This window comes from Allobosea sp. P1_B10 (assembly GCF_056406735.1).
The window spans coordinates 638,530-696,200 of sequence record NZ_JBFTZP010000003.1; the positions used below are offsets into that span (position 1 = coordinate 638,530).

The following is a 57,671-nucleotide window of genomic DNA, read 5'->3' on the forward strand; positions in this document are numbered from 1 at the left end:
GGGTTCCGGAGGTGAAGTAGAAGCCGCGCAAGGTCGCGTTAGCCTGGTAGCGCGTCGGCTCGAAGACGCTGGCGAGAAAGTCGACCACCGTGCGCTTCAGCGTCGCCATCTGGCTCGGCAGACCGAAGAGCTGGGCGCGTGCCGTCGGGTTGTGCTCCTCCTGCAGGCGGTCGGGCAGTCGCGCGTTGAGACGCTCGATCAGCGCGTCGTATTCCGGCGCGACATCGCCGATCATGTTGCGGGTCTTGTCGTCGGTCTGGAAGGTGTGGCCCCAGACCATTCGCCGCTGCGGCTCGGTGAGCCCTCCGAAGAACTCGTTGAAACCGGCGATCAGGTCGGCCTTGGTGAAGATGGCATAGACCGGGAAATCGACCTTCAACCGCTCATGCAGTTCGAGCAGGCGGCTGCGGATCGCGTCGGCATGGGCCGCGATCTGCTCGGGCGTCGAGGTCAGCAGATCCTCGACACTGATCGCGACCATGACGCCGTTGATGGGCTGGCGCGGCCGGTTGTTCTTCAGCAGGTCGAGGAAGGCGAGCCAGCTCGCGCGCTCGGCCTTCACATCGGCGTCCTGCGTGGTGTAGCGCCCGGCCGTGTCGATCAGCACGGCATCCTCGGAGAACCACCAGTCGCAATAGCGAGTCCCGCCGACGCCCGCGACAGCCGCCGGCGACGTGCCGCGAGCCAGAGGAAATTTCAGCCCGGAATTGACCAGCGCGGTGGTCTTGCCGGCGCCGGGTGGGCCAATGATCACATACCAGGGGAGGTCATAGAGATAATCGCCGCCATCCTTGGCGCGGGCGCGCTTCAGCGTCGCCAGCGCGTCGCGCATCGCGCCGCCGAGCATGGCGGCGTCGCCGGTCGCAGTCTCCTGCCTGACCAGGGCGTCGTTCAACGTAGCCGCCGCACGCCGCCGCTTCAGGATCATCAGCGTGATCCAGAGACCGGCGCCCAGGACGAGCAGCAGCACGATAGGCAGGCGCACGAAGAGCGGTTCGAACGGGCGGATCTCGCCGATGGCGATGAACGGGCCTCCGAACCAGATCAGCGCGCAAAGGGCCAGCGTACCGATCGCGATCGCGGCCACCCTGAGCCAGACCGCGACGCTCATCGGTGCCAGCCCTTCTGCGGATGCTTTCGGATCGGATCCATGGCGTCGCTCAACTGTTCCGCTGGATCAGGATTTCGACGCGCCGGTTCTTGGCGCGGCCTTCGCGGGTATCGTTCTGGGCGATGGGTGCGTCTGAGCCCTTGCCCTCGAAGCTGATGCGGTCCTGCCTGCTCAGCTTTGTCTTGAGGAGGTCGCCGACCGCCTTGGCGCGCTCCTGAGAGAGCTGGACGTTGGAAGGGAAGCGCGCGGTCCGGATCGGCACGCTGTCGGTGTGACCCACGACCTTGATCGCGCCACCCTCCTGCTCCAGCACGCTGGCGATGCGCTCTATCAAGGGGCGGAACTCGTCGCGCACAGCCGCCTGGCCGGGCTCGAACAGGGTGATGTCGACGAGGCGGATCAGGATCAGGTTCGGCGTGACCGTGCAGGTGATCGGCGGGCTCACAGTGGCGCAGACCTTTGCCTGCGGCTGCGGCACTGGCGGGGGCGGCGCCGAAAAGACCTTTCGCACGATGCCGAGTTCACCCTTGGGATGCACCGAGAGCAGGGCCGAAGCGGACGCCTCTGCATTGCCGCCGAGCAGCGCGCGCAGCACGAAGTACAGCCCCAGCAGCGCGACGCCCGCGATCGCTGCGACCGACCAGACCGGCACCTTGAAGCGGGCGACCTGCGAGGCCAGCGCCTTGCCCTGCCAGCGCGGCGACAGCTCTGGGTCCGGCTGCTTTACGCGCCGGAGGGTCTCGAACAGGTTGCGCTGGATCATCTGCAGGTTGGCGGCCCCGCCAGACGAGGTGCGATGGATGCCCTCGAAGCCCAGCGCGAGACAGGCATGCATCAGCTCAAGCAGGTCGTAATTGACCGAAGGATCGGCCTTGGCCCGGTCGAGCTCCTCGAAGAACCTGATACCGCCGACGCGCTCGCCGAAGAAGCGCGAGAGCATGCTGTACTGCGTCCAGAGGTGCCGATCCTCGCCGGGAATGTTCTGGACGATATCGTCGGCCACCGCCGCGAGGGTGTATTTTGCGGTGCGGGTCTGCTCGGCCGAAGCACCCGTCGCCCGGACCTCGTGCTCGAAGGCTTCGATGGAGTCACCGACCTGGCCTAGCAGCTGCTGCAGCGGCGCGCTGCTCAGCGAGGAGCGCATCCGGCCAAGCAGCAGCAGCAGCGGGCCGGCGGCTTTCAGAAGCGGGTTGGCATTGGGCGTCAGCAACTGGTCGCGCTTGGGAAGCGAGGCGCCCGGCGCGCCCATCAGCGGCGATGGAACCGCGCGCTGCGGCGTGACCGGCGGCGCCGAAAGCCATTCGTCGCCGCTGCCGGGCACGCCGGGCGAGGGGGCGCCGGCAGCCGGTGTGGATGGGGTCGGCGCCGCGGGGCGCGAGGGCAGGGGCGCGCGGCGCCCGCCGGGGTTGGGCCTGATGATCGTGCGGTCGGAGCGGCCGAACGGATCTGAGGGCGAACCCGGGTCACTCATCGCCTGCCCTCCAGCACGGCCCAAAGCTCCATTTCGAGATCGGGCCAATCACCGGAAAAATGCATGCCGATCGAGCTTGCGGTCGAAAATTCGGGCCAGAGCGACGAGGTGCGGTCGAGGTAGAAATAGACGTGGTCGGTCAGCGCCCGGATCTGCGGCGGCGGCGTCGGCAGGTGCACGAGGTTGATGCCCGGCAGATGGGCATGGACGATCTCGTTCATCTTGGTGTTGGGGCCGACCTTGAAGAGTTGAGGGAACTGCGCCTGGATCTCGGTCAGCGGCCGGCGCGCTGCCACCTCCAGGACCAGCGTCGCGTTGCGCATCAGCGAGCGGTCGCGGATCGTCGACATGAAGGCGTTGGGCGCCCGCTCGGTGATCTCGAGCCGGATCGCCCGGCGCCCGAGCTGGGCCGACAGGAAATCCTGGATGTCGCGGATCACGGGGGTAAAGCAGCCCTCGAGATCGTCATGGTCATAGGCCGGATAGTCGCGGGCGCGACGCTCGGCGGTTGTGAAGGTCGCAAGCTCGCCGGCGATGGCGAGGAAGGTCGTGAACAGCCGCTCGGGATGGACGAAGCGCGAGCCGCGCATGTGCTTCAGGACCGGAATGTGCCGGTTCAACATCTGCAGCACGAAGTAATCTGCGCTCTGCAGGCCGCCGCCCGCCGTCGGGTCGGCGGCGTAGCGGGCGAGTTCCTCGAGCTTGTTGTCGACCCAGCCTATGACACGGTCGAGCCAGCCATCGATCACCGGATAGGCGTGGCAGACCAGCACGGGCGGCGCGAACTTCTCGTCGAACAGGATGGCGCGGTCGCGCACTTCGAGGATGCGTCCGAGCGCCAGGCCGACGAAGCCCGCCTTCGCGGTCCGGCGCAGTTCGAGCGTCAGGCGCGGATGGGCGACGTCGATCTCCTCCTCGAGGCGCAGCGAGGCGGTCGAGTCGATCAGCATCTCGGTCGCGGGTGAGAAGCGGCTGGCGCTGCCGTTCAGGCTGTCCTCGACCTCGCGCGTATTGGCCGAGGCCAACGGAAGCGAGAGCCAGGCGATCTGTCCGGCGGCGTTTTCGGGAACGTCGATCGCGGCCGGCAGCGGGCTGTTGTCGGGCAGGGCGAACGGGGTGCCGTCGGGCATCACGCCGACGGCGCGGCGCAGGCCGATCTTGCTTTGCTGGGCCAGGTCCCGGTCGATCTCGAGCACGGCAAATCCCCAGGGATAAGGCGTGACATGGCGAACGCGGCTTTCCAGCAGATTTTCGAGATACCGGTCGCTCTGCTGAAAATGGTGAGGCCGCAGGAACAAGCCTTCAGACCACACGACCTTGCTGTACCAAGACATCCGGTTCTCTTTATCTGCAGCCTGGTCTGACCTTAGACGCAACGGTGATCGACGTCACTATCGCGCTCAGTTTTCGGCCTGTTCCTTTGGGTTATCGGATGGATTTCACGTCATGGTTCCAGCGTATCCGAGCCCGCCTCGAACCGTCGTCATTGACTTGAATGACCCGCGTCGCGGATGTTTGCTTTAATCTCGGCGCCGTCTTGGAGATGGAGAGTGTCGTGCCGAAGGGCTTTGCCGCGCGCATTCTGGATCCGGTCCTGCATCCTCTGCCCGGAATCCTTCAGCCCGGGCCGGGCAGCCCCAACGTCCTGATCGGCGGCCTGCCAGCCTGGCGTGGCGTCTCGGCGGCGGCTGCCGCCGCGATCCAGGCCGCCAAGGCGTCATCCGATGCGACGCTTCAGATGGCGCAGGCTGCCACCGTGGCTGCGGCCGGGACGCCGGGCGCGCCTGCCGCCATCGCCGCCGAGGAGGCCGCCAAGAACGCAGCCGCCGCCAGCATGGGCTCGATGATCTCAGGCGCTGCCGGCGGCGCCGATATCCATATCTGCCTGACGCCGCTGGGCCCGCTGCCCGTGCCGACGCATGGTCCCGGCGTGGTCATCGACGGGTCCCAGACCGTGCAGATCAACAGCCTGGCCGCCTGCCGCGTCGGCGACACCGTGCTCGAGGCGCTGGGGCCGCCCAACAAGATCGTCATGGGATTGCCGACGGTCATCATCGGCGGGTGAGTGCGCCGCTCTCGGAGCCGACGTGATAAACCGAACTCCCATCCTTCGAGACGCTATTCCCAACGAAATGGCTCCTCGGGATCAGGGCTGGATGAGATCTCGAAGGGACGCTCAGCGTCCGCCGCGATCGTAGCACTCGGCGAAATAGAGCATGAAGGCATCGACCAGTCCGTCCTCGAAAGGCGCGGTCTTGGCCTCCCAGCGCGCCACATAGGCGTCCCATAGTTTCGCCTTGCGCGAGCCGATCAGGGCCTCGAGCCCTCGGTCCGGCGGAAGGCTCTCGGCCACGGCCTGCGGGTCGAGATCCTCGACCAGCATGCGCAGCGCGTTCTGCATGGCCGAATAGGTCTTGATCTGGTGGGCCTTGAGGTCCTTGAAGCTCTCGTCGAAAGCGCGCTGCGCATTGAGGTAGCCGCTGGTCGGAGGGCCGAAGATCAGCTTCAGCGCATCGTCGATGGTCGGCGAGAATTTCAGCGGGTTGTTGTCCTCGACCTGGATCATTGTCTGGCTGCTGCTGCGCGCTATGCGCTTGCTCTCGGCGCGCGCCGACAGCAGCGATTTCAACTCGATCGCGACGAGCCGCATCAACGCGCCGAGTTCTTCGGCGAAGGCGCCGGGGTCACGCGCCGCCAGGACGTCGGGCGCCAGACCTGCGCCCTTTGCGAAGCGCTGCAGGAACTCTCCCCTCGGGAGCGGCGGGGGCGTCGGCTGCGGCGGGGCCGGAGCTGTGAGCGGCGCAGGGGAGGCGACCGGGGAAGCCTCAAAAAGCTCGGGTGGCTCCTCGTCCCATGGATTGCTGGCCGGCGGGCTCGGTGCGACGGGGCGCCTCGGCGTCGGGATCGGGGCCGGCTGCTCGATGGCATGGGGCGGCGGAGGCTGGTAGGGTGCCCAGGCGAAATCGTCCCGGCCGCTCGGCGCAAGCGGTGGCGCCGGCGCCGGCTGCTCGACCGGCCCCGGCAGATCCGCAGCCCAGTCGATGAAGCCGGGATTGACCGGTCGGGCGCTGTTGGGCGGCAGCAGGTCGCGGCGCGGAATCGGGGGCGCGACCTCCCCGCTCGGAGCCCATAATTCTTCCGAGGCAGGCGGGCTCGGAACCGCGGCGCGCGGCGAGGCGTCACTGTGCTCGTCCCGGTCGAGTGTGACCGCGATGATGTAGTGGCCGATCTCGACGCGGTCGCCATGCCGAAGCTGGTAGGGCGACTGGACGCGCTGGCTCGCGCCGTTGACGAAGGTGCCGTTGGTCGAGACATCGCGCAGCCAGTAGGCATCGCCCTGGAAGCGGATCTCGCAATGCCGGCCCGAGATCGCCCGCGTCGGATCGGGCAGGGTCCAGTCGAGATGCTGGTCGCGGCCTATATCGAGGCCGCGCCCGCCACTCAGGGTCACGCTTAGCGGCCCGCCATCGGGCAGCGAGGTCTCGTTCTCGATGGTCAGCGTCAGCGCCATGAACCGCGCTCCACGCTAGGATTGTGCCTTGGCGCCGTCATCATCCGCCAAACGAATGCATGCTTCGATGCAGGCACGCAACCGCGCGTCGCGTACGGACGCCGGCAACGTGCCGAAAGCCAGCATCACGCCGATGCGCGCGCATTTGGCGGTCAGGTCGGGCGGGCAGGGCACGGCATGGCTGGCGACCATGCTCCCGCCCGAATAGCCCGCAGCCCAGGCGAGCCAGGTGCCGGGCACCTCGGTGTCGCCAGCCTCCGCCGCGGCAAGTGCGGCGCGCCTGCGGGCGTCGTCGGGGTCGCGGACCCAGGCTTCGGCCGCCGCCATGCATGCGTCGGGCGGCGTTCCCGGCTGCTGCATGGTCCGGAGCGCCTGGAGCGCCCACCATACCGTCTCGCGCCGCGGCAGCAGGAAGGCGCAAAACCCGAGCGCATCCCGGGCCGCCCCGCTTTGCGCGAGCTTCCGAAGGAAGGCGAGCGGATGCTCGCCCGTCGGCGCCGCCTTGACGAGCCTGCGCGCGGCCGGAAAGGCCGAAAATACTTCCTGAGCCGTGTTGAAGCGAAGCCGCGACATGCCGTTGCTCAATTGATCAGAACCATCCCGCCCTTGACGATGACCGTGCCATCGCTGAGCACCTCGGTCTTCAGCGTGCTCTGGATCTTGATCGTCGGCGAGCTGATCTCGATGCTGGCCGGCAGCATCCTGATCGTGCTTTCGCCGACCGTCATGACGATCTCGTTGGAGGCCGTGATGTCGAGCTTGCCGTTCAGGATTTCGAGCTTGTCGCTGCCATCCTCCAGCGTCGTCTTGCGCGAGTATTCGCCATTGCCGGTGAAGTTCGTCGCGATCCTGCGGGTCTCGATATTCTGGACCTCGATGTCATGGTCCTTCTCGGCCCGCAGGCTCAGGCTCTCGGAGCCCTCCATGTCCTCGAACTTGATCTCGTTATAGGTGCCCGGCGCGCCGCCGCTCTTGGTCGATTCCGATTTCAGGCCCGACTGGGTCTTGTTGGCCGGCAGCTCATAGGGCGGCATGTGGACGTCGTTGACGACCGTGCCCGTGACCAGCGGCTTTTCGGGGTCGCCCTCCAGAAATTCGACGATGACCTCCTGGCCGATGCGGGGGATGATCTGTCCGCCCCAGCCCTTGCCCGACCAGAGCTGCGCGACGCGGACCCGGCAGGAGGTCGACTTCTCCTCGCGGTCCCAATGGAAGCGCAGCAGGACGCGGCCATATTCGTCGACGTCGATATCGCCCTCGGTCGTGTCATTGTCCTTGCCGACGACCTTGGCGGTATGAGGGCCCATGACGCGCGGGCCGGCTGTGGTGATCGGCGGGCGGAAGCGGCGGTCGCATTCCTGCAGTTCGTAGGAGCCGTGATAGCTCGGCGTGGCGACGCTCGTGCCGGCTCGATAGCTCTGGCCGGTCAGGCTGTGCTGCGCGCTGAGCACGAGATACTCGGCATCATCGGCCCCTGTCGGATCGGCGGTGAAGCGCATCAGCGCGCCGGGGTAGAGGCTCGGCGCCTGGCCGCTGGCGTAACGACGGTCATCGCGCGACTGCTCGGCCTCGACGCGAATGCGCGCGAGATGCTCGCCCTCCTCGCGTGTCACATAGGCGCCGGGATAGTCGTAGCTCTCATAGTCCTTGGCCTTCGGGAAACCGTGTTCGGCGCGGCTTGTCAGGTCGGACCCGGATTGCTTGAAATCATAGTCCCTGAGCTCGATCTTGCCGGTGCGCAGCCGCCTCAGCGTGGACCAGTCACTGATGTGCTCGATCGGGCGCGGTATCGTGTTGAGCGGCGACATGAAGGGATAGGCCGTGCCGGCGCCGCTATAGGAGGGCTCGGCGGCAGCCCGAACCTGCGCATGCCCAGCTTTTGAATCAGCCAGGATCAGCTTATGCCCGCCCTCGCTATGGGTGAAATAATAATAGATTCCGTATTTTTCCATGAGACGCAAAACGAAATCAAGATCGGTTTCGCGGTACTGGACGCAGTATTCAAGTGTTGGCGGCGTGTCCGTGACCTTGAATTCGAAAGATGCCTTGGCTTCCTTCTCGAAGATGGCCTTGATGATGTCGATCGGATTCTTGTCCTTGAAGATCCGGCAATCGGAGCGATGGGACAAAAGCCAGAGCCAGGGCTTGAGCGTGAACTGGTAGATGTCGAGATCGGCCTCGCGGCTCAGCCACTGCGCATTGACGAGAATACCGTTGAAAATCCTCGACTGGCCGTTCTTGAGCGTAAAGGCGACGTGGCAGTTCTCTCCGATCATCGTCTTGATGTCCGCGTTTCGCGTCGCGCTGGCCGCCTTGATGCGATAGGTAAACAGATCGCTGATACCTTCCTCGGCATCGAAGTCTATGAGCGGAAATTCATCTTTGTTTGATGGCGTCACAAAAGACGCAATTCTACCAGTCTGCTTAAGATCGGTAGACATTATCTAGACCTCATGACATCGAATATTGAATTCGGGTTGACGTGATCAGTATTTCATTCTATATGCGAGAAGGTCGTCTCTGGCGTCATCCAAATGAACGGGAAGGGCACCATGCGCAGCTACGCCGTTATCGTCCTCGGTCTTTGCGTCACCAGTTCAGTATGCGCCTTGACTCCGTTTTCGGCGAGAGCGCAGACCTACAAGGCCGACGACGTCATCAAGCATTTCGGCGGTCAGCCGCAATTGGGCATCACGCGCGGCCTGGGGCCGACGCGGGGCCTTTGCGTCGGCACCGAGGCCGAGTGCAACAAGGCCGGGCACGTCGTCGCGACGCCCTCGGCTGCAGCGTCTGCCTTCGATCTCGTGGTCAAGTTCAAGTACAATTCGGACGTCCTGGAGCCCGAAGCCAGGGTCAATCTCGACGAGTTCGCCAAGGCGCTGAACGATCCCCGGCTGGCATCGAGCAACTTCCTCGTCGAGGGCCACACCGACGCCCACGGTTCCGCGAGCTACAATCTCGACCTGTCGCAGAGGCGCGCGCAGTCGGTCGTCCGCTATCTCGGCGAGCGCGGCGTCAACGCCGCCAAGCTGCTCGCCAAGGGCTATGGCCAGAGCAAGCCGATCGTGCCGGACCCCTTCGCAGGCGATAATCGCCGTGTCGAGACGCGCCTGCGCGTCGAGTGATTGGCTGCCGGTTGCCCGCATCAGGGGGCTGGGCTGGATGAGGGGCCGGTGAGGGACCATGGCGGCTTTGAATTTCGTCGATCTCGCCGCCCTGGTCTCGCCCGAGGCGCCCTGCGGACCCGATCTCGAGGACACCCCCGATTTCATGAACGTGTCTGCGCGGCTCGAGGTCGCGCTGCCGACCTCGTTCTTCCACCGCGACGATGAGGGACGCCAGATCCCGTTCGATCGTGCGTCTCTCGATTTCGACAGCGCATTCGCCGATCTCGGCAAGCTGCTCGCGCAAACCCGTGATCTCCGGCTTTTCGTGCTGGTCGCGAAATTTGCGCTGCTGAACCGCGACGTCGCGGGCTTCGCCGACAGCCTGAAGCTGGTCGCCGACAATCTCGGGGATCACTGGGATGACTTCCATCCCAGGCCCCAGGGCGCCGATGTGATGGCGCGCGAGGTCGCGCTGCAGAGCCTCGACGACAACGCGACCGTGGTGCTGCCGCTCCAGCATGCGCCGCTGCTGACGAGCCGGCGCGTCGGCCCGCTCGCCTTTCGCAGCCAGCTCGTGGCGTCCGGCGAGACGCGGCTGGTCGAGGGCGAGCAGCATCCTGATACCGGCACGATCCAGGCCGCGCTGCTGGAGGCCGATATCGCCGATCTGACCCGCGCCCTGGAAACGATCACCACGATCAGTGATGCGCTGGCTCGCATCGCGGCGGTCTGGCTCGCAAGGACGGGCGACACGCTCAGCTTTCCGCGGCTGCAGGCCCTGACGAGTCAGATCCGCGCCTTCCTGGATGCGGCCGTCGCGCGCCGCGTCCCGGGCCATGCGGTTCAGGCCGCGCCCGAGCAAGCCGAAAGCGGCGCCGCGCCAGGAGGCGCCGTGGCAGCCGCCGGTGCCTGCACCAGCATCATCCAAGTGAAGGATGCACTGTCCAGCTGCCTGGATTACTTCCGAAGAACCGAGCCATCGAGCCCTGCGGTCTTGCTGATCGGCCAGGCACAGCATCTGATCGGGAAGTCGTTGATCGAGGTCATCCAGATCATGTTTCCGGACCACGTCGACAAGGCGATGATTGCGGTCGGGCAGGGGCTCCGCTTCCAGCTTCCGCTCGAACGCCTCGCTTCTTTCGAGGGCGAGAGCGGTGGCTTCAGCGCCGACGACGAGGGCGATGATGAGGTCGAGAGCGAGGCCTTGGAGGATGAAGGAGCGACGGCGCCAGCCAGCGCTTTTGCCACGCCGGTCGGATCGCGCAGCGAGGCCGTTTCGCGGATGGCGGCGGTTGCACGGTTCTACCGGCAGGCCGAGCCATCGCATCCGACGCCGCTGCTGATGGATAAGGCCTGCGCGCTCGCGCAGCATGATTTCATGTCCCTGCTCGGTGACATTCTGCCCGGGGTTGCAGTGGGTCCCGACGAGGAAAACTAGGTGATATCCGAGAATCCATAGAATTCGGACCACGGTCGACAAGCATTCGCGATGGAGTAGAATGGTTTTCGGCTGACGCAATGGGCTCTGGTAACGCGACAACGTTCACGAAAGAGGGAGTGCGGCGATGGCTGGTGATTCAGGTCAAAAATTCATCCGCCGCAACCGGCCCCCACGCGTCCACATCACCTACGAGGACCCCTACAACGCCGAGCAGAAGATCGAGCTGCCCTTCGTCATGGGCGTGATGGCCGATCTGTCCGGAAACGCCTCCGATGTCGAGAAAGCCGACATCACCGAGCGCAAGTTCCTCGACATCGACATGGACAATTTCGACCAGCGCATGGCGGCGATCGAGCCCGGCGTCGCCTTCACCGTGCCCAACAAGCTCGGCGACGGCGACGACAAGCTGTCCGTGGCGCTGAAGTTCAAGAAATTCGACGACTTCAACCCGGCCGCCATCGCGCGGCAGGTTCCGGCGATGGCCAAGCTGCTGGAGGCGCGCGAGCAGCTCTCCAACCTGCTGCGCTACATGGACGGCAAGATGGCGGCGAGCGACCAGATCAAGGCGCTTCTCGCAGACCCGCAACTGATGGCGGCACTCAAGGACAAGCTCGGCGACAAATCGGTCGAACCCACGCAATCCGGCAACGGCTAAATCAAGCGAGGCGGCAATGGCAGCGGAAACGCAGATCCAGGGAGCCGCCGGCGCGGCTGCCCAGGTCAAGGATGCAGATGAGTTCGCGTCGGTCCTGAAGCAGAGCTTCAAGCCGAAGACCGAAAGGGCGGCGTCCGAGGTCGAGAACGCGGTCGCCACCCTGGTCAACCAGGCTCTGGCGGATTCCACGCTCATCAAGACCGACGTGCTCGACACGATCGAGGAAATGATCGCGCGGCTCGACGCAAAACTCTCCGAGCAGATGAACGAGATCCTGCACGCACCGGTTTTCCAGCAGATCGAGGGTGCCTGGCGCGGACTGAACTATCTGGTCTTCAACTCTGAGACCGACGCGCAGCTCAAGATCAAGGTGATGAACGCCTCGAAGAACGAGCTCTACCGCAACCTCAAGAATTTTCCCGGCGCACGCTGGGACCAGAGCCCGTTGTTCAAGCAGGTCTACGAGCAGGAATTCGGCCAGCTCGGCGGCCAGCCCTTCGGTTGCCTGATCGGCGACTACCATTTCAGCCATCTGCCGACCGACGTGCAGCTGCTGCGCGACCTCTCAAAGGTTGCCTCATCCGCGCATGCGCCGTTCTTCGCCGGCGCGGACCCGACCCTGATGGGCATGGATGCCTGGACGGAACTGTCAAACCCGCGCGATCTCGGAAAAGTCTTCGACACGCCCGACTACGCGGCCTGGAAGTCGCTGCGCGATGCGGCGGATTCCCGCTATGTCGGGCTGTGCCTGCCGCGCGTGCTCTCGCGCGTGCCCTATGGCGCCAAGTCCGAGCCGGTCGAGGAGTTCGCCTTCGAGGAGGACACCGACGGCCACAAGGGCGAGAAATATGCCTGGATGAACGCGGCCTACGCGATGGCCGTCAACATCAACCGCGCCTACAAGGAATATGGCTGGTGCACGCGCATTCGCGGCGTCCAGTCCGGCGGCGAGGTCCTGAACCTGCCGACGCACACCTTCCCGACCGATGATGGCGGCATCGACCTGAAATGCCCGACCGAAATCGCGATCAGCGACCGTCGCGAGGCGGAGCTCGCGAAGTCCGGCCTGATCCCGCTGATCCACCGCAAGAACACCGACAAGGCCGCCTTCATCGGCGCGCAGTCGCTCTACAAGCCAAAGGCCTTCTTCGGGCCTGACGGCGTCGCCGCGACGGCATCCGACAACCTCTCCTCGCGGCTGCCCTACATGTTCGCGGTCTCGCGCTTCGCGCACTACCTGAAATGCATGGTTCGCGACAAGGTCGGCTCCTACAAGGAGCGCGAGCCGCTGCGGCGCTGGCTGCAGGAATGGATCACCGACTACATCGATGGCGACCCGCTCAATTCGAGCGAGGAAACCAAGGCGCGCAAGCCGCTCTCCGACGCCCGCATCGATGTCTTCGAGGACGAGGAGAACCCGGGCTACTACTCGGCCAAGTTCTATCTTCGCCCGCATTTCCAGCTCGAGGGCATGGATATCGGGCTCAGCCTCGTCTCGCGCCTGCCTGCCCCCAAGGCCTGAGACAGGCGGCTTTCAAGTCGACGCCGCCCACCTGAAAAAAACGCCAAAACCTCCTGCATTCCGATGATGTTCGGGGCCAGCTCAAGGTTCAATATCCGGACATCTACTCAACGGCAGTCCAGATCATTGATGAAATCCAACTGGGGAGAGCGTTATGGCTAGCGATTTTCTACTTGAACTCGATGGCATCAAGGGCGAAAGCCAGGACTCCAAGCACAAGGATTTCATCGAGATCGAATCCTTCTCCTGGGGCGTGACCAATTCAGGCAGCCATGCCTCGGGCGGTGGAGGCGGCGCTGGCAAGGCCAACTACCAGGACCTGCATTTCACCACCAAGGTCAATAAGTCTTCCCCGAACCTGATGGTTGCCTGCGCGACCGGCCAGCACATCAAGAAGGGCAAGCTCATCGTCCGCAAGCATGGCGGCAAGCAGGAAGAATACTACGTCATCTCGCTCGATGACCTGCTGGTCTCGAGCTACCAGTCGGGCGATGCGGTCGGCGGCGATACCATTCCCACGGATCAGTTCTCGCTCAACTTCGCCAAGATCAAGTTCGAGTACAGCCCGCAGAAGGCCGACGGTTCGCTCGATGCCGCGATCACGGGTGGCTACGACCTGAAGGCCAACAAGAAGCTCTGACCGTCAGGGCAAGTAAAGCGGGCGGGAGCCGATCTCCCGCTCGCAGATCCCACAGCCGCGGACGGTCAAAGCGCGGCATTTCGGGCGAGAGAGCCCGGCGGCGTTCCCATGAGGATTGTGTTGGATGGCGATCATGACGCAGCGTCGGCCACGTCCCTGCCTCGGTTGCCGCCGGTCGCTCGCCAGCCCGGCTGGAGGCGCGCGCTGATGGATGCCAGGCTCAAGAACCGGTTGCGCCCGCCCTTGATGTTCGCCTTTCGCGAGGCGCATCGCCAGAAGGACGCTCGCACGCCACTCGACCTGCGCAGCGAGGGCGGCGAGCGCATTCTGGCGGGCCGCCGCGCCGCGCCGCGCGCCGCGATCACCGAACAGAAGCTGCGCCAGGAGATCGCGCTCGATCTCGAGACGCTGGTGAACACCGTCAATCTGGGCTCGTCGATCGATCTGACGCGTCACGCGGATGTCGCCCGCTCAGTACTCAACCACGGCTTCCCGGACATCACCCATCGCTCGATCGACGAATATCGCGTCAACGCGATCAAGGACGAACTGGCGGATGTGCTCGTCGCCTATGAGCCGCGCCTGATCAAGCGCTCCGTGGCCGTCGAGCGCGACGACGGCCTCGACCCCGCCGAGCTGAAAATCCGCTTCGTCGTGCGGGCCGACCTCAATTGCGAGCCGCTGAACATACCGATCCAGTTCATCGCCGATGTCGAACTCGACACCGGCAAGATCGCGATCAGGAACCGATAGCCGCCGATGAACCAGGAGTTTCTCGACTTCTACAATCAGGAACTGCGGCTCTTCACCGAGCATACCAAGGAATTTGCCGAGGAGTTCCCCGGCATCGCCGAGCGCCTCGGTGGGCTAGTCGGAGAGCGCATGGACCCAATGGTCGGCGGGCTGCTGGAGGGCGCGGCCTTCCTCGCCGCCCGCGTCCAGCTCAAGCTGAAGCACGAGTTTCCCGAGTTCACCAACAACCTGCTCGAGCAGCTGCTGCCGAACTATCTCGCGCCGACGCCATCGGCACTGCTCGCCGGCATCAAGCCTGCCTTCTCCGATCCCGGCCTGCGCGAGGGCGTGCGCATCAAGCGCGGCGCCTATCTCGACGCGACCTATCTGGAGCGCGACCGTCGCGTCGCCTGCCGCTACCGGCTCGCCTCGGACGTGACGCTCTGGCCCTTCGATATCGTCGCAGCCGAGTACATGGCAGCGCCTGCGGCCTTGCAGGCGCTAGGCCTGCCCACCGATGCGGGCGGCCTGTCTGGCCTGCGGCTGTCGCTGACGCACCGCATGATGGTCGATGTCGAGGACGAGCCCCCGCCATCTGTCTCGGCCAAGCAGCCGCAGAGCTGGTTTGCCGGCTGCAATGCCCGGGAACTCAGGGTCCACCTGCTCGGCACCGAGGCCGACGCGATTGCGCTCTACGAGCAGCTCTTCGCCGATTGCATCGGTATCTACTTCCGCCACCTCGACGCCTTCGGGGATCCGGTGATCACCTCCGGCGCGGAGTGCGCGCTCGAGCAGATCGGCTTCGACGAGAGCGAAGCGCTGCTGCCGGCCGACAGTCGGGCCTTTCGCGGCTTCGAACTGCTGCGCGAGCTGTTCTGGTTCCCGCGCAAATTCCTCGGGTTCCGGCTCGACGGGCTGGCGCGCATCATGCCGCGCCTCAAGGCCAAGACTGTCGAGATCATTTTCGTCTTCGACGAGGTCAATGCCCGGCTGGCGGCGGCGGTCAGCCGCGAGATGTTCGCGCTCTATGCGGTGCCGGCCGTCAATCTGTTCGAGAAGACCACCGACCGTATCCAGGTCCGCTCCAACGAGCACGAGTACCATGTCGTTCCCGACCGGAGCCGGCCGCTCGACTATGAGCCGCACAGCATCCTCGAGGTCTTTGCCCATTATGTCGGTGGGCGCGAGAAGCAGCCGGTTCACCCGCTCTATTCCTCGCCCGAGGGTGCATCCCCGACGCAAGGGCTGCTCTACACCCAGCGCCGCCTGCCGCGCCGGCGTTCGAGTGCCGAGCGTCGCTATGGCCGGGCGTCCGATTACACCGGCACCGAGATGTTCATCTCGCTGGCGGAGCCTGCGGTCGTCGGCGACGCGGTCTCGGTCGCCGAGCTCAGCGTCAAGGCCTTGTGCTCGAACCGGCATCTCACCGAGCATCTGCCGACGGGAGCAGGCGGCGCCGATTTCCGCCTGCTCGACAGCGTCTCACTCGACATCGCCTGCCTCTCGGGGCCGACGCCGCCGCGCGAGCCGATCGTTTCCCAGCTCAAATTGCGCGCCGAGACTGCAAGCACAGGCGTTATCGCCTGGCGCCTGATCAACCTCCTCAGCCTGAACCAGCTCGGCCTGGTGCAGCGCGGTGCCGGGCGCAATGGCGAGGCCCTGCGCGAACTGCTCTCGCTCTTCGCCGATCTCTCCGACAGCGCGGTCGAGCGCCGCATCCGCGGCATCAAGAGCGTCGACAGCCAGGCGGTGGTCCGACGCTTTCCGCAGCGCGCCGGGACCGGTGCGGCGCGCGGCCTCGAAATCGTCGTCACGCTCGAGGAAAAGGCTTTCGAGGGCAGCGGCGTGTTCCTGCTGGGGGCGGTGCTCGATCGCTTCCTCTCCGAATACGCGGCGATGAACCACTTCACCCAGACGGTCATCCGCACCGTCGAGCGTGGTGAGGTCATGCGCTGGCCGCCGCGCGCCGGCAGCAGGCGCATCCTGTGAGCGGCGCGCCCGAGCAGGCGGAGGACGCCCCCTTCCTTGGCCGGCTCAAGGCCGAGCCCTGGCGTTTCGACTTCTACGCCGTGATGCGCCGACTGGAACGCAGCTTTCCCGAGCGGCCGCGCATCGGCGATGCCGCCTCGCGTCGCGACGAATACATCGCGCTGGGCGAGCAGGCCTTTCTGGATTTCGCGGCCTCGACGATCGCCGAGGCCGACGAGGACGGGCAGGGGCGCCTGCGTCTCTTCGTCAAGTTCCTGGGGCTGCTGGGGCCACAGGGCGCGCTGCCCCTCGCCACCACCGAAGAAACCTACCAGTGGCAGCTCGCCCATGACGAGGCCTTTCCGCGCTTCCTCGACATCCTGAACCACCGCTTCCTGCAGCTCTTCTATCGCGCTTGGGCGGATTCACGGCCCGTGGCCCAGCATGACCGGCCGGAACTCGACCGTTTTTCCGCCTACGTAGGAAGCATGATCGGGCTGGGCTCGAAGCCCTACCTGAAGCGCGACAGCGTGCCCGATCCCGAAAAGCTCGCTCATGCCGGCCTGCTCGGCGCGCAGGCAAAGTCGGCCTCGCGCCTGCGCGGCTTCCTGGCCGGGCTGTTCAAGGCGGAGGTCGAGATCGAGCAGTTTGTCGGCATGCGGCTCGTCTTCGACCCCGCCGACCGGACGCGGCTCGGCGCGCGCCATTGCAGCCTCGGCAGCGACGCTCTGCTTGGCGCCAGTGTCTACAGCGTCGAGGACAAGTTCCGCATCCGCATCGTGGCGCGCGACCTCGAGCAGTTCCGCCGCTTTCTGCCCAGCGGCGACCGCTGCGAGCCCCTGGCCGACGCGGTGTTCTTCCATCTCGGCGAGCAGTTTGAATGGGATGTCGAGCTGGCCTTGCCGGTCGGCGCGGTCGAGCCCGTCACGCTCGGGCACTCGGGAAACCTCGGCTGGACGAGCTGGATGGCGCCCAACTGGAGCGAGAGCCAAGGCGCGCTGCGGCGCGACGCACGTTTCCATCCCGCCGAACGCATGCGGCACAAGCGCAACCTCGAGGCTCAAGGCGGCCTCCAGGCCCGCGCAGGATAGGGGAAAGCCATGGCCGACATCAGCTTGGAAGCCGTCACAGGCAAGCTCAACCGGGTCGGCTACGAGGCCTTCATCCTGGCGCTGCGGCAGGCTAAGGGCGCCGGCAACCGCAATGTCGAGCTGGCGCATTGGCTCTCGCAGATCCTGCAGCAGCGCGCCACCGACATCGCCCTGACAGCCGATCACTACGGGTTGGACCGGGCGCGGCTGCTCGCCGATGTCGGGGCCGTCGTCGAGGGCTTCCGCAAGAACGAGACCGAGATGCCCGGCGTCTCGAATGGTGTCGTCGATCTGCTCGACCGCGGCTGGCACTACGCCACCCTGTTCTTCGGCGAGACACAGATCAGGACCGGCCACGCGCTGGTCGCGGCGCTGAAATCGCTCGAATTGCGGCGCGCCCTGGTCGCGGCCTCGAAGGAGTTCGCAAAAATCCCGGTCGAGGATCTGGCGGCCGGCTACGCCAAGATCTGGGAGGGCTCGGAGGAGGAAAACCTGCGGCCGATGGACGGCTCGGGCCTGCGCGCCGCCGGCACGCCCGGCGCCGAGGCCGCGGCCGAGGGCGCCAAGGGCACCACCGCGCTCGACCGCTTCTCGCAGGACCTCACAGTCAAGGCGCGCTCGGGCGAGATGGACCCGATCCTGGGCCGCGACGACGAGATCCGCCAGGTCATCGACGTTCTGATGCGCCGGCGCCAGAACAATCCGATCCTCACCGGCGAGGCCGGCGTCGGCAAGACCGCGATCGCCGAGGGCTTCGCCCAGCGCGTCGCGTCGGGCGACGTGCCGCCCCCGCTGCGCAATGTCAGGGTCTGCGCGCTCGATATCGGCCTGATGCAGGCCGGCGCCTCGATGAAGGGCGAGTTCGAGCAACGCCTGCGCTCTGTCATCGACGAGGTCCAGTCCTCGCCGACGCCGGTGATCCTGTTCATCGACGAGGCGCATACCCTGATCGGTGCGGGCGGCCCGGCCGGCACGGGAGACGCCGCCAACCTGCTCAAGCCCGCTCTGGCGCGCGGAACCTTGCGCACCATCGCGGCGACGACCTGGTCGGAATACCGCCAGTACTTCGAAAAGGACCCGGCGTTGACGCGCCGCTTTCAGCCGGTGCAGGTCGACGAGCCCGATGTCGCGCGCTGCTGCACCATGCTGCGCGGCCTGATCGGGCCGATGGAAAAGCACCACAAGGTGCGCATTTCCGACGCCGCCATCGTTGCGGCGGTGCATCTCTCCTCGCGCTACATCCCGGCGCGGCAACTGCCCGACAAGGCGGTCAGCCTGCTGGACACCGCCTGCGCACGCGTCGCCATCAGCCAGAGCGCGACGCCGGCTGCGATCGAGGATGCGCGTGTCGGCATCGCGGCGCTGGAGCAGGAAAAGGCGGCGCTGACCTCCGATCGGGACCTGGGAAGCACGACCGATATCCGGCTCGCCGAGATCGAGGCGGAGATCGCCGAACGGACTGCGAAGCTCGCTGCGCTCGAGGCCGCCTGGGCGAGCGAACTGGCTGTCGTCGAGGAGATCAAGGCGCTGCGCGCCAAATTGGGCGACCCCGCCAATGCCGGAGCGGATCCGAACTCGGAGGTTGCGCGGCATTCCGCGACCGACGGCGCTGGCGCGCCTGCCGGCGCCGCACAGGAGCTTGCGCCGGAGCCGGCCATCGACCCTGCAGCCACACGCGCCTCCCTTAGTAAGCGCTTCGCCGCCTTGGGCGAGATCGATCCCGCCCACCGCATGATCTACGCCCATGTCGATGAGCAGTCCGTCGCCTCCGTCGTCTCCGACTGGACCGGGATCCCGGTCGGCCGGATGGTCAAGGACGAGATCGAGACGGTTCTGAATCTCGCCGAAACCCTGAACAAGCGCGTCGTCGGCCAGGGACACGGCATCTCGATGATCGCCAAGCGCATCGAGACCAGCCGCGCCAAGCTCGACAATCCCAACAAGCCGATCGGCGTGTTCATGCTCTGCGGCCCCTCCGGCGTCGGCAAGACCGAGACGGCCTTGGCGCTGGCGGAATCGCTCTATGGCGGTGAGCAGAACGTCATCACCATCAATATGAGCGAGTTCCAGGAGGCCCACACGGTCTCGACGCTGAAGGGCGCCCCTCCGGGCTATGTCGGCTATGGCGAGGGTGGGCGACTGACCGAAGCCGTGCGGCGGAAACCTTATTCGGTGGTGCTGCTCGACGAGGTCGAAAAAGCCCATCCGGATGTCCATGAACTGTTCTTCCAGGTCTTCGACAAGGGCCAGATGGAGGACGGCACCGGCCGCCGCATCGACTTCAAGAACACGCTGATCATCCTGACCTCGAATGTCGGCACCGACGAGATCATGCGCATGGCCGGCGACCCCGTTAAGAGGCCCGATCCCGAGGCGCTGGCGGTGGCGCTGCGCCCGGCGTTGCTGAAAGTGTTTCCGCCAGCACTGATCGGACGCCTGGTCGTGATCCCCTATTATCCGCTCTCGCCCGACATGTTGGGAGGCATCGTCCGGCTGCAGCTCAACCGCATCGGCAAGCGCCTGCGCGACAACCACGGCGCGGGCTTCGCTTACGACGATGCGGTGGTCGAGCAGATCGTGGCGCAGTGCAACGACCCCGATTCCGGTGGGCGCATGATCGACAACATCATCACCAACGCGATGTTGCCGGCGCTGTCGCGCCAGATCCTCAACCTCCAGATCGAGAAGAAACCGCTCGTCGAGGCAAGCGTCGCGGTCGAGGAGGGGGCCTTTGTCTACCGCTGCGCCTGACGTCTGACTGGTGCGTTCGTGGCTTCTCCAGGGATGCGGCCGGGCATCGCCCAACCTGACTTTGAGGCCCTGCTTGGTCCTGAAGTCGACCGCCTCACGTCGTTCCGTGAGGTGATTGAAGCCTCGAGAGAACAAGGAGCTGACCATGCCCCATTTTGTCGGTATTCCCGCGACAGCGAACAGCCCGGGTTTGAGCAGTTTGGCCCTGAAAGACTCTTCGGGAAACGCCGCCGTCGCGGTTTGGGCCGCTGGTATGGACTGGACGATCCAGCTGTGCGCGCCCGGAAATGCGTATGTGTCGATTCCCAGCAATCGCTTTCAATCGCCGCCAGCGTATAAAAAGGACGCAAATCGGCATGTGTATTTCATGCTGCGAGGATTGAAGGCCGGCGACAATATCGCGGCCTATGACTCGTCAGGCAGGCCACAAACAGCTGCTTTGCCAATAAATTTTGTTTCGACCGACCGCCCATCGAACAATCTGGCGGCGCGGCCAAGCGCTTTTTCTTCGAAGTTGATCTTGAATCCTGCAGGTGCAGAGCAAGCTGACCTCAAGACGACCGGCCCGGATTGGGTCACCGGCATCGAAAAAGTGATAAAATACATTCTCGCAAATGAAATGGGCAGGCTGATCGTTAACTCTCTGCCGGGAAACGTCAATATATTCCCGTTTTTGTCTGGAGAGCAGAATGCCAATTCCGCCGTCCAGTTCTCGCCGCGGAATTTTTCCGGCAGCTTGGCGCCGGGCGCTCAACCAAACGAGATCCTATTTCATGAATTGTGCCACGTCGCGGATGGCACGTTAGGAACATATGTCGACTTGATTGATCCGGACGTCGCGTTGCCTTTTCAGTATGACAAGTTTGATTTCTTCTCCGTCAACGCGACCAACGTATACGCGTCCATGAGAGGGCGGCCGCTTAGGAAGGATCATTTGAATTTCCAGAATATGCCGGCAAAATACAAGGACTTCGACCAGTTTTGGGCTTTTGCGAAGCCGAACTTGGATAAGCTTCGAGCGGCCAAACCCATTTTATACGGGCATGTAAGCGCCATTAACGCGCCTTGGAACCCGTTCTGATGCTGTAATCTGCGACGCTCGCGACGGGCGCTTTCAGATGTTGAGTACGCTTGATCCGGGCGCGTACCGGTGGCGGATAATAGCAGACTGGGGAGGCCGCATCATGTCTCTGCCAAAGCCGCGGCGGTTGCACCCACGCAGTCGTCCGCGCGCTGGGACGCTGTATCCACACGTGATGTGTAGTGCGACGTTCCGGATCGGCAAGTCCGTCAATTGTACCACGAGGCAGTCGAACCGGATCGTTGCGAGCACACTCGTCCAAAACCGGGCATAATGCTGCATGAGTGAAGATCGGGGCGGCACCATGCAGCCTGTTCGCCTGAAAAGCCGTGCTGGCGGGGCGATGCGCCAGCCAACCTCCGTACGTCCCGGCGAATCGCGCCGGCCAGGGAGCCGCAGTCGCTCGCCACGCGGCAGATGGGCTTCGGCCGTCCTCATTGCGCTGATGATCGTCGCGCTCGGCTGGGCTGCGATCGCGACGTATCTGCTCGTCGCGGAGAGGGCCGTCGTCGCGACGCTGCGGCAGGAGCAGGCCTTCTCCCAGGCTCGCAACGAAGAGCGGGAGCGTGTCTGGACCCGCCGCCTGGTCGGCGCGATCCTGACACAGGGTCCGGCCGGGTCGCAGGCTGCGGGTGCAGAGGGTGCGCCGGACCATCTTGCCGACCTGATCGCGCGTCAGGTCGAGCTGGAAACACGCCAGAACCTGCTCGGCGCCATCACAAACCAGGCGCTGGCGCCGATCCTGCCGCCCCCGGGCGCGCAAGCGCCGGCGGCCGGATCCGGCAGGCTTGCGGTCAACGACCTCGCTCCCGCCAACATCCTCGACCGCGTAGCGCCGAACGCCGCGGCGCCTTTGCGCAATCAGGTAGCGACCAGCCTGCGGGCCGGCGAGACGCTCGCTCTGACGGAGCGGATCACGATTCTCGGCGCGTCGCTGGACCGTGTCGACGGCGCGCAGGCCCGGCAGGTGTCGGCGCTTGGGGCGGGGCTTGCCGCGCGTGTCCAAGAGGTCAGGGCTGGCCTTGCCGAGCTTGGTCTCGACCCTGCCCGGCTAAGGTTACCGCCGGCGAGGGCAGCGATTGGCGGGCCGCTCGTCCCGTTGTCGGCTGCGTCACGCCCGGGCAACTTCGAGCACAGGCTGGCACAGCTCAATGACGGCCTGACGGTGTTCGGTCGCTGGCGCGATCTGGCGCTGATCGTGCCGTTGCAGCGACCGCTAGATGGCGATGACAGCACGACAAGCAATTTCGGCTCGCGCTCCGATCCGTTCACAGGGTCCGACGCAATGCATGCCGGCATGGATTTTCGCGCCACGACCGGCACGCCGATCAGGGCCGCCGGCGCAGGAAAAGTGCTGCGCGCCGAGGTCGCTGGCGGTTATGGCAACCTCGTCGAGATCGACCATGGCAATGGCCTGACAACGCGTTACGGCCATCTCAACGCCTTCGACGTCAAGGCCGGCGACATCGTCGCAGCAGGCGTGGTCATAGGCCGGGCAGGGTCGACCGGCCGCTCGACCGGGCCGCATCTCCACTATGAGACACGGCGCGGCGACGAGGCGTTGAACCCGCTGACATTCATCCTGACGGGCGATCGCTTTGCGAAGGACCTCACCGCGCGCCCCTGAAAGCTTCAGGGCTTCACAAAGGTCGCGACGAAGTGGACCAGTGCGCTCTGGCGAGCGGTCTCGGTCTTCGCAAAGATGCGCTGGAGATGCGTACGTGCGGTGGTCTTCGAGATGCCGAGGTGCTCGGCGGCGGCGGGTGTGTCGAGCCCCTTGAAGACCAGCCCGAGCAGCCGCGTCTCGGCTGGCGTCAGGCCATGGGCGGCGGCGACCATCGCGACCTTGGACCGTCCGGCCGCTTCCGGCTCCTGAACCAGGATGATGATCTCGGCCTCGTCGACGCTGACCGCCTCGTCGCTGCCGGTGCAGATCGCAGTGATCGAAAAGGTCCGCCCGCAATCGGTGTCGAGGCGTAGGCGGAGTTCGTCCGTGTCGTTACGCAGCGTCTGTTCGCGCAGCCAGCGCTGGAGCCGGCTGTTGACGGTGCCGTCGCAGGTCGCGAAGCGCCGCGTCCTGACGATGTCCTCCGACATCAGGTCGCGGCCGGCGTCGTTGGTGGAGCGGATGCTCAGATCCCGGCCGACCATGAACAGCGCGATGCTTCCGGCCTGGTGAGAGAAGCGCGGCCTCATGCTCAGCATCGGGCGGGGTATCGGGGCGTGAAGCGACGGGGAGGTCTGGAGTTGCATGTGCGTTGACCCGGATTGGAGTGTCCTACTAGGGATCACGCAAGCGCTCGGAAAATCCGGACATCGGCCGGCTAATATTATCAGCCGGCCCCGCGAGCGACGTGGAATGCTACCAAATCGCCATGGCGCTCCACCATTTGGGGGACGACTTCCCTAACGGAAGACGTATCGTTCGAGGGCATGGCGGCCTGGCGGTGTGTGGCCATGCCGGCGATGGGCGACGGGGTCCTGGGCAGCCAACGGGCGAGGGCGATGAACGTGGCTTCGAGATGGCCCCGAACCGGGAGTGACGAGACGGTACCGAGGCCGGCCGCCGGTTTTGTCACTCGCGACTGGGATGTCCCGGGAAGCCCGCTGCAATCAGCCACGCATCGGCAGTTCGGCGGAGCGCAGCAGGGCTGCGACCTGGCTCTGCTGCCGCGTTCCGGTCTTCTGGAAGATGCGCGCGAGATGGGTCCGGGCAGTGGAGATGCGCACGCCCTGGTCGTCAGCCGCCTCCGCCAGCGACCGTCCGGAAGCCAAAGCCGAGGCAAAGCGCGCCTCGGCTTCTGTCAGGCCGAACAATTGCTGGGCCGTGGCAGCGAGATCGATGACCGATTGCAGCGGTCGGGCAAGCAGCATGACATCGGAGGGGCCGTTGGGCAGTCCATATCCGCCAGGCAGCGGCATCACCGAAACGGAGACGCCCTGGCCCTCGTTGCCGGGCGCCCTCAGCAGCATCTGGTTGCGGCAGGAGGACGCGATCGCGCGCTTGTCGCCCGACCCTGCGATCAGCTGTCTCAGCATGGACTGGTCAGCCCGGTTGCGGGCCGAGATCCGCCCACCGCGAAGGTTCAGCGCGCCTGCGGGATGCGCCAGAATGTCGTCCGCCGTGGCGTTGGCGTAGACCAGCTGCAGCGATTGATCGACGATCAGCACCGCAACGGACAGGGCATCCAGCGCGTGGCGCGCCATGTCGCGCTGGATGCGCAGGTGGCCGAGATGCTGCTGCAGGCCGGCTACGCGACGCGCCACAGCCGATATCCGCTCGAACAGGGCGACATCGTCCGCGTCGAAGCGCTCCTGGTTGCGGCCGCGCTGCACGTCGACGAACCAGAACGACCGGTCGTCCGCGAGCGTGCGGCAGGCCATCCCGCCATACATGTCCTGGGGGGCCATCCATTCCCGCCAGACCCGGCTGCCCTGAAGCCGGTCGCGCCCGAACAGCAGATGGTCCTGATAAACCCGGCCTACGGGCACGTTCGAGATGAAGCCGGCAAGGTCCACGAACTCCGCTGCCAGTTCGCCATAGCAAAGCTTTTGCATCTCGGGGTCGGGATTGGTGGCTATCGCGTCCTCGGGGCCGAGATTCGGGCCGAACCGAGCGAAGCAGGCCTTCGACCCGTCGAACAGGATACGAATGCGCTCGATGGCGACGGGCAACTGCTCACTATCGAGCGCGCCGGCAAGCAGTCCATCGATGGCGGAGATAACGGCGTCGATCTTCGCATGCGTCATCCGCCGCTCCATCATCCGCTAGGCGCGGCGCATGCGGGCGCCAGGGCCCGAACGCTCCGCTCGCGGCACAGTCGCCAGTCCCGCGGGGGCGAGGCTATCATCACGGTATCGCTTTTGGAAAGTCCAAAAACAATCCAAAACGGGATAGGCTATCTGGTGTGCCGGCGAAGGAACGCTTCGAGAGCCGCAGCCGTAGGCAGGATGTCGAAAACACCCGTGCCGAGCGTCGCCATCGCCCCGCAGGCGGCGGCGCGATGCAGGGCCGTCTGGAGGTCGAGGCCCTGGACCAGGCTCGCGGCCAGTCCGGCGGCAAAGGCGTCGCCGGCCCCGAGCGTATCGACGGGCTCCACCGGAAAGGCCTGCTGGACCAGGTCCGGCTCGTCCCTGCGAAAGGCCAGCGCGCCCTGCGATCCCAGAGTGATGATCAACGTGTCGGCGCCTCGCTCGAAAACCCTCTCGGCCAGGCGATGGCCCTGTCCTGCCGCATCGGCCCCGGTGCCGAAAGCGAGATCGGGGGCCAACTCCTGCGCCAACGCGGCGGCCTCTGCGGCATTGACGATCAGGATCGAGGTCTGCGCCAGCAGGGGCGCCGTCACGGGCCGGAACGGCGACGGATTCAGCATCGTGCGCTTGCCGGCAGCCCGCGCGAGCGTGAAGGCTTCCAGGATCGGGGCGTCGCCGATCTCGAATTGCGCCAGAACGAGTCCGGCGCGGGTCACCTCGTGAGCGACTGCACGCACATTCTCCGCCGCCAGGCGCAGATTCGCGCCGGAGTCGACCGCAAGGCAGTTTTCGCCGGTCGCGTCGATGAAGCCGATGCCACTGCCGGTGCGCCCGGGAAAGCGCGCCAGCATGCTTGCCGGCAGGTCGGCGGATTCGAGAGCCGGTTCCGCGAATACGGAGAGCAGATCGTCGCCGACGGCGAGCAGGCCGTCGACGGCGATGCCAAGCCTGCGTGCGCCCAACGCCAGGTTGAACCCCTTGCCGCCGGGCTCGACCGTGACATGGTCCGCGCGTAGCGATTCCCCCGCCCGTGGGAAGCGGGCGACCTTTGCGGAGCAGGCGATGACAAAACTGCCCAGAACGAAGATAGACGCCGTCGCCATAATGCTAGGATCCTGCTACCCGGTTCGTCGGCGCGTTCATTAGCGACCGCCGATGCGACCGCCACTTATCACTGGAGCGATGACAAGCTTGCCCTCGGTGCCGTCCCTGCTCGACCTGCTGAAATTCGGGAACGACACTGCAAAGCCGCTTTATCAGCAGTTGTCGGATCGGCTGATCGAACTCATCGGCGATGGCACAATTGCTGCCGGGACGACTTTGCCTGCCGAGCGGCAACTGGCGGAGAGCCTGCATGTCAGCCGCGCCACCGTCCAGCGCTCGTACAGCCTGCTGCGTGAGCGCAAGCTCCTCAGCGCGCAGGGGCGGCTCGGGTCGATCGTCCAGGATGGCGGATCCCGTCTTCATCCGGGAATGGACAGGCTCAAGGGCTTTACCGACGAGATGCGCGAGCTCGGCCGCGTGCCGTCGTCGCGGATCCTCGAATGCGCTGTGGTCTCGGACCGGTCCATCGCCTCGATCTTCAACCAGCCCTCCCACGCCCAATTCCTCAAGCTTATCAGGGTTCGCAGCGGCGACGGAATCCCGATGTCGCGCGAGGTCGCCTGGTACAGTCTCGAGGCGGCCCCGGGCCTCGCGACCGCCGATCTCTCGCAATCGGTCTATGCGCTGCTCAAGCAGATGGGCGCGCCGCTCGCGGTCTGCGACCAGACCATCGAGGCCGCAGTGCCAACGGCCGAGGAATGTGCCATCTTCGATTTCCGTGAACCGGTGCCTTGCCTGCTGATCAAGCGCCGCAGCTACGGACTTGGCGGCGACATGATCGAATATGTCGAGGGCCTGTTTCGTGGCGATGCCTATGCCTACAAGCTGACGCTGCGAGCCTGAAGGGTCGTCCTCCGGATAGATGACGAGCGATCGGGCCCGGACGGGTCTTATCGGCAGCCGCGGCGAGGCAGGCTCGTCGCAGCCGAAGATCGACGGCGAGGATTTCCGCGCGAAGACGCTCATGAACCAGCATGCCGAATTGCGGAAGGAGCACTGGCAGGCGGTGCGCACGCTGTTCGACCGCCTGGTCGACCTCGCGCCGTCGGAGCGTGCCGCTGCGCTGGGCTCGACCGACGCGGCAGCGGATGTGATCGCCGAGGCTCTGGCGCTCGTCGAGGCCTCCGATGCTGCCGGCACCTTCTTCGAGCGTCCGCCCACCACGGTCCATCCCGAGAACTCCGCCACGCTGGCTGCTTGCCCGCCGCTGACCGTCGGCACGCGCCTTGGCCCGTTTCGCGTTGAACTGCTGATCGGCAGGGGCGGGCAGGGCGAGGTCTATCGCGCGGCCCGCGCCGATGGTCATTTCCGGCAGGTCGTCGCGCTCAGGCTGTTGCGCCCCGAGGCCGCCCAGCATTTCGAGCGCTTCCGGGGGGAGCGGCAGATTCTGGCGGGGCTCGGCCATCCCGCGATCGCCTGCCTCGTCGATGGCGGCACGGCGCCCGATGGTCGCCCCTATATGGCGATGGAGTATGTCGAGGGAGAGCCGATCACGACCTATTGCAGCGCCCGCAAGCTGGATCTGTCAGCGCGGCTGGCGCTGTTCCAGACCGTTTGCGACGCCGTGTCCCATGCTCATCGCAACCTCATCGTCCATTGCGACCTCAAGCCGGACAATGTGCTGGTCGCAGCCGAGGGGCAGGTCAAGATCCTGGATTTCGGTGTCGCGCGTATCCTCACCGAGAGCGGCGATGATACGCTTACTCAGGCGGTCCTGACGGCCGATTATGCCGCGCCCGAGCAGTTCGAGAGACGCCACTCCACCACCGCCATCGACGTCCATGCGCTCGGCGCGATGCTGTTCGAGCTGGTCGTCGGCCGCCCGCCCTGGCAGTTGCGCAGCACACCCTTCGCCGGGGCGCTGCGGCTGATCCAGGACAGGAGCCCGCTGGCGAGCCAAGCCATGGCGCAGCTGGACCACACGCCGGTGCCGCGTGAGCGTGTCACCGGGGACCTCGACGCCATCATCCAGAAGGCGATGCGCTACGATCCGCAGGACCGTTATGGCAGCGTCGCGGCGTTCTCCGAGGATCTCGACCGCTATCGCGCCTTCCGGCCGGTCGCGGCCCACGCGGACAGTGCGGGCTACAGGCTGCGTTGTTTCCTGCGCCGCAATCGAGGCCGCCTGGTCGCCTTGGCCATGCTCGTCGCCACGCTGGGCGCAGCGGCGGCGGGCATGCTCTGGCGGCATCAAAACGGTCTTGCGGCGCAACAGGACGCCGTCATCGAAAGCCAGCGGGCCTCGGCCGTGCACGATTACGTCAGGCTGTTGATCCGCACGGCGGGCTCGGCCGGCGGCCCCGCCGTTGCGACAGCAAAGCAGATGCTCGATGCCACCGCCGCCCAGGCACAGCGCGAAGCCAGTTCCACCCAGGGCGTTGGATCGGCCGCGATCCTGCGCACGCTGGGCGACCTCTATGCGGAGCTGGACGATTTCCCGGCCGCGACGACGCTGCTTCAGCGCGTGGTCGCGCTGGCAGAGGCCTCCGGCGACGCACGCGAACTGGCGACTTCGCGGCAGACCCTGGCGGCGGTCTTCGTGCGCCTCGGCCGGCTGGATGATGCCGCCCGCGCCCTCGAGCAGGCGCAAGGTCTCTGGCAGACCGATCGGGCCCTCTATGCCAGGGAACTCGCCCAGGCCGCCGGGATAGAGGCTGGGTTGTTGCGCGTGCGAGGCCAGCGCGACAGAGCGATAACGCTGCTGCGCGGTGCGATCGGAGATCTCACCGGGATCGCCGGCGAGAGTGATGGCGAGGTTGCCAGCCTGCAGCACAATCTCGGCGTCCACTATCTCGATAATGGCGCGCTCGACGAGGCGGAGCGCAGCTTCGGAGAGGCGACCCGCCTGCTTGAACGCTATGGACGGAGCCGCTCGGCCACCGGCGCGGCGCTGCTCGGTCATCGCTCCAACCTGGCATTGCTGCGGGGCAAGGCCGTCGAGGCCGAGGCGCTGTTGCGCCAGGCAGTCGAGCAACTGCGCGCGCTCCAGGGCCCCTCGGCCGCGCTCGCCGCCCTTCAATTGAGCCTCGGCCGGATGCTGCTCGCCACCGTGCGCATCGATGAGGGGCTGGCGGTGATCGAGGAGGCCCTGTCCTTCAGCGCGGCCTTCTCGGGCGAGGCGAGCCCAACGACGATCGTGCTGCGCCAGAGCCGTGCGATCGGGCTGATGGCCAGTGGTCGAGACAGCGATGCGGCGCCCGAGATCGAGCGCGCGATCGCGAGCAGCGCCGACGCCTTCGGGACTGGCCATATCTATCATGGCCTCTCGCTCGCGGCGCGCGCGCAGTTGCGGTTGCGGGCCGGCGACTCAGCCGGGGCCCGCAGCGACATCGACGCGCTCGACGCCGTTCTGGCGCAAGCAGGTCCGGCTGGCGCGATCCACGCGCCTGAGGCCCGGCAGTTGCGCGTAATCCTGGAGAATACCGCCACGTCTGCACCCTGGGCAGGGAGCCGACCCGGCACAGTCCAGCCCTAGCTGCCCTGGAGTTCGCGGAACAGGAAGGCCTTTGCCTGTAGCCAGTCGCGCCGGACCGTGCGGTCGCTGATGCCCAGCACCCGCGCCGTCTGCTCCTCGCTGTAGCCTGCGAAGAAGCGGCACTCGACGACCTTCACCAGACGCTCGTCGACGGCCTGCAGCGCCGCCAGGGCCTCGCTGATCCTGACGACGTCGTCATCCTCGGGCGCGGCGATGTCATGCTCGTCCTCGAGCGGCACCGCATTGGCGCCTTCGCCGCGCTTGAGGCTGAGCCGTGCGCGGGCGGCGTCGACCAACGCGTGCCGCATGGCTGTCGCCGCGCTCGCCAGGAAATGCTCCTCGCTGCTCCAGCCATGGCTCTGTCGCAGCTTGATGTAGCTTTCATTGACCAGCGCGGTGGTCTGGAAGCTCGAGGGCCTCCCGACGCGCAGCCGCTCGCGGTGCGCGATCTTCCGCAGCGCCTTGTAGAGCTTGCCGGTCAGCGCATCGAGATGCGCTGCGTCATGCGTAGGGCTGGAATCCATGGGACCCAGCCTATGGCCAAGGAGACGCCAAGTCCAAGCGCCGGATGGCGTAGGCCGGGCCGTTCCCCGCCTTCCCCGACGGACATGGACGAGCCCCACTGGAGGGATCGTTGTCATTCTGTTGCAATGTCACCCTCGGACTAAAAAACGTCGCTTTCAGGACAGTGAACGCTTTCAAGCACTTCAATATTAGTCGGCGAGATCGCTACTTGGATCTGAGGTCGGCCTTAGAAATAGAAAAGAAATCTGTGGCCTCGATGGACGTTAGACGCTGCTTGGCTAAGCAGTTCTGCGAACCAAATCTCTGTGTCTTGAAGTAACGACGTCGTGCGACCGGCTTTCGCGGAGGGGAGTCTGCAATGATCTGCCGTGACGAACGGTCGACGGCTGGGAAGCCGTTGCCCGTACGCGAACATGCACGCCTGCTGGTCATCGGAGGGGGCTCTGCTGGCCTCGCCGCAGCCATCGAGGCTGCTCAGCGCGGGGTCCAGGTGGTCCTCGTCGACGAGCATCCGGTCGACAGCGCTCTGATGGGCCTGGATGTGCCATTTCATTTCGGCCAGCGCATGAGCGGCGCGACGCGCAACAAGACCGTCATGATCGAGGCGGTCATTGCCGCCGATGATCGCATTGCCGAGGCTTTTGAGGCGGGGGTCGATGTCCGGCTCGGCGTCGCCGTCTGGGGCCTGTTTTCGCATCGGCCCGGACTGCGCTGGCTGTCCCGGCAGGTCGCTGGTCTGACGGATGGCGAGAGCTGCTGGTATCTTTCCTTCGATGCCGTGATCGTCGCCGCTGGCCGGCGCGATATAGGCCTGGCCCTGCCCGGTTGGGAAACGCCGGGGGTCATGGGCGTGACCGCGGCCCAGGCCCTGCTGCAACGCTACAATGCCCTGGAAGCGGAACGGCTTGTCATCCTCGGTTCCGGCGCTGAGGCGACGGCGTTCGCCAGCGCTGCGCTCGACGCCGGGCGCAAGGTTGTCGCGATCGTCGAGGTCGCCGACGAGCCCCGCGACGCAATTGCCTGCGCCGGGATCGCAGCGCGGGGCGTTCCTGTGCTCACCGGCACGATGGTCGCACGTGTGGTTTCCGCCATAGACGGACTGATCGGCGTGGTCGTCCAGGACGCCGACGGCATCGGCGAATCCGGCACGCTCGATTGCGATACACTTGTGCTCGCGACCGGGACCGCTCCCGTGATCGAACTCCTCGACGTTGCCGGTGCCGCGATCGTCTTCGACGCCGGGCGCGGTGGCCACGTGCCGGCGATCGACGCCGATGGCCGGACCTCGGTGCCCGGCATCTATGCCGCCGGCGACTGCGCCGGACTCTCTGCCGGGAAGACACGAGACGCCGGCATCGCCGCGCAGGAGGGGCGCCGCGCGGCGATCGCCGCCTGTGCGGAACTCGAAGCGGCGGGCACTCCTCTGCCCTGGAAACCGCTGCCGGTCTCGGCTGCGATCGCCCCGCAGGATGACGTCGCTGCCATCCGGGGTGCCTGGGTCGCGGCCGCGATGGCTGTAGCTACCACCGACACGCATGTCTGCCAGTGCGAGGAGGTCAGCCTGCCGGACCTGCTCGGCATCCGACCGCCGAAATATCTGCCGCGCGACCAGGCGCCGATGCTGGCCCGCGACCTCGCTTCGCTGGCGGGTGACGGGTTGGTGAGCCAGGATCAGGTCAAGCGCCTGACCCGCGCGGGGATGGGCCCCTGCCAGGGGCGTCGCTGCCGCGAGCAGGTCGGCGCAATCCTGGCGCAGGCGTCCGGGACGCCGCTGGGCGAACTCCCGCTCCCGAGTTACCGTGCGCCCGTCCGGCCGCTGCCGCTTTCGGCCTTCGCCGAGACGGAGGAGCCGCTTTCGGTTGCGGAGAACTGGGAGGGCTGGTTCGGCATACCCGGGCAATGGGAGCCGTTCTGGAAGCTCGGCAGCGAAACCGGCGCGGACCAGCAGTCATGAGCACGGATGGCATGATCAAGGGCGCCAGCGTCATCGTGGTCGGCGGTGGGGTCACTGGCCTCAGCAGCGCCTGGTGGCTGGCACGCGCCGGCGTTGATGTCCTGGTGATCGAGAAGGGCATCGTCGGCTGGGGCGCATCGGGCCGCAATGGCGGCGGAGCGACCCACCACCAGAGCCCGCTTTTCGTGGAGGAGCAGCGGCTCTGGCCGCAGATGGACGAACTCCTCGGCTATCCCACTGAGTTCCAGCCCAAGCGCATTCGCGTGGCGCTTACGGAGAAGCAGGTCGAGGATTTCCGCCTCGGCGTTGAGAACACCATTGGGCAGGGTTTCCCGGCCGAATGGCTGGACCCGAAGCAGGTGCGCGACATGGTTCCGCTGGCCGGGGACAACGTCCTTGCCGGCGTCTATTACGAGCGAGGCGGCCATGCCAATCCGCAGCGCACCGTCCAGGCCTATGCCTGGGCGTTGCAGGATCTCGGAGGGCGCATCCTCCAGCATACGGCGGTGACCGGCTTCCAGCGCCGCGGCGGCAAGGTCGTGGGCGTCGAGACGAGCGCCGGGACTTTCGCCTGCGACACGCTGATCCTGGCCGCCGGTCCGCAGACGGGACGGCTTTCGGCTCTGCTCGACAGCGAGGTCCCCGTGGCTCCGGCCCGCGCCGAGATGATCGTCACCGAACCGCTGCCGCTGATGCCGATCGGCGGCGTCGATGGCAATTATCTCTACGGCCGCCAGACCATGCGCGGCAATCTCGCCTATGGCGGCGGGCCGCATGAATGGCTCACGCCCGAGGACGACGCCATCGCGGCGCGTCCGTCGAGCCCTCTGGCGCGCAATGTCGCAAAGCGTCTGGCCGAGATGTTCCCGAAGGCGGGCCATATCCGCGTGATCCGCAGCTGGGCGGGGGTCATCGAGAACACGCCCGACGGCCGCCCGGTGATCGACCGTTTGCCCACCGCAACCAACGCGATCGTCGCGACCATGTCGAGCGTCGGCTTTGGCCTGTCGCCCGCGTCCGGACGCGCGATCTCGCAGATCGCCCTGACCGGTGCCTGCGATTTCGCCGATCTCTCGAGCTTCCGGCTGTCGCGGTTCGGCAACCTCAATCCAGGCTGGCGCGAAGAGCGCGGCTGGTTCCCTTTGCAAACGGATGACGATGATGCCCACGCGGCCTGAACCGATCGCCGACCGCTATTCGGGTTGGCGGCTGCTCACTGAAAGCCTGTCCGGCAACCGCGGCTGGAAGCCGGCCTGGCGCAAGCCCGAGCCGAAGCCCTCCTATGACGTGATCATCGTCGGCGGCGGCGGCCATGGGCTGGCGACCGCGCATTACCTCGCCAGCGTGCACGGGATCACCAACGTCGCCGTGATCGAAAAGGGGCCGATCGGCCTCGGCAATGGCGGCCGCAACACCACAATCGTGCGCTCGAACTACGGGCTGCCGAGCAATACGCGCTTCTACGAGCACTCGCTGAAGCTCTGGGAGGGCCTCGAGCAGGACCTCAACTACAACGTTATGATGAGCCAGCGCGGCGTGCTCAACCTGTTCCATTCGGACTCGCAGCGCGACCTTGCGGCCCGGCGCGGCAACTCGATGCGCCTCCAGGGCGTCGATGCAGAACTGCTCGATCGCGATCAGGTGCAGGCCATGGCGCCGTTCATGGAAATGAACAACCCGATGTTCCCGATCTTTGGCGGGTTGATGCAGCGTCGCGGCGGCACGGCGCGGCATGATGCCGTGATCTGGGGCTTTGCGCGTGCCGCGGATCGTCGCGGCGTCGACATCATCGAGCAGTGCGAGGTCACCGGTATCCGTCGCGAGGGCGGCCGGGTCACCGGCGTCGAGACGACGCGCGGTTTCATCGGCGCCAAGAAGGTCGGCGTGGCGGTGGCGGGCAATACCTCGCGCCTGGCGACGATGGCCGGGCTGAAGCTGCCGGTCGAGTCGCATCTGCTGCAGGCTTTCGTCTCGGAGGCGATCAAGCCGATGATCGACGGCGTCGTGACCTTCGGCGCCGGCCACTTCTACATCAGCCAGTCCGACAAGGGCGGCCTCGTCTTCGGCGGCGACCTCGACGGCTACAATTCCTACTCCCAGCGCGGCAACCTGCCCACCGTCGAGCATCTGATGGGCGCGGCAGTCTCGATGATCCCGGCGCTGTCGCGGCTGCGCGTGCTGCGCCAGTGGGCCGGCATCATGGACATGACCATGGATAGCACGCCCTTCATCTGCAAGACGCCGATCGACGGGCTCTATTTCAACGGGGGCTGGTGCTATGGCGGCTTCAAGGCGACGCCCGGATCGGGCTGGTGCTTCGCGCACACGATCGCCAACGACGCCCCCCATGCCTTCAATGCCGACCTGACGATCGAGCGCTTCCGCGACGGTCGCATGATCGACGAGCGGGGCGCCGGCCCCAGTCCCTGGGCTCAGTGAGACGCCGACCATGCATCTGATCCCGTGTCCCTATTGCGGTGAGCGTCCGCAGGACGAGTTCCACTACCGTGGCGACGCCACGGTGAAGCGTCCGGCCCCCGATGCGGGGGAGGAGGCCTTCTACGAGTATGTCTACACCCGGGCCAATCCGCGCGGCTGGCATGACGAATGGTGGCACCACTTCGTTGGCTGCCGGCAGTGGATCAAGGTCCGCCGTAACACGCTGACCCATGCGATCGCTGCGTCCGCAGGCCCCAATGATGCGCTGCCGGAGGCGACGCCATGACGTCCAAGCGTCTTTCGACAGGCGGTCGGATCGACCGCCGCAGCACAATCCGCTTCAGCTTCGACGGCCGCGAGTTCACGGGACACCCCGGCGATACGCTCGCTTCGGCCTTGCTCGCCAATGGCGTTCGCCTGGTGGGCCGCTCGTTCAAATACCATAGGCCGCGTGGCGTCATGACAGCCGGCCCGGAAGAGCCCAACGCGCTCGTCGAGCTGCGTAACGGCCCCCGGCGCGAGCCCAACAGCAAGGCGACCGAGATCGAGCTGCATGACGGCCTCGTCAGCGCCAGCCAGAACCGCTGGCCGTCCCTGGCCTTCGACGTGATGGCAGTCAATGCGCTGGCCGGCTCGGCCTTCTCGGCGGGCTTCTACTACAAGACCTTCATGTGGCCCAAAAGCTTCTGGGAGAAGATCTACGAGCCGCTGATCCGTCGCGCCGCAGGCCTCGGGCGGGCGGCGTCCGAACCCGATCCCGACCACTACGAGGCGATGCACGCCCATTGCGACGTGCTCGTGGTCGGATCCGGCTCGGCGGGCCTCGCAGCGGCGCGCGCTGCCGGAGAGGCGGGCGCGCGCGTCATCCTGTGCGAGCGCGACTTCCTGCTCGGCGGCGGATTGCTGATCTGCCCGACGCATGCCGCCTGGCGCGACGAGATGCTGGCGGCGCTCGAAGCGTTGCCGAATGTCGAGATCCTGCGTCGCACGAACATCTTCGGCTACTACGACCACAACCTGCTCGGCGGCGTCGAGCAGGTCTCCGACCACAAGCTGCAGCCGGGCGCACATGAGGTGCGCCAGCGCTACAGGACCTTCAGGGCAAGGCAGGTCGTGCTAGCGACCGGCGCCAGCGAGCGGCTGATCGCACTGCCCGGCAACGATCGCCCCGGCGTGATGATGGCAGGCGCCGCGCTGACCTATCTGCGCCGCTTCGGCGTGGTGCCCGGCCAGAACGCCGTCGTCTTCACCAACAACGACAGCGCCTACGAGACCGCCCTGGCCCTCGCCGATGCCAAGGTTGGCCGCGTTACGCTCGTCGATATCCGCCCACGCAGCGAACTCAAGGCGCCTCTGTCCGCCCGGGGCATCGACGTCAGGCTGGGCAGCGAGGTCGCCGGCTTCGACGGCAGGACCGTCCAGATCCGCAAGACCGGCGCGATGGCTGTCGACAAGATGTCTGCGGACCTTCTCTGCCTCTCGGGCGGCTGGAACCCCAATGTCCACCTGGCAAGCCAGTCGGGTGCGAAGACGCAGTGGGATACCGCCCTCGCCAGCCATGTCCCCGGGCAGCCGGTGCAGGCCGAGCGCTCGGCAGGCGCGGCGCAAGGCGTCTTCGGTGTTTCCGCTGCCGCCAATGACGGCCTGCGCGCCGGGCTCGATGCGGCTGCCGCTGCCGGTTTTGCCACGAAACCCGGCTTCGCACTGCCCGCACCCGAGCGCTCGCAGGAACCGCTGCTCCCGCTCTGGGAGGTCAAGGGCCACGGCAAGAGCTTCGTCGATCTCCAGCACGACGTGACCGCCGAGGATATCCGGCTCGCGCATCGCGAGGGCTTCAGCCATGTCGAGCACGCCAAGCGCTACACGACGCATGGCATGGCGACCGACCAGGGCAAGCTCGGCAGCCTCGTCGGCTCGGCCATCCTGGCGCAGGCTCGCGGTGAGCCTGTCGAGGCCGTCGGCGTTCCGACCTATCGCCCCTACACCATGCCGGTCGCCATCGGCGCCCTGGCAGGCCACGCAACGGGTGCAAATTTCCAGCCCGTCAGGCGCACCGCGCTGCACGACTGGCACGTGCGCAACGGTGCCGTGATGCAGCCCACGGGCGCCTGGCTGCGCCCGTTCTTCTATCCAAAGCCCGGCGAAAGCGGCTGGGATCCGATCTTCCGCGAGGCCCGGGCCGTGCGCTCCGCGGTGGGCGTCTGCGACGTCTCGACGCTCGGCAAGATCGACGTGCAGGGCCCCGACGCCGCGACTTTCCTCGACAGGCTCTACATCAACAACTTCGCGTCGCTCGCCGTCGGCAAGTGCCGCTATGGCGTGATGCTGCGCGAGGACGGCATCGTCTTCGACGACGGCACCACCTCGCGCCTGGCCGAGGACCATTTTGTCGTCACCACCACGACCGGCAATGCCGCGCCGGTGCTGGAACACATGGAATTCCACGCCCAGACCGTCTGGCCCGAGCTCGATGTCCAGTTCTGCTCGGTGACCGACCAATGGGCGCAGGTCGCCGTCGCCGGGCCGAAGGCGCGCGAGACGCTGGCTGCCGTGGTCGAGGGGCTCGACCTCTCGAACGAGGCCTTCCCCTTCATGGGCGTGGGCGAGGGCATCATTGCGGGCGTGCCCGTCCGGCTCTTCCGCATCAGCTTCTCGGGCGAGCTCGCCTATGAGGTCGCGATCCCGTCGTCCCACGCCGAGACGGTCTGGGAGGCGCTGCTCGGCGCTGGAAAGCCGTTCGGGATCGTGCCCTATGGCCTCGAGGCGATGGGTCTGATGCGGGTCGAGAAGGGCCATGCCGCCGGCCCGGAACTGAATGGGCAGACGACGGCCGCCGACCTCGGCATGGGCCGGATGATGAAGAAGAGCGGCGACGTGATCGGCCGCGTATTGCTCGGGCGCCCGGGCCTTGCCGATCCCGCCCGTCCGCGACTGGTCGGCATCCGCCCGGTCGATACCAGCAAGCGCCTGAGAGGCGGCGCGCACATCGTGCGCGAGGCCGGTTCGGGCACGAGCATGGGCTGGGTCAGCAGCGTGACGCAGTCGATCGAATTCAACAGCTGGATCGGGCTCGCCCTCGTCGAGAACGGCGAAAGCCTCAAAGGGCAGCGCCTGTTCGCGGTCTCGCCGCTTCATGACGAGAGCGTCGAGGTCACGATCACCAGTCCCCACCATGTCGATCCGGAGAACGCCCGTGTCCGTGCTTGATCGCCGTTCGCGCTTTCCAGCCTCACGGCCGCTCAAGGGCGGCCAAGCCGATGGCGACGCCCTCAGCATCGTCGAAAGCAGCGCGACCCTGGTGCAGGTGACCGCACGAAAAGGTCGCCAGGCCGACATGTCCGCCGTCGCCGCAGCGACGCTGGCGCTCGATCTGCCTCAGTCGGGACGCGTCGCCGCGGCTTCGGGCCGGATGGCGCTGTGGATCCAGCCGGGCTGTTGGCTGATCAGGGCGCCACAAGGCGAGCAGGACAGCCTGCCGGCCTCGCTGAAGGACAGCCTGAAGGGCATCGGCGCCGTCGTCGACCAGAGCCATGGCCGCTGCCTCTTCGAACTGCGCGGCGTGCACGCCCAGGCGGTGCTCGCCCGGCTTTGCCGTCTCGACCTGCATGACCGTGCCTTCCCGCCCGGCAGCAGCGCGGTGACGTTCGTCGGTCATGTATCCTGCCAGCTGTACCGGACCGGCGGGGCGGTTCCGAGTTTCGGGCTGATCGTCGGCTCGACCTTCGCCGAATGGCTGCTCGACCAACTGAATGCGGCCGCTGCCAGCCATGGCTGGACCTTCAGCCCCTCGCAGGGAGCCGCCGCGTGACCCTCGTTATCTGTCAGAACTGGACCTTCGTCCCATGAGCCACAACCGGTCCAATCGCCAGCTCGGCTTCCAGACCCGCTCGATCCATGAGGGCTACGACCCGCTGCTCGAGCGCGGCTCGGTCTCCCCGCCGATCTACATGACCTCGACCTTCGCCTTCCCCAATGTCGCGGCGGCCGACGCAGTCGTTGCCGACGAGGCCGAGGGCTTCCTCTACGGGCGCGAGCACAACCCCACCCAGCAGCTGCTGGAACAGCGCATCGCCTCGCTGGAAGGTGCCGAGGTCGGCGTCGCCGCCTCCTCGGGCATGGCCGCGATCAGCTCGCTCTTCCTCTCGACGCTCTCGCCGGGCGACGAGATCATCGTCCACCGCACGCTCTACAACAACACGACCGCGCTGACGGGCGAGGGCTTGCCGCGCTTCGGCATCAAGGTCGTTCAGGTCGACCTTTCCGAGCCCGGCAACCTCACCGCGGCGGTTACAGACAAGACCCGCTACGTCTATTTCGAGACGCCGATCAACCCGACCGGCGAGGTTCTCGACATCGCCGCGATTGCCGGGTTCGCGCATCAGGCCGGCGTGCGCGTCGTGGTCGATTCGACCTTCGCCTCGCCGGCGCTGCAGCGTCCGCTGGAGCACGGTGCCGACATCGTCGTGCATTCGCTGACCAAGTACATCAACGGCCATGGCGACCTTCTCGGTGGCATCGTGCTGGGCGATGCCGAGACGATGCACAAGGTCCGGGGCCTCGGCCTGCGCTACCTCACCGGCGCGACGCTCTCGCCGATGGCCTGCTTCCTCGTGCTGCGCGGCCTCAAGACGCTGAAGGTGCGGATGCGCGCCCATAGCGAGAACGCGCTCGCGGTCGCGCAGATGCTCGATGCCCACCCTGCGGTGCGGCTGGTGCGCTATCCCTTCCTCGAAAGCTCGCCGGGCTACGTCACCGCGCGCAAGCAGATGAGCAATGGCAGCGGGATGATGTCGTTCGAGCTGCACGCCGGATATGACGGCGCCGTCCGCATGATGGACCGCCTGAAGCTGATCGCCCGCGCCGTCAGCCTGGGTGATGTCGAATCCCTGATCATGCATCCCGGTGGGCTGCTGCAGGCCCGCCGCAAGGTCTACCCCGAGGCCAAGCTCGGGATCGGCGTCACCATGGACCTGATGCGTCTGTCCATCGGGTTGGAAGACACGGAGGACCTCGTCGACGATCTCCGGCAGGCCCTCGAGGGAGAGTAAGGCATATGCGCGTCGACGTCCTTGGCTATGTCGTAAGGCGGATCCTGCACTCGATTCCGCTCGTCATCGGTGTCTCGCTCATCGCCTTCGGCATCATGCACCTCGCGCCGGGGGGGCCGCTGGCGGTCTACACGCTGAACCCGACGATCACCGTGACCGACATCGAGCGCATCCGCGTCGCGCTCGGCCTCGACCAGCCGATCCATCTGCAATATCTCGGCTGGGCGAAGGGCATGCTGACCGGCTCCTGGGGCTACACCTTCTTCGGTGGGCGCCCGGTGCTGCAGGTCATCGTCGAGCGTCTTCCGGCGACGATGATCCTGATGGGCACCTCGATGGCCCTCGCGATCCTGATCGGCACCTTTGTGGGTGTGCTCGGCGCGGTCCAGCGGAACTCGATCTTCGACTATCTCGCCACCACCGGCGCGATGCTGGCGCTGTCTTTCCCGACCTTCTGGTTCGGGTTGATGGCGATCTACGTCTTTGCCATCCAGCTCGGCTGGCTGCCTTCCGGCGGCATGTACGAACTCGGCGAGGAAGGGAATCCCTGGGATCTCGTGCGCCACCTGATCCTGCCGGCGAGCGTCCTGACGCTCGTGCTGGTCGCGACCTGGAGCCGCTATTCGCGCTCGAGCTTCCTCGAGGTGATCCAGCAGGACTACATCCGCACCGCGCGCTCGAAGGGCCTCGGCACCCGCCGGATCATCATGCGCCATGCCTTCCGCAACGCCATGATCCCGCTGATCGCGCTGCTCGGCGTGCAGCTTCCAACGCTGTTCTCTGGCGCCCTGGTGGCGGAAACCATCTTCAGCTGGCCCGGCATGGGGCGCCTCTTCGTCGATGCGCTGAACATGAAGGAATACCCGATCCTGATGGGGATGATCATGTTCACGGCGCTGTTCGTGATCGTCGGCAACCTGCTCGCGGACATCGGCATCGCGCTGGTCGACCCCCGCGTGAAGCTGTTTTGAGGAGCCCGGCATGACCGAAATTTCAGCCCCGGCTCCCGCATCGTCCCAATCCTATGGCCGGATGATCGCCAGGCGTTTCGTCACGCACAAGATGGCGGTGGCGGGGGCGGTCATCGTCGTCCTGCTGTGCTCCTCGGCGCTGTTCGCGAATTTCGTCGCGCCGCACGACCCCACCGCGATCGACACGTCTCGGCGGTTCCTGGCGCCGTTCCTGTCCTGGACCAATGTGCTCGGGACCGATGATCTCGGCCGCGATACGCTGAGCCGCCTGCTCTATGGCGGACAGGTCTCGCTCACGGTGGGCATCGTCGCGATGATCACGACGATCATCACCGGCACGCTCGTGGGACTGGCATCGGGCTTCTACGGCGGCATCATCGACAACCTGCTGATGCGCTTCGTCGATACGCTGCTGTGCTTCCCGCAGGTCTTCCTGCTGCTGGTCGTCGCGGCATTCGTGCCGCCGACGATCCTGTCGATCTCCCTGATCATCGGCCTGACTTCCTGGATGGAGGTGGCGCGCATCGTGCGGGCGCAGGTCTCGACCTTGAAGGAGACCGACTTCGTCATGGCCGCGCGCGGCTTCGGCGCTTCGAACTGGCGCATCATGCTGGTCGAACTCCTGCCCAACATCATGGCGCCGGTGCTGGTGGCGGCGACGCTCAAGGTCGCCACCGCAGTGCTGATGGAATCCTATATCAGCTTCCTCGGCTACGGCGTGCAGCCGCCCATGGCGAGCTGGGGCAACATGCTCACCAATGCGCAGGGCTATTTCGACACCGTGCCCTTCCTCGCGATCCTGCCCGGCGTGCTCATCACCTTCACGGTCATGAGCTTCAATTTCCTGGGCGACGGCCTGCGGGATGCCATCGACACACGCCTGAAGCTCGATCCGTGACGCAGTCAAAAAAAGGGGAGACCACCATGTCCAAGCATTCAATCAGCCGCCGCTCACTGCTCAAATCGGCCGCCGCATCGAGCCTGGTCGTGCCGCTCGGCGGCATCTACAGCCCGGCCCTGGCGCAGACGCGCGACCGCATCATCCTGGGCACGACCCAGGAGCCCGTGCAGTTCAACCCGTTGCTCTATGTCAATGCCGGGGCCGAGAGCATTCCGGAGGCCCTGATGTTCGACGCCCTCTGGGATGTCGATCAGGCCGGCCAGTTCATCCCCAATCTCGCCGCGCGGATTCCGACCGTCGAGAACGGCGATGTTTCCGCCGACGCCCGCATCTGGCGCATCAACCTGAAGCGCGACGTCAAGTGGAGCGACGGTCAGCCCTTCACCGCCAAGGACGTCGAGTTCACCTATCAGACCGTCGTCAACCCGAAGGTCGCGGTGCGCTCGCGCAGCGGCTTCGACCTGATCAAGACCTTCAAGGTCGTCGATGCCTATACGGTCGAGATCGAGCTTGAGCGCCCCTATGTGCCCTTCATGTGGGCCTGGCAGAACATGCACATCGTGCCGCATCATCTGCTGTCGAAGGAGGAGAACCTCTCGACCTCGGGCTTCAATGCCAAGCCCGTCGGCACCGGCGCCTTCATGCTCAAGACCCGCACGGCCGGCAGCCACATGGTCTATGAGGCAAACCCGAACTATCATCGCGGCAAGGCCAAGATCGGCCAGTTCATCCACAAATTCGTGCCCGACCAGCTCGTAGCCTACGGTCAGGCCAGAACCGGCGAGATCGACTATCTCGCGGTATCCGGCGTTCCGTTCGACCGCTGGACGGAGGCTTCCAAGCTCGCCGACCGCACCTTCTTCCCGCTCGCCCAGCCCTGGGTGCAGTTCGTCTACTTCAACTGCGAAAAGCCGCAGTTCAAGGATCCGAAGGTCCGCAAGGCGCTCTCTCTGGCGCTGGAGATGCAGAAGGCGATCGATGACGTCTTCTTCGGCGCCTACAAGCGCACGCTGTCCTACCTGCACACCAGCCACTGGGCCTATAATGCGGAGCTTAAGGATGCCGGTCCCAACCCGCAGCTCGCCGCCAAGATGCTCGATGAAGCCGGCTGGAAGGTCGGCGCAGACGGCGTCCGCGAGAAGGACGGCGTCAAGATGAAGTTCACGATGTCGACGACATCGGGCTTTCCCGCGCGCCAGGCGACGCAGGCGATCTTCCAGCAGAACTGGAAGGCAATCGGCGTCGACATGGAAATCAAGAACATGCCAGCTTCGGTGGTCTGGGGCGAATACACCACAAAGTCCCAGTTCGACACGCTCCTCGTTTCGTGGGAGCCGACCGTCGGCATGGACCCCGACTACACTGCGCGCGCGCACTCGCAGATGATCCCGGCCAAGACCGGTCAGGGCTCGAACTACACCCAGTACCAGAACGCCGAAGTCGACCGCCTGCTCGAGGAGGGCGTCAGGCAGATCGACGTCGCCCAGCGCAAGAAGACCTATGGCCGGATCCAGGAAATCCTCGCCGAGGAGGTGCCGTTCGCTCCCCAGGGTGGCATCCACCAGGGGCAGATGACGCACAAGGCGCTGCAGGGCATCAAGCCGAACCAGTACGTGGTCGACGCGGCCTGGAACGTGCATGAATGGGCGTGGGGTTGATCTCGCCCGCCTGAAAGCAAGACGGAGCGCCTTCGGGCGCTCCGATACGCCGACCCCGGCGCACTCGCCGGGGCGGCCCCTATGAGAGCGCCCCGATGTCGAACGAGCAGTTCCTCCTGACCCTGTCCTGCCCGAACCGCCCGGGTATCGTGGCTGGCGTCTCGCGCCATCTCTTCGAGAGCGGCGGCAACATTCTGGAGGCCAACCAGTTCGACGATGTCGAGACCGGCAAGTTCTTCATGCGCGTCGTCTTCAACTTTGCCGAAGCCGGTACGCTGGCGGCGTTCAAGGAAGGCTTCGGCGCGATCGCCGACAGCCACGGCATGGACTGGAATGCGCGGGCGCGCACCGACCGGCAGAGCGTCCTGCTGCTGGTGTCCCGCTTCGACCACTGCCTGGCCGACCTGCTGTACCGCTGGCGTGCCGGCGAACTCGGCATGGACATCGCCGGCATCGTCTCCAATTACCCGCGCGAAATCTACCAGCACCTCGATTTCGACGGCATTCCGTTCCACCATTTGCCGATCACCAAGGAAACGAAGCCGCAACAGGAAGCGCAGATCTGGGAGATAGCTCGGGGCGTCGATCTCGTCATTCTGGCGCGCTACATGCAGGTTCTGTCGGATGATCTCGCCAGCAAGCTCAGCGGCCGCTGCATCAACATCCACCATTCCTTCCTGCCGGGGTTCAAGGGCGCCAAGCCCTATCACCAGGCGCACAAGCGCGGCGTGAAGCTGATCGGCGCCACGGCGCACTACGTCACCGCCGACCTCGACGAGGGGCCGATCATCGAGCAGGACATCGAGCGCATCAGCCACCATGACACGCCCGACGATCTAGTGCGCAAGGGCCGCGACATCGAGCGCCGCGTGCTGGCGCGCGCCGTCGCCTGGCATCTCGACGGCCGCGTCCTCGGCAACGGCAGCAAGACGGTGGTGTTCCGCGACTGAAATTCGCGAGTACGCCGTTCGGCTTCCCGATCACGGCGCATTTCCGTGCAAAGTCGGCATGCTCGAACCTGACCGCGGTTGACGCCGCGCTATCGCCTGTCCTGAGTGAGGCATGGTCACCACTGTCGGCTACCTCGTCAACGACGGTTTCCCCTTGCTGTCCCTGGCGGCGTCGGTCGAGTCGCTGCGGGCTGCAAACGCCGTCGCCGGGCGCGAATTGTTCCGCTGGCACTACTTTTCCGCCAGCGGCAAGGACACCTTGTCGTCCTGCCGTGTCATCGTCCGGCCGGAGGAGGAGGGCGTCGACAGCTTCGCCATCGACGTTATGGTGGTCTGTGCCGGCGACAGCGCGATCCACCTGAATGACGAAGCCATTTTTGCGATGCTGCGGCGGCTTGCCCGCAAGGGCGCACGCATGGGCGGGCTCTCCGGCGGAACCTTCATCCTCGCACGCTCCGGATTGCTCGAGGGCAAGCGCTGCACCGCGCATTGGGAGCATATGCCGGCGCTGCGCGAGCGCTTTCCTAAAATCCTGCTGAAGCAGACGCTCTACGAGATCGACGGGCAGTGCTTCACCTGCGCGGGCGGCAATGCGGTCCTCGACATGATGAATGCGCTCATCGCCGCCGAGCACGGCCTCGCGATCGCGCGCAGCGCCAGCGAATATCTGGTCCAGACCCAGATTCGCGACAGCGACGACTACCAGCGCATGTCGGCGCAGCAGCGCTTCGGGGTCTCGCACCCTATCCTGATCAAGGCGCTCGACCTGATCGAGAAGACCCTCGACGATCCCCTGGACCGACACGCCTTTGCCGAGAAGATGGGGCTATCGCTGCGCCAGCTGGAGCGCCTGTTCGTCTCCAACATCGATCTGACGATCAACCAGTACCTGATGAAGCTGCGCGTCGAGCGGGCGAAGATCCTGATCAGGCAGACGACGCTGCCTCTCGGCGAGGTCGCGGTCGCATCCGGCTTCACGAATTTCAGCCATTTTTCGCGGATCTATAAAAAGCGCTTCGGCGTCACGCCGAGTGACACCCGCAAATTCGAGCGGGCACCCGCGAGGTAGTGGGCCGCGACCCGCATCGCAGGGCAGGGCGCCTGGGGGTGCGCTCCGTCGGCTTATGCTGTCTCGGCAGCCGCGAAGGCGAGGCTCTTGCCCAGCAGCTCGTCGGCGATGTCGCGCCCGAATGCCTCGACATAGACCCGCAGCTCCGGCGCATTTCCCGACGCGCGGAAATGCACGACAGACTGGTCTCCCAGCGTGAGGCGCAGGCCGTCCTTGCGATCGACCGCCGCGACGCCGCCATGCGCTGCGAAGGCCGCATCGCGGAAGGCGGGGTCTTCGGCGTCGAGGCGCATGATGAAGGCAGCCGTGCTCGCCTGCGGGATCTCCTGAAGCCGGTTCGACAGGGCGATGGTGAAATTCGCATCCGCCGCGATGGCGCTGAGCGGGCGGCCCGAGCGCTTGACCAGGGCCAGCGAGGCGATGATCGGGAGCATCGCGTCGCGCGTCGGCATCGCCGCCAGGGGCCTGCCCTCGCGTTGAAGGTCCGAGCCGAGCAGCACGCCGCCATTGGCCTCGAAGCCGATCACGGATCGCGCGCCCGCCTCGCGCGCCTCGTTCATGCCTGAGATCACATAGGGCGAGCCCACCCGCGTGCGAACGACGCGCTGGAAATAGCCGGGGCGGTCCAGAGCCGAGTTCGAGGTCACGGGCGTGACGATCGCGTCGGCCTCGAGGAAGCTCGCGGTCAGTGCGCCGACGAGGTCGCCGCGGAGGAAGCGACCGTTCTCATCGGCGATCAGCGGGCGATCGGCGTCGCCATCGGTCGATACGATGGCATCCAGCCGATGCTGCCCCGCCCAGTTGCGCGCGAGTTCCTCGTCTTCCGGACGCAGGGCCTCGGTGTCGACGGGGATGAAGACCTCGCTGCGTCCGAGTGCGATCGGCGTCGCGCCGAGCGCGGACAGCACATCGCAGATCACGTCGCGGCCGACGGAGGAGTGCTGGTAGACGCCCACTGACAGGCCGGCCAGCGACTGGCGCCCGAAGAAGTCGAGATAGCGTGCGCCATAATCGTCCAGCGCCGCATGGGTCTCGGGCTGGACGTCGATTGCGGGAATGGCAGTCAGGGCGAGCCTGTCGCGCCAGGCCAGGATGCGCGCCTCGTCGGTCTTGTCGATTTCGCCCTGGGCCCGGTAGAACTTCAGCCCGTTGCGATCGTCGGGGATGTGGCTGCCCGTGACCATGATGGCCGGCGCGCCCCTCTTGGCCGCGGCCAGCGCCAAGGCCGGCGTCGGAAGGGCGCCGCAGTCGACAGGGACGAAGCCTGCATCGCTGACGGCCTGGGCGCATTGCGACGCGATCAGCGGGCTGGACGACCGCAGGTCCCGCCCGATCAGCACCTCGCCCGTGGTTCCGGCGTCCTCGCCGATCATCGCGCAGAACGCCCGGACATGGCTGTAGGTCGGCAGGCCAACGAGCTCACTCACCAGGCCGCGCAGGCCGGATGTCCCAAACTTCAAGCTGGTCATGCCGTGTCGGTATCCTTGCGATCGATCGAGGCGTCTTATGAGGGCATCAGCCGGATATTCAAAGCCCTCAAGGCGTGGCGCGCAAGCTCACGCTGGGGGCGTCGCAGGCGGTTTGCGGGCTTACCCCGGAAGGGCATTGGCGGAGGCGGGCTCCGGGGCGTAGCGGCATCGGACGATTTCGCGCCGCGGCCCTTGCGCCGGCGTCAGCATGATGTCGCCGAAAGCCGAGGCGATGTCTTGGCCGGGCGGGCATGATATCGTTTCGACGCGACCATCGGGTCGCGAACGACAGCCAAGAGAGTTTGATCCCGAATGTCAGAATAGCACGCGCAACCGCCACCCGGCGAAACAGGGAGTGAGGCAATGCAATCGGCGACTGGTCGATATATTCTCGCACTCGCAGCGATCCTCATGATCACAGGAGCAGATCGCGTCAGCTCGCAAGAGAAGCTCAAGAGTTATCAGTCCGGGACCAAGGAGTTCTGGACCAATCCGCCGCCCGACTGGTTCCTGGGCGATGAAACCGAGGCGCAGAAGGGCCTGGCGCCGCCCGCGGGCCCGCCGACCGGGGCCTCCGACAGCGAACTCGCCGACCTCGTCAAGAAGATCAAGCTGCCGCCGGGCTTCAAGATCGAGGTCTATGCCAGCGGCGTTCTCTCGGCCCGGCAGATGGCCTGGGGCGACAACGGCACACTCTTCGTCGGGTCGTTCGACCTGGGCAACGTCTACGCCATCCGCGACGAAGGCGGAAAGCGATCGGTCAAGACGGTGATCAAGGGCCTCAAGATGCCCACGGGCGTCGGCTTTCTCGACGGTGCGCTCTACGTCGTCGATATCAACAAGCTGATCAAATACGAGAACGCCGAGGCCAATCTGGACAAGCTCGGCGAGGGCAAGGTCGTCTATGACGACATGCCGTCCTATGTGGCCCATGGCTGGAAATATCTGGTCGCCGACAAGGAGGGCTGGTTCTACATGCCCTTCGGCCCGCCCTTCAATGTCGGCCTCCCGCCCACCAGCCTGTCGCAGATCAGGCGCGTCGATCCCAAGACCGGCAATGCCGAACTGGTCGCGCTGGGTGTACGCAACAGCGTCGGCGGCGATATCGACCCGCGCAGCGGCAGATACTGGTTCACCGAGAATGCGCGCGACTGGCTCGGCGACGACAGCCCAAGCGACAAGCTGAACGTCATCACCAGGATGGGCGAGCATTTCGGCTATCCCTATTGTCACCAGGGCGACATGCCCGATCCCAAATTCGCGATGGGGCATAGCTGCTCGGAGTTCACGCCTCCGGCGCTGAATCTGGGCGCGCATGTCGCACCGCTCGGGATGAAATTCTACACCGGCGACCAGTTCCCGGCCGAGTACAAGAACAGCATCCTGATTGCCGAGCATGGCTCGTGGAACCGCCACAAATACCAGGGCGGCCAGATCTCGCGCGTGACGGTCGACCCCGATGGCAAGAACGCCAAGAAGGAGATCCTGGCATCGGGCTGGATCGGCGGTGACCAGACCTATCTCGGCCGCCCCAACGACATCATCCTGGCGAAGGACGGAGCCATTCTGGTGGCTGATGACTGGGCGGGCGCGATCTACAGGATCAGCTACAGCAAGTGACGGGACGGCCATGTTGCGGTTGTCCGGCCGGGCATCGCAGCATGGCTACCGCTTCCGTAACCGGACTGCCGGCCATGCATCGAAGCTCTCTTTTGATCGCCTTGTCGCTCGCCTTGCCGGCCATGTCGCCGGCTTGGACGACCGCACAGGCGGCCGACACGGGTGCGGGCAAGGACAAGGCCGCGCCCTGCCTGACATGCCACGGTGAAGGCGGGATCTCGCAGATGCCCGAGATTCCCTCGCTAGCGGCGCAACCCGATCTTTTCATTCAGTGGCAACTGGTCTTCTTCCGCAGCGGCACGCGCAAGAACGAGGCGATGCAGCCCTTTGTCGAGAAGCTCACCAACGAGGACATCCGCGATCTCGGCGCCTATTTCGCGTCCTTGCCCGCCTCCCAGGCGGCTCCGGTCGCTCGGCAGCCTGCGCTTGCGGAGGCGGGCGCGAAAGCTGCGGTCAATCATCGCTGCGCCTCATGCCATACCGATGCCTTCGCGGGGACCAAGGCAACGCCGCGCCTCGCCGGACAGCGCGAGGAGTATCTCGCCAAGGCCTTGCACGACTACAAATCGGGCATCCGGTCAGGCGGCGGCATGGCGGCGATGGCCGATGTTGCCTACGCCCTCAGCCAAGAGGAGATCACCGCGCTCGCGCACTATCTGGCAGGGCTATAGGCGAGCGGGGGCAGGCGCAGGCTGAACAGAAGCGGCGCGCGATGCGTTCCAGGCGATGCGTCCGCGACAGCCGGGAGGCCGCCCCATGCCTGACTATGTCCTCTATTATTGGCCTGTGCCGTTCCGGGGGCAGTTCGTCCGCGCGGTGCTGGCCTGGGCCGGAAAGAGCTGGCGCGAAGGCAGCGCCGACGAGATCGACGAGATCATGCACATGGGCGTCGACAGGATGCCGGTCCCGTTCATGGGCCCGCCACTCCTGATCGACAATGCGAACGCGTTCGCCATCGCAGAGATGCCCGCGATCATCCTCTATCTCGGTGAGACGCTGGACCTGATGCCGTCGACGCCGGCACTGCGGGCGCTTACCATGAAGATCGTCAACGACGCCAATGACGTCATCGACGAGGTCACGCTGCAGGGCGGACAGCAGATGTGGACCGAGGCGCGATGGCGCGAATTCGTGCCACGCCTCCAGAGGTGGATGTCGTTCTGGGAGGAAACCGGACGCCGCCACGGATTGAAGGCGCAATCGGGCTTCCTCCTCGGTGGCGAGGCGCCGGGGATAGCGGACGTCGTGACCGCAACGCTCTGGGGAACGATGACGGAGCGGTTCTCCGCCATCTCGTCGATTTTTGACGAAACGGCCCCCCTCACCAGTGCCCTGGTGCGCCGCGTCTCCAGCCTGCCCGAACTCGCGGATCTGGGCCGGAAGGCGCGCGCCGACTACGGCGACGCCTATTGCGGCGGTCAGATCGAGCTAGCGCTGCGCAAGGTCGCCGGCGCTACCGAGTAAAGACCCGACTGATCGAGCCAACCCGTCTCCTCAGCACGAGCTTTGCCCCAAAGGCGTCGGCGGCCTCGCTGTGCCGGCTCCGTAGGCGGGCGGCTTAAACTGAGGCACTTTTGCTGAAATTTACGGCAACAGCGGGAAGGCGACTGATTGACAGCCTCGCACTTTCCGATATCGTTCCATTAGTTGGAACATTAGTTCCATAAAATGGAACTTTTTGAGGTTCTTTAATGTCGATCCTGACGGCTGCCACGGAAGTCCTGCGGTGCTTCTCCGCCACGCGGCACGACGTCACCGTGACCGACCTCGTGACTCTGCTGGGGATGCCGAAGAGCAACGCCTCCCGCCTCCTGCGCGCGATGCGGGACGAAGGGTTGCTGGAGGCAGTCGGCGAGAGCAAGCGCTATCGGCCCTCCCTTCTGCTCAACCAGGTGGGTCAGTTGTACCGGCTGGCCAATTCGCTGGTGGAACGCTCGGACGCCGTCGTCAGCCGGATCTCCGAGACCACCGGGCACACCGGCTACATCAGCGTGCGGCGCGGCAATGAGATCGTCGGCGTCACCAGCCATCCGGGCCGACATGCCTTGCGCGTCGTCACAGCCATTGGAGACCGGCTGCCGGCCTTTGCATCCAGCACCGGTCGCGTCCTGCTCGCCAGGCTGCCCGACGCGGCCGTCCGCGCGCTTTATCCCGACGCCTTCGTCGCCCCCTCGGAGACCGCGCCGCAGTCGATCGACGACCTGCTGGCGCGCCTCGAGCAGGGCCGCAGCCTCGGCTTCGCCGAATCCCATGACGAGGCGGTGCGCGGCGTCCATGCGATCTCGGTTGCGGTCGGCGATCCCGCTACCGGCGACGAGGTCGCACTCTGCATTTCCTATCCAGCGGCCCTCGTCGATCCCGCGGAACGACTGTCGATCATCCGCCTGCTGAGCGAAGGAGCGGCCGAGATTGCCGCGCTGACGCAGGACAGGCTCTTCACCCCCTTGAATCTCACAAACCCGGAGACCGCACCATGAGCAATCGCTGGCGCATCGGCTTCGACATCGGCGGCACCTTCACCGATTTCATTCTCTATGACGGCGAAAACCGCTCGGTTACGCTGCACAAGCGCCTGACGACGCCGCATGACCCGTCCGAGGCCGCTCTGATCGGCCTCGACGAACTCACCGCCATGGCAGGGATTACGCTGGCCGATATCGGCGACATCGTTCACGGCACGACGCTGGTGACCAATGCCGTGATCGAGCGCAAGGGCTCGAAGCTCGGGCTGATCACGACGCAAGGGTTCCGCGATGTACTCGAAATGGGCACCGAGCAGCGCTATGACATCTACGACCTGTTCCTGACCTTCCCTGAGCCACTGGTCTCGCGCGATCTGCGCCTGGAAGTCGCCGAGCGCATGGACCGCGACGGCGAGATCGTCACGCGGCTCGATGCGGCAGGCGTGCGCGCCGCGGCGCAGGAACTGGCTGCAGCCGGCTGCGAGGCCATCGCCATTTGCTTCCTCAACAGCTACCGCAATCCGGCCCATGAGCAGGAGGCCGGCCGGATCGTCCGCGAGGCCTGCCCTGATCTGACCGTCTCGCTGTCGAGCGAGGTCGTGGCCGAGATCTGGGAGTACCAGCGCTTCGTCACCACGGCCGCGAACGCCTATGTCCAGCCGCTTGTTCGGCGCTATCTCGAGCGTCTCGAGCGCGAACTCGCGACGCGCGGCTTCGCTGGCGCGCTCCGGCTGATGCATTCGGCCGGCGGCCTCGTCTCGCCGGAGACGGCGCGCGCCTTCCCAATCAGGCTGCTCGAGAGCGGCCCTGCGGGCGGCGGCCTCGCCACGGCCTTGTTCGGCGAACTCGCTGGGCACAAGGATGTCATCTCCTTCGACATGGGCGGCACCACCGCCAAGGCCTGCATGATCGAGGATGGCCGCGCCGAGATCGCGCCGATGCTCGAGGCCGGCCGCGTCAACCGCTTCACCAAGGGTTCGGGCCTGCCCATCAAGGCTCCCGTCATCGACATGATCGAGATCGGCGCCGGCGGCGGCTCGATTGCGGCGATCGACGAGGTCGGCCTGCTCAAGGTCGGTCCGCATTCGGCCGGCTCCGATCCCGGCCCGGCCTGCTACGGCATGGGGGGCGTCAAGCCGACCGTGACCGACGCCAACCTGGTGCTGGGCTACTACGATCCCGGCTTCTTCCTGGGCGGACGCATGGCGCTGGACCTGGAGGCCGCGCGCAAGGCTGTCGGCACGATCGCGACGCCGCTCGGGCTCTCGGTCGAGGAAGCTGCCTGGGGCATCCACAAGGTCGTGGTCGAGAGCATGGGCGCTGCCGCGCGCGTGCATCTGGTCGAGAAGGGCAAGGACCCACGCCGCTATGCCATGGTCGGCTTCGGCGGAGCAGGGCCCGCCCATGCCGTCGACGTCGCACGCGTCCTCGGCGTCCGTCAGGTCATCATCCCGCCGGCGTCGGGAGCGGCGTCCGCGCTGGGTTTCCTGGCCGCGCCCCTCTCTTTCGACATGGTCCGCTCGCTCCCGGTCGAGTTCTCCGAGGGCTTCGATGCGCAGTCCGTGAACACGATGCTGGGTGAGCTCGAAGCGGAAGGGCGCAAGCACCTGATCGAGGCCGGCGTGAAGCCCGCCGACATCGTCGTCGAACGCTCCGCCGACATGCGCCTCGTCGGCCAGATGCACGACATCGCCGTGACGTTGCCGGGCGGCGTGATCGACGCGTCGAGCCTCGCCGCGATCCGCACCGCATTCACCACCGCCTATTCCGCGCGCTACACCTCGGTCTATGAGGGCGCCCGGCTCGAGGCGATCAATTTCCGCGTCCGCTGCGTGGGTCCGACGCCGACCCTCGCATTCGCGGGAGCTGCCGGCGGGGCCGAGGCCAGCGCCAAGGTCAAGGGCACGCGCCAGGCCTGGTTCGAGGGCGGCTGGAGCGAGGCGACGGTCTATGACCGCTATGCGCTGCGGGCGGGCGATGTCATCGCAGGCCCTGCCATCATCGAGGAGCGCGAGGCGACGACCATTGTCCCGCCCGGCGACAGCGTCGCGATCGACGAGGTCCTGAACCTGCTCGTCAACGTCGCGCAGACCGGTGCGGCCGAGACCACGATCAGCGCTGACATGCCGGTCGCGGAGGCTGCACGCCTGATCGAGTCCGACCCGATCTCGCTCGAGATCATGTGGAGCCGTCTCGTCAACGTGGTCGAGGAGATGTGGCTGACCGTCTGCCGCACCGCCTTCTCGCTGGTGATCTCGGAGGCGCAGGATTTCGCCTGCGAGTTGCTCGACCCCGAGGGCGAGACGCTGGCCCATTCGCCACGCGCCATGCCTGTCTTCAACCTGACGCTGCCGCGCGCGGTCAAGGCGCTGCTCGCCCGCTATCCTGCAGAGACACTGAAGCCCGGCGACGTGCTGATCACCAATGATCCCTGGCTCTGCGCCGGGCATCTCTTCGACATCGCGATCGTGACCCCGGTCTTCCTGGGCGATCGCGTGGTCGGTCTGATGGGGACCGTCGGCCATGTCTCCGATATCGGCGGCACCAAGGATTCGCTGCGGGCCCGCGAGATCTACGAGGAAGGCTTCCAGATCCCGCCGATGAAGCTCTACGAGGCCGGCGTGGTCAACGAGACCCTGGTCCGGCTGTTGGGCGAGAACGTCCGCAACTCCGAGCAGGTGCTGGGCGATCTCCATTCCTTCGTCGCGGCCAACGCGATCGGTGCGGAGCGCCTGCAGTCCTTCATGGCAGACTACGGCATGCAGGATCTGCGCGCGCTGGCCTCGGTGGTGCAGAGCCGGTCCGAGAAGGCAATGCGCGAGGCGATCGCGGCGCTGCCGGACGGGACCTATCACGGTACCGTCTCGAACAACCCGCTCGGCACGCCGATGACCTATCCGCTAGCGCTCACGGTCAAGGGCGATACCATCCATCTCGACTTTGCCGGTGCGCCGCCTCAACTGCCGCAGGGCGGTCTCAACTGCACGCTGAACTACACCACCGCGCACGCGACCTATCCGCTGAAATGCATGCTGACGCCGAACGTCCGCGGCAATGCCGGCTGCTACCGCGCCTTCTCGATCGATGCGCCGGAGGGCTCGATCCTGAACTGCGAGAAGCCGCTCGCCGTCAACCTGCGCACCCGCACCGGCTGGTACATCGCGCCCAATATCTTCCGCGCGCTGTCGCAGGCGGCGCCAAACCAGGTCCAGGCCTTCACCGGCCTGCCGGTGGCGGCCAGCGTCTATGGCCGCGACCGGGCAGGCGACACCTATTCCGACATGCTGTTCACCGGCGGTGGGCAGGGCGGCTCGGCCCATGGCGATGGCAAGTCCGGGCTGCTCTATCCGACGTCTGCCGCCAATACCTCGATCGAGACATTCGAGGCGCGGGTGCCGGTCCTCGTGGTCGAGAAGAGCTATCTCAAGGATTCAGGCGGAGCCGGGCGTCATCGCGGCGGACTCGGCCAGCGCGTGAAGCTGCGCAAGCTCTCCGCCGACGGCCTGCCGACGCTGGTCTCGCTCTATCCGGAAGGGGTCAACAATCCGATCCCCGGCCTGTTCGGCGGCAATGCCGGCGGCGGGGCTTCCGGGCGCATCCTCGACGAGCAGGGCCATGTCACGCGCGACGTCGGCACGGGTGATCTCGTCCAGGTCACGCATCCCGGCGAAATCGTCGAGCTCGTTCTGGCAGGAGGGGCCGGTTACGGCGCGCCGGCGGAGCGCTCGCGTGACGCGGTCGCCCGTGACATCGCGCTCGGCCTCGTTTCGCCGGAAGCAGCCAGGCGCGACTACGGCACGCAGATAGGCCACACGGCGCAGGACGTCGCGGAGGCAAAAACCGGCATTCTTGTTGCTTGAACGTGGATCTGCCGCGGGCGCAATGACCCGCTAGGGCTATAAAAGGGGACTGGTCATGAACGAACCATCGGGGATGGGGGCTCGCCGGCACCCCAGCCTGTTTGAGCCGGCAACACTGATCCTTATCGGGTTGCTCTGTGTTTTCGGCTCCATCATCGGCATGCAGTTGCTCGTCACGCTCGGCGTGACGGCCAACACCTCGCTGATCGGCGCGATGGCCGCGATGGCACTGGCGCGGCTGCCGATCGGCATTTTCCTGCGCTACCGCTCCATCCATGTCCAGAATCTCGCCCAGAGCGCGATCTCGTCCTCGACCTTCGGCGCCGCCAACAGCCTGATGCTGCCGATCGGCATCCCCTTCCTGCTGGGGCGGCCCGATCTCGTGATGCCGATGTTCGCCGGCGCCTTCATGGCGATGTTGCTCGACGCCTACCTGCTCTACCGGATGTTCGACTCGCGCGTGTTTCCTGCGACGGGCGCCTGGCCGCCGGGCGTGGCAGCCGCCGAGGCGATCAAGGCCGGAGACGAGGGCGGCCGCAAGGCCGTGCTGATGGGCGTTGGCTTTGCCGTCGGCATCGTCGGTGCCTTCCTCAAGATCCCGATGTCGGCCTTCGGCGTTGCCTTCATCGGCAATATCTGGGCGCTGTCCATGTTCGGCATCGGCCTGCTGCTGCGCGGTTACTCCGGCCCGATCTTCGACAACCCGACCTTTGCGGCGATCATCCCCAAGGGCGACCTGATGGCCGCCTACATCCCGCACGGCTTCATGATCGGCGCCGGCCTGGTGGCCCTGTTGCAGGTCGCGCAGCTGATGATGCAGCGCAACGCCGCCGCCAAGGAGGCGGAGGCCGCAGCCGGCACGCCCGACGCCGCGGTCAAGCGGGCGCTCGGCCTCGGCACCATCGGCTACCTCGCGATCGCGATGTTCCTCGCGGTCGTCGGCGGGCTGATGAGCGATATGTCGGTGGGCATGCTGATCCTGTTCGTGCTCTATGCCGCATTCGCGGCCTATGTGCATGAGCTGATCGTCGGCCTCGCCGCGATGCATTCGGGCTGGTTCCCCGCATTCGCCGTCGCCCTGATCACGCTGATCATCGGCATGTTGATCGGCTTCCCGATGCCGGCCCTGGCGCTGCTCGTCGGCTTCTCCGCCGCCACCGGCCCGGCCTTCGCCGACATGGGATACGATCTGAAAGCGGGTTACATCCTGCGCGGGAACGGCGCCGATCCGGCCTTCGAGCGCGAGGGCCGCAAGCAGCAGCTCTATGCGGCGATGTTCGCCTTCATCGTCGCTGGCATCGTCGTTCTGGTGTCCTACCAGAGCTATTTCGCGCAGAACCTCGTTGCTCCCGTCAACAAGGTCTACGCCGCCACGATCCGCGCCGGTGTTGCGCCCGGCGTTGCCTGGTCGCTGTTCATGTGGGCGATCCCCGGCGCGATCCTGCAGTTCGTCGGCGGGCCCAAGCGTCAGATCGGCGTGCTCTTCGCCACAGGCCTGCTGATCAGCTTCCCGGCCGCCGGCTGGGCCGTCCTGGCCGGTATCGTCTGCCGGGTGATCTGGGAAAAGCTGCGCGGCAGCGACGGCGAAGGCGATATGGAGGTCTTCGCTGCCGGTGCCATCGCCGGCGACGCGATCTACAGCTTCTTCGACTCCGTGCTGAAGGGCTTCAAGCGCTGAAGCCAATCAAGACCGCGGCGGGGTCTACAGCCCGGCGCGGTCACTCGATCGCAATCGATACGGCCCCCATGGGGCAGGGGGATCACGATGCGCAAGCTCGGAACGCTCACGATCGGCCAGGCGCCGCGCGCGGACATCACCGCCATCCTCGACGCTGCGATCGACGCTGCGGTTCCGCGCCGCCACGCGGGGGTGCTCGACGGAAAAGACCGCACGGAGATCGCCCGCGACTTCGCGACACGCCCGGGGCAGGCCGTCCTGATCACGAAGTTGCTCGACGGCACGTCCGTGGTGATCGACCGCGACCGGACGGAAGAAGCGGCGCAGGCCAAGCTCGCCATGCTTGAAGCAGAGGGCTGCAGCACCATACTGATGCTCTGCACCGGGCATTTTGCGACATTGACCTGCGAGACCGCTCGCCTTGTCGAGCCTGACCGCATCCTGCCACCGGCTGTCGCGGCGCTCATCGGCCAGGACCGGCTCGGGATCATCGTCCCGCTGGCCTCGCAGGTCGAAAGCGAAGCGTCCAAATGGCAGCCCCTGGCGCAACCGCCCATTTTCGCGGTGGCCACACCCTATGGCGATGCGACGGGCGGCGTCGCGCGAGCGGCGGCAGAGCTCAGGCAGCGCGGAGCACGGATCCTCCTGCTCGATTGCATGGGCTTCGTCGAACGCCATCGCAGCGAAGCCATCCAGGGCTCGGGACTTCCCGCCATCCTTTCGAACAGCATGATCTCGAAATTGATCTCTGAAATCGTTTGACATTCAGCGTATTGGTTGAGTCTGCGTTCTGATTCGCTATTCGCCGTCCATCCCGCTAGCATGCCCGGAACGGGTCCTGATCGGGGAGGTGGCAATGCCGAACGCCGATGCCGTCACGATATCGTCCTATGCGGAACGCAAGGCGGCTGTCCTGAGGGCAGCCCAGCTTCTCTCGTCCGGAAAGGGCAGCGAGGAGGATGTCGAATTCGCCGCGCTGACCGATGCGATCGTCGATTTCGATATCGGCGAGGAGGCCCAGGCTTACATCGAGATTCCGCCCGCCTTCGTGCAGTTTCTCACCCGTGGTTATCGCAGGCCCGCTGCAGAGCGCAGGCGCTAGAGCCTGACGACTACGCTTGCCCGGCTGCTGGCTCGGCGACGGTCGGTCTCTGCTCTCACGACGGAACTCTGACGCGCCCAGAGCGTTTGAGAATGATGGCGCCCCTCGAGCGAAGGACGATGATGACTGACATGAAGCTGCGCGCGCAGAACGCGCGTGATGATCTCGACGGAATGTTGGATGTGGCGCAGGCCATCAGGATTTCCGCAACCGCGACGGCTGACCAGATAAGCGCTGCATCGGCAGCGCGGCGCTCCATTCTGTCTGCGCTCCAGTCCCCGACCGACATTCGGCGCCAGGTCGTGCAGTCGCGTTTCGAGAAGCTGATCGCAGTCCTGTAGGTGCTCAAGCCCAGTTCGACGGCAGTGTCCTCATGTCGTCATGCCGTCGCCTATCGACTTGGCTGACAACGCCGCTCCGAATGGATGTTCCAAGCTAACAACCCCCGACCATGCGGCCGGGGGTTGTCTCGTATTATCAGCCGCTTCGTGTCTAGATGACAGTGCGCTTATAGGGCTCGGCGGTCTCGTCGAAGCGGGTCCAGCCCTCCTG

The 57,671-nt window shown here is 66.0% G+C and carries 47 protein-coding genes (2 of these 47 only partly in view); 35 read left to right on the forward strand and 12 right to left on the reverse strand.

What is annotated here, in order from left to right; translation table 11 throughout:
* The 3 genes in view from tssM to tssK are tightly spaced (at most 49 nt apart) and all read right to left on the reverse strand, a layout consistent with a single transcriptional unit that may run on beyond the window.
* A protein-coding gene (tssM, locus tag AC1D2L_RS10450; RefSeq protein ID WP_476845789.1) for a type VI secretion system membrane subunit TssM crosses the window boundary here: on the reverse strand, window positions 1-1,111 show its 5' portion. Its footprint begins 2,507 nt before the window's first position; the window shows 1,111 of its 3,618 coding nt (coding positions 1-1,111); it begins with the start codon at window positions 1,109-1,111; its stop codon lies beyond the left edge, outside the window.
* A 49-nt stretch (window positions 1,112-1,160) separates the two neighbouring features.
* Window positions 1,161-2,582, reverse strand: a complete 1,422-nt coding sequence (gene tssL, locus AC1D2L_RS10455) for a type VI secretion system protein TssL, long form (RefSeq protein ID WP_476845790.1) — start codon at window positions 2,580-2,582, stop codon at window positions 1,161-1,163.
* Window positions 2,579-3,916: a type VI secretion system baseplate subunit TssK gene (gene tssK, locus AC1D2L_RS10460; RefSeq protein WP_476845791.1), complete on the reverse strand. Its 1,338-nt coding sequence runs from the start codon at window positions 3,914-3,916 to the stop codon at window positions 2,579-2,581. Before tssK ends, tssL begins: the two co-directional genes overlap by 4 nt.
* 221 nt (window positions 3,917-4,137) lie before the next feature.
* Here tssK and AC1D2L_RS10465 point away from each other — a divergent pair, with 221 nt between their 5' ends.
* Entirely contained in the window at window positions 4,138-4,647 is a 510-nt protein-coding gene (locus tag AC1D2L_RS10465; RefSeq protein ID WP_476845792.1) for a PAAR domain-containing protein, read from the forward strand.
* Between the two features lie 111 nt (window positions 4,648-4,758).
* On the opposite strand, the gene tagH is transcribed toward AC1D2L_RS10465, so the two are convergent.
* The 3 genes from tagH to AC1D2L_RS10480 are packed head-to-tail and all read right to left on the reverse strand — an operon-like array spanning window position 4,759 to window position 8,492.
* Window positions 4,759-6,093 carry a type VI secretion system-associated FHA domain protein TagH gene (tagH, locus tag AC1D2L_RS10470; RefSeq protein ID WP_476845793.1) on the reverse strand — a complete coding sequence of 445 codons (1,335 nt, stop codon included), beginning with the start codon at window positions 6,091-6,093 and terminating at the stop codon, window positions 4,759-4,761.
* 15 nt (window positions 6,094-6,108) lie between these two features.
* Window positions 6,109-6,666, reverse strand: a complete 558-nt coding sequence (locus tag AC1D2L_RS10475; protein ID WP_476845794.1) for a DUF6931 family protein — start codon at window positions 6,664-6,666, stop codon at window positions 6,109-6,111.
* Between the two features lie 8 nt (window positions 6,667-6,674).
* Window positions 6,675-8,492 (reverse strand): type VI secretion system Vgr family protein, encoded by a 1,818-nt coding sequence (locus AC1D2L_RS10480; protein WP_476845795.1) that lies wholly within the window; start codon window positions 8,490-8,492, stop codon window positions 6,675-6,677.
* 153 nt (window positions 8,493-8,645) lie between these two features.
* On the opposite strand from AC1D2L_RS10480, the gene AC1D2L_RS10485 reads away from it, so the two are divergent.
* From AC1D2L_RS10485 to AC1D2L_RS10535, 11 genes are all read left to right on the forward strand, one after another.
* A complete protein-coding gene (locus tag AC1D2L_RS10485) occupies window positions 8,646-9,218 on the forward strand; it encodes an OmpA family protein (protein WP_476845796.1) in 573 nt (190 codons plus the stop codon).
* Window positions 9,219-9,276: 58 nt separating this feature from the next.
* Window positions 9,277-10,638, forward strand: coding sequence for a type VI secretion system protein TssA (locus AC1D2L_RS10490; RefSeq protein ID WP_476845797.1), 1,362 nt, complete (start codon window positions 9,277-9,279; stop codon window positions 10,636-10,638).
* Between the two features lie 127 nt (window positions 10,639-10,765).
* The gene (gene tssB, locus AC1D2L_RS10495; RefSeq protein ID WP_476845798.1) at window positions 10,766-11,296 is read left to right on the forward strand and encodes a type VI secretion system contractile sheath small subunit; all 531 of its coding nucleotides are present in this window, start codon (window positions 10,766-10,768) and stop codon (window positions 11,294-11,296) included.
* 16 nt (window positions 11,297-11,312) lie between these two features.
* A complete protein-coding gene (gene tssC, locus AC1D2L_RS10500; RefSeq protein WP_476845799.1) occupies window positions 11,313-12,818 on the forward strand; it encodes a type VI secretion system contractile sheath large subunit in 1,506 nt (501 codons plus the stop codon).
* A 154-nt stretch (window positions 12,819-12,972) separates the two neighbouring features.
* Window positions 12,973-13,458, forward strand: coding sequence for an Hcp family type VI secretion system effector (locus AC1D2L_RS10505; protein WP_476845800.1), 486 nt, complete (start codon window positions 12,973-12,975; stop codon window positions 13,456-13,458).
* A gap of 207 nt (window positions 13,459-13,665) precedes the next feature.
* Window positions 13,666-14,211 carry a type VI secretion system baseplate subunit TssE gene (locus AC1D2L_RS10510; RefSeq protein WP_476845801.1) on the forward strand — a complete coding sequence of 182 codons (546 nt, stop codon included), beginning with the start codon at window positions 13,666-13,668 and terminating at the stop codon, window positions 14,209-14,211.
* 6 nt (window positions 14,212-14,217) lie between these two features.
* Complete coding sequence (gene tssF, locus AC1D2L_RS10515; RefSeq protein ID WP_476845802.1) at window positions 14,218-16,179, forward strand: type VI secretion system baseplate subunit TssF; 1,962 nt, start codon at window positions 14,218-14,220, stop codon at window positions 16,177-16,179.
* Complete coding sequence (tssG, locus tag AC1D2L_RS10520) at window positions 16,176-17,249, forward strand: type VI secretion system baseplate subunit TssG (RefSeq protein ID WP_476845803.1); 1,074 nt, start codon at window positions 16,176-16,178, stop codon at window positions 17,247-17,249. The genes tssF and tssG overlap by 4 nt, the downstream gene beginning before the upstream one ends.
* Window positions 17,250-17,258: 9 nt before the next feature.
* Window positions 17,259-20,000 (forward strand): type VI secretion system ATPase TssH, encoded by a 2,742-nt coding sequence (gene tssH, locus AC1D2L_RS10525; RefSeq protein WP_476845804.1) that lies wholly within the window; start codon window positions 17,259-17,261, stop codon window positions 19,998-20,000.
* A gap of 145 nt (window positions 20,001-20,145) precedes the next feature.
* The gene (locus AC1D2L_RS10530; RefSeq protein WP_476845805.1) at window positions 20,146-21,081 is read left to right on the forward strand and encodes a type III secretion system effector protein; all 936 of its coding nucleotides are present in this window, start codon (window positions 20,146-20,148) and stop codon (window positions 21,079-21,081) included.
* Between the two features lie 445 nt (window positions 21,082-21,526).
* Window positions 21,527-22,708 (forward strand): M23 family metallopeptidase, encoded by a 1,182-nt coding sequence (locus AC1D2L_RS10535; RefSeq protein ID WP_476845806.1) that lies wholly within the window; start codon window positions 21,527-21,529, stop codon window positions 22,706-22,708.
* 5 nt (window positions 22,709-22,713) lie between these two features.
* Here AC1D2L_RS10535 and AC1D2L_RS10540 read toward each other — a convergent pair whose 3' ends face one another.
* The 3 genes from AC1D2L_RS10540 to AC1D2L_RS10550 form a co-directional block, all read right to left on the reverse strand.
* Window positions 22,714-23,277, reverse strand: coding sequence for a helix-turn-helix transcriptional regulator (locus tag AC1D2L_RS10540; protein ID WP_476845807.1), 564 nt, complete (start codon window positions 23,275-23,277; stop codon window positions 22,714-22,716).
* A gap of 417 nt (window positions 23,278-23,694) precedes the next feature.
* Window positions 23,695-24,831, reverse strand: a complete 1,137-nt coding sequence (locus AC1D2L_RS10545) for a helix-turn-helix transcriptional regulator (protein WP_476845808.1) — start codon at window positions 24,829-24,831, stop codon at window positions 23,695-23,697.
* 149 nt (window positions 24,832-24,980) lie between these two features.
* Window positions 24,981-25,937, reverse strand: coding sequence for a PfkB family carbohydrate kinase (locus tag AC1D2L_RS10550; protein WP_476845809.1), 957 nt, complete (start codon window positions 25,935-25,937; stop codon window positions 24,981-24,983).
* A gap of 79 nt (window positions 25,938-26,016) precedes the next feature.
* Here AC1D2L_RS10550 and AC1D2L_RS10555 point away from each other — a divergent pair, with 79 nt between their 5' ends.
* Together AC1D2L_RS10555 and AC1D2L_RS10560 are read left to right on the forward strand one after the other, a co-directional pair.
* A complete protein-coding gene (locus tag AC1D2L_RS10555; RefSeq protein ID WP_476845810.1) occupies window positions 26,017-26,781 on the forward strand; it encodes a GntR family transcriptional regulator in 765 nt (254 codons plus the stop codon).
* A 19-nt stretch (window positions 26,782-26,800) separates the two neighbouring features.
* A complete protein-coding gene (locus AC1D2L_RS10560) occupies window positions 26,801-29,413 on the forward strand; it encodes a serine/threonine-protein kinase (protein ID WP_476845811.1) in 2,613 nt (870 codons plus the stop codon).
* On the opposite strand, the gene AC1D2L_RS10565 is transcribed toward AC1D2L_RS10560, so the two are convergent.
* Window positions 29,410-29,937 (reverse strand): ECF-type sigma factor, encoded by a 528-nt coding sequence (locus AC1D2L_RS10565; protein WP_476845812.1) that lies wholly within the window; start codon window positions 29,935-29,937, stop codon window positions 29,410-29,412. The two genes, AC1D2L_RS10560 and AC1D2L_RS10565, sit on opposite strands and share 4 nt — an antisense overlap.
* A 398-nt stretch (window positions 29,938-30,335) precedes the next feature.
* Here AC1D2L_RS10565 and AC1D2L_RS10570 point away from each other — a divergent pair, with 398 nt between their 5' ends.
* The 12 genes from AC1D2L_RS10570 (at window position 30,336) to AC1D2L_RS10625 (ending at window position 44,928) form a co-directional block, all read left to right on the forward strand.
* Window positions 30,336-31,892: an FAD-dependent oxidoreductase gene (locus AC1D2L_RS10570; RefSeq protein WP_476845813.1), complete on the forward strand. Its 1,557-nt coding sequence runs from the start codon at window positions 30,336-30,338 to the stop codon at window positions 31,890-31,892.
* Window positions 31,889-33,070: an NAD(P)/FAD-dependent oxidoreductase gene (locus AC1D2L_RS10575; RefSeq protein ID WP_476845814.1), complete on the forward strand. Its 1,182-nt coding sequence runs from the start codon at window positions 31,889-31,891 to the stop codon at window positions 33,068-33,070. The genes AC1D2L_RS10570 and AC1D2L_RS10575 overlap by 4 nt, the downstream gene beginning before the upstream one ends.
* Complete coding sequence (locus AC1D2L_RS10580) at window positions 33,054-34,331, forward strand: sarcosine oxidase subunit beta family protein (RefSeq protein WP_476845815.1); 1,278 nt, start codon at window positions 33,054-33,056, stop codon at window positions 34,329-34,331. The genes AC1D2L_RS10575 and AC1D2L_RS10580 overlap by 17 nt, the downstream gene beginning before the upstream one ends.
* A gap of 10 nt (window positions 34,332-34,341) precedes the next feature.
* Complete coding sequence (locus tag AC1D2L_RS10585; RefSeq protein ID WP_476845816.1) at window positions 34,342-34,617, forward strand: sarcosine oxidase subunit delta; 276 nt, start codon at window positions 34,342-34,344, stop codon at window positions 34,615-34,617.
* Window positions 34,614-37,538, forward strand: a complete 2,925-nt coding sequence (locus AC1D2L_RS10590) for a sarcosine oxidase subunit alpha family protein (protein ID WP_476845817.1) — start codon at window positions 34,614-34,616, stop codon at window positions 37,536-37,538. The genes AC1D2L_RS10585 and AC1D2L_RS10590 overlap by 4 nt, the downstream gene beginning before the upstream one ends.
* The gene (locus AC1D2L_RS10595; protein ID WP_476845818.1) at window positions 37,525-38,139 is read left to right on the forward strand and encodes a sarcosine oxidase subunit gamma; all 615 of its coding nucleotides are present in this window, start codon (window positions 37,525-37,527) and stop codon (window positions 38,137-38,139) included. The genes AC1D2L_RS10590 and AC1D2L_RS10595 overlap by 14 nt, the downstream gene beginning before the upstream one ends.
* Before the next feature lie 34 nt (window positions 38,140-38,173).
* Entirely contained in the window at window positions 38,174-39,379 is a 1,206-nt protein-coding gene (locus AC1D2L_RS10600; RefSeq protein ID WP_476845819.1) for a trans-sulfuration enzyme family protein, read from the forward strand.
* A 5-nt stretch (window positions 39,380-39,384) separates the two neighbouring features.
* On the forward strand, window positions 39,385-40,350 hold the full coding sequence (locus AC1D2L_RS10605; protein WP_476845820.1) for an ABC transporter permease: 966 nt from the start codon (window positions 39,385-39,387) through the stop codon (window positions 40,348-40,350).
* A gap of 10 nt (window positions 40,351-40,360) precedes the next feature.
* Window positions 40,361-41,248: an ABC transporter permease gene (locus AC1D2L_RS10610; protein WP_476845821.1), complete on the forward strand. Its 888-nt coding sequence runs from the start codon at window positions 40,361-40,363 to the stop codon at window positions 41,246-41,248.
* Window positions 41,249-41,274: 26 nt separating this feature from the next.
* Window positions 41,275-42,909: a peptide ABC transporter substrate-binding protein gene (locus tag AC1D2L_RS10615; RefSeq protein ID WP_476845822.1), complete on the forward strand. Its 1,635-nt coding sequence runs from the start codon at window positions 41,275-41,277 to the stop codon at window positions 42,907-42,909.
* A 95-nt stretch (window positions 42,910-43,004) separates the two neighbouring features.
* Window positions 43,005-43,859 carry a formyltetrahydrofolate deformylase gene (gene purU, locus AC1D2L_RS10620; RefSeq protein WP_476845823.1) on the forward strand — a complete coding sequence of 285 codons (855 nt, stop codon included), beginning with the start codon at window positions 43,005-43,007 and terminating at the stop codon, window positions 43,857-43,859.
* A 112-nt stretch (window positions 43,860-43,971) separates the two neighbouring features.
* Window positions 43,972-44,928, forward strand: a complete 957-nt coding sequence (locus AC1D2L_RS10625; protein ID WP_476845824.1) for a GlxA family transcriptional regulator — start codon at window positions 43,972-43,974, stop codon at window positions 44,926-44,928.
* 53 nt (window positions 44,929-44,981) lie between these two features.
* Here AC1D2L_RS10625 and AC1D2L_RS10630 read toward each other — a convergent pair whose 3' ends face one another.
* On the reverse strand, window positions 44,982-46,397 hold the full coding sequence (locus AC1D2L_RS10630) for a phosphomannomutase (protein WP_476845825.1): 1,416 nt from the start codon (window positions 46,395-46,397) through the stop codon (window positions 44,982-44,984).
* Between the two features lie 411 nt (window positions 46,398-46,808).
* On the opposite strand from AC1D2L_RS10630, the gene AC1D2L_RS10635 reads away from it, so the two are divergent.
* The 9 genes from AC1D2L_RS10635 to AC1D2L_RS10675 all read left to right on the forward strand — a co-directional run bounded on the left by AC1D2L_RS10635 (window position 46,809) and on the right by AC1D2L_RS10675 (window position 57,460).
* Window positions 46,809-48,017, forward strand: a complete 1,209-nt coding sequence (locus AC1D2L_RS10635) for a PQQ-dependent sugar dehydrogenase (RefSeq protein ID WP_476845826.1) — start codon at window positions 46,809-46,811, stop codon at window positions 48,015-48,017.
* Between the two features lie 74 nt (window positions 48,018-48,091).
* Window positions 48,092-48,688: a c-type cytochrome gene (locus AC1D2L_RS10640; RefSeq protein WP_476845827.1), complete on the forward strand. Its 597-nt coding sequence runs from the start codon at window positions 48,092-48,094 to the stop codon at window positions 48,686-48,688.
* A gap of 85 nt (window positions 48,689-48,773) precedes the next feature.
* Entirely contained in the window at window positions 48,774-49,481 is a 708-nt protein-coding gene (locus AC1D2L_RS10645) for a glutathione S-transferase (protein WP_476845828.1), read from the forward strand.
* Window positions 49,482-49,708: 227 nt separating this feature from the next.
* On the forward strand, window positions 49,709-50,494 hold the full coding sequence (locus AC1D2L_RS10650; protein ID WP_476845829.1) for an IclR family transcriptional regulator: 786 nt from the start codon (window positions 49,709-49,711) through the stop codon (window positions 50,492-50,494).
* Complete coding sequence (locus tag AC1D2L_RS10655; protein WP_476845830.1) at window positions 50,491-54,339, forward strand: hydantoinase B/oxoprolinase family protein; 3,849 nt, start codon at window positions 50,491-50,493, stop codon at window positions 54,337-54,339. Before AC1D2L_RS10650 ends, AC1D2L_RS10655 begins: the two co-directional genes overlap by 4 nt.
* A gap of 55 nt (window positions 54,340-54,394) precedes the next feature.
* Window positions 54,395-56,017: an OPT/YSL family transporter gene (locus AC1D2L_RS10660; RefSeq protein ID WP_476845831.1), complete on the forward strand. Its 1,623-nt coding sequence runs from the start codon at window positions 54,395-54,397 to the stop codon at window positions 56,015-56,017.
* A gap of 87 nt (window positions 56,018-56,104) precedes the next feature.
* Entirely contained in the window at window positions 56,105-56,779 is a 675-nt protein-coding gene (locus AC1D2L_RS10665) for an AroM family protein (RefSeq protein ID WP_476845832.1), read from the forward strand.
* 94 nt (window positions 56,780-56,873) lie between these two features.
* On the forward strand, window positions 56,874-57,119 hold the full coding sequence (locus AC1D2L_RS10670; protein ID WP_476845833.1) for a hypothetical protein: 246 nt from the start codon (window positions 56,874-56,876) through the stop codon (window positions 57,117-57,119).
* 131 nt (window positions 57,120-57,250) lie between these two features.
* Window positions 57,251-57,460 carry a hypothetical protein gene (locus AC1D2L_RS10675; RefSeq protein ID WP_476845834.1) on the forward strand — a complete coding sequence of 70 codons (210 nt, stop codon included), beginning with the start codon at window positions 57,251-57,253 and terminating at the stop codon, window positions 57,458-57,460.
* A 151-nt stretch (window positions 57,461-57,611) separates the two neighbouring features.
* Here AC1D2L_RS10675 and AC1D2L_RS10680 read toward each other — a convergent pair whose 3' ends face one another.
* A protein-coding gene (locus AC1D2L_RS10680) for a general stress protein (RefSeq protein WP_476845835.1) crosses the window boundary here: on the reverse strand, window positions 57,612-57,671 show its final stretch. The gene runs 477 nt beyond the window's last position; only the last 60 of its 537 coding nucleotides appear in the window; its start codon lies off the right edge, out of view; it ends in the stop codon at window positions 57,612-57,614.

Bases quoted from the DNA above. Each gene is read 5' to 3' on its own strand.
- tssL (WP_476845790.1), bottom strand. From the start codon at position 2,582: ATGAGTGACCCGGGTTCGCCCTCAGATCCGTTCGGCCGCTCCGACCGC.
- tssK (WP_476845791.1), bottom strand. From the start codon at position 3,916: ATGTCTTGGTACAGCAAGGTCGTGTGGTCTGAAGGCTTGTTCCTGCGG.
- tagH (WP_476845793.1), bottom strand. From the start codon at position 6,093: ATGGCGCTGACGCTGACCATCGAGAACGAGACCTCGCTGCCCGATGGC.
- AC1D2L_RS10475 (WP_476845794.1), bottom strand. From the start codon at position 6,666: ATGTCGCGGCTTCGCTTCAACACGGCTCAGGAAGTATTTTCGGCCTTT.
- AC1D2L_RS10485 (WP_476845796.1), top strand. From the start codon at position 8,646: ATGCGCAGCTACGCCGTTATCGTCCTCGGTCTTTGCGTCACCAGTTCA.
- AC1D2L_RS10490 (WP_476845797.1), top strand. From the start codon at position 9,277: ATGGCGGCTTTGAATTTCGTCGATCTCGCCGCCCTGGTCTCGCCCGAG.
- tssB (WP_476845798.1), top strand. From the start codon at position 10,766: ATGGCTGGTGATTCAGGTCAAAAATTCATCCGCCGCAACCGGCCCCCA.
- tssC (WP_476845799.1), top strand. From the start codon at position 11,313: ATGGCAGCGGAAACGCAGATCCAGGGAGCCGCCGGCGCGGCTGCCCAG.
- AC1D2L_RS10505 (WP_476845800.1), top strand. From the start codon at position 12,973: ATGGCTAGCGATTTTCTACTTGAACTCGATGGCATCAAGGGCGAAAGC.
- AC1D2L_RS10510 (WP_476845801.1), top strand. From the start codon at position 13,666: ATGGATGCCAGGCTCAAGAACCGGTTGCGCCCGCCCTTGATGTTCGCC.
- tssF (WP_476845802.1), top strand. From the start codon at position 14,218: ATGAACCAGGAGTTTCTCGACTTCTACAATCAGGAACTGCGGCTCTTC.
- tssH (WP_476845804.1), top strand. From the start codon at position 17,259: ATGGCCGACATCAGCTTGGAAGCCGTCACAGGCAAGCTCAACCGGGTC.
- AC1D2L_RS10530 (WP_476845805.1), top strand. From the start codon at position 20,146: ATGCCCCATTTTGTCGGTATTCCCGCGACAGCGAACAGCCCGGGTTTG.
- AC1D2L_RS10535 (WP_476845806.1), top strand. From the start codon at position 21,527: ATGATCGTCGCGCTCGGCTGGGCTGCGATCGCGACGTATCTGCTCGTC.
- AC1D2L_RS10540 (WP_476845807.1), bottom strand. From the start codon at position 23,277: ATGAGGCCGCGCTTCTCTCACCAGGCCGGAAGCATCGCGCTGTTCATG.
- AC1D2L_RS10545 (WP_476845808.1), bottom strand. From the start codon at position 24,831: ATGACGCATGCGAAGATCGACGCCGTTATCTCCGCCATCGATGGACTG.
- AC1D2L_RS10550 (WP_476845809.1), bottom strand. From the start codon at position 25,937: ATGGCGACGGCGTCTATCTTCGTTCTGGGCAGTTTTGTCATCGCCTGC.
- AC1D2L_RS10555 (WP_476845810.1), top strand. From the start codon at position 26,017: ATGACAAGCTTGCCCTCGGTGCCGTCCCTGCTCGACCTGCTGAAATTC.
- AC1D2L_RS10560 (WP_476845811.1), top strand. From the start codon at position 26,801: ATGACGAGCGATCGGGCCCGGACGGGTCTTATCGGCAGCCGCGGCGAG.
- AC1D2L_RS10565 (WP_476845812.1), bottom strand. From the start codon at position 29,937: ATGGATTCCAGCCCTACGCATGACGCAGCGCATCTCGATGCGCTGACC.
- AC1D2L_RS10575 (WP_476845814.1), top strand. From the start codon at position 31,889: ATGAGCACGGATGGCATGATCAAGGGCGCCAGCGTCATCGTGGTCGGC.
- AC1D2L_RS10580 (WP_476845815.1), top strand. From the start codon at position 33,054: ATGCCCACGCGGCCTGAACCGATCGCCGACCGCTATTCGGGTTGGCGG.
- AC1D2L_RS10585 (WP_476845816.1), top strand. From the start codon at position 34,342: ATGCATCTGATCCCGTGTCCCTATTGCGGTGAGCGTCCGCAGGACGAG.
- AC1D2L_RS10590 (WP_476845817.1), top strand. From the start codon at position 34,614: ATGACGTCCAAGCGTCTTTCGACAGGCGGTCGGATCGACCGCCGCAGC.
- AC1D2L_RS10600 (WP_476845819.1), top strand. From the start codon at position 38,174: ATGAGCCACAACCGGTCCAATCGCCAGCTCGGCTTCCAGACCCGCTCG.
- AC1D2L_RS10605 (WP_476845820.1), top strand. From the start codon at position 39,385: ATGCGCGTCGACGTCCTTGGCTATGTCGTAAGGCGGATCCTGCACTCG.
- AC1D2L_RS10610 (WP_476845821.1), top strand. From the start codon at position 40,361: ATGACCGAAATTTCAGCCCCGGCTCCCGCATCGTCCCAATCCTATGGC.
- AC1D2L_RS10615 (WP_476845822.1), top strand. From the start codon at position 41,275: ATGTCCAAGCATTCAATCAGCCGCCGCTCACTGCTCAAATCGGCCGCC.
- purU (WP_476845823.1), top strand. From the start codon at position 43,005: ATGTCGAACGAGCAGTTCCTCCTGACCCTGTCCTGCCCGAACCGCCCG.
- AC1D2L_RS10625 (WP_476845824.1), top strand. From the start codon at position 43,972: ATGGTCACCACTGTCGGCTACCTCGTCAACGACGGTTTCCCCTTGCTG.
- AC1D2L_RS10630 (WP_476845825.1), bottom strand. From the start codon at position 46,397: ATGACCAGCTTGAAGTTTGGGACATCCGGCCTGCGCGGCCTGGTGAGT.
- AC1D2L_RS10635 (WP_476845826.1), top strand. From the start codon at position 46,809: ATGATCACAGGAGCAGATCGCGTCAGCTCGCAAGAGAAGCTCAAGAGT.
- AC1D2L_RS10640 (WP_476845827.1), top strand. From the start codon at position 48,092: ATGCATCGAAGCTCTCTTTTGATCGCCTTGTCGCTCGCCTTGCCGGCC.
- AC1D2L_RS10645 (WP_476845828.1), top strand. From the start codon at position 48,774: ATGCCTGACTATGTCCTCTATTATTGGCCTGTGCCGTTCCGGGGGCAG.
- AC1D2L_RS10650 (WP_476845829.1), top strand. From the start codon at position 49,709: ATGTCGATCCTGACGGCTGCCACGGAAGTCCTGCGGTGCTTCTCCGCC.
- AC1D2L_RS10655 (WP_476845830.1), top strand. From the start codon at position 50,491: ATGAGCAATCGCTGGCGCATCGGCTTCGACATCGGCGGCACCTTCACC.
- AC1D2L_RS10660 (WP_476845831.1), top strand. From the start codon at position 54,395: ATGAACGAACCATCGGGGATGGGGGCTCGCCGGCACCCCAGCCTGTTT.
- AC1D2L_RS10665 (WP_476845832.1), top strand. From the start codon at position 56,105: ATGCGCAAGCTCGGAACGCTCACGATCGGCCAGGCGCCGCGCGCGGAC.
- AC1D2L_RS10670 (WP_476845833.1), top strand. From the start codon at position 56,874: ATGCCGAACGCCGATGCCGTCACGATATCGTCCTATGCGGAACGCAAG.
- AC1D2L_RS10675 (WP_476845834.1), top strand. From the start codon at position 57,251: ATGAAGCTGCGCGCGCAGAACGCGCGTGATGATCTCGACGGAATGTTG.